The 57440-nt window shown below is 57.3% G+C and carries 53 protein-coding genes and 1 tRNA gene (1 of these 54 running past the window's edge); 26 read left to right on the forward strand and 28 right to left on the reverse strand.

The features are described 5' to 3' along the window. The 4 genes from ACRZ9U_RS04935 to ACRZ9U_RS04950 form a co-directional block, all read left to right on the forward strand. On the forward strand, positions 1–259 hold a 259-nt coding region (locus ACRZ9U_RS04935; RefSeq protein WP_480901338.1), incomplete at its 5' end, for a zinc-binding dehydrogenase. Continuing rightward, a complete protein-coding gene (locus ACRZ9U_RS04940; RefSeq protein WP_170402162.1) occupies positions 256–834 on the forward strand; it encodes a dimethylsulfonioproprionate lyase family protein in 579 nt (192 codons plus the stop codon). The genes ACRZ9U_RS04935 and ACRZ9U_RS04940, both read left to right, overlap by 4 nt. A gap of 25 nt (positions 835–859) precedes the next feature. Continuing rightward, on the forward strand, positions 860–1966 hold the full coding sequence (locus ACRZ9U_RS04945) for an enolase C-terminal domain-like protein (RefSeq protein WP_170402896.1): 1107 nt from the start codon (positions 860–862) through the stop codon (positions 1964–1966). Positions 1967–2073: 107 nt separating this feature from the next. Beyond that, positions 2074–3195, forward strand: a complete 1122-nt coding sequence (locus ACRZ9U_RS04950) for an aminotransferase (protein ID WP_170402165.1) — start codon at positions 2074–2076, stop codon at positions 3193–3195. Here ACRZ9U_RS04950 and ACRZ9U_RS04955 read toward each other — a convergent pair. From ACRZ9U_RS04955 to ACRZ9U_RS04975, 5 genes are all read right to left on the reverse strand, one after another. Beyond that, positions 3192–4274, reverse strand: coding sequence for a sn-glycerol-3-phosphate ABC transporter ATP-binding protein UgpC (locus tag ACRZ9U_RS04955; RefSeq protein ID WP_170402167.1), 1083 nt, complete (start codon positions 4272–4274; stop codon positions 3192–3194). The two genes, ACRZ9U_RS04950 and ACRZ9U_RS04955, sit on opposite strands and share 4 nt — an antisense overlap. Before the next feature lie 3 nt (positions 4275–4277). Next, a complete protein-coding gene (locus ACRZ9U_RS04960) occupies positions 4278–5933 on the reverse strand; it encodes an alpha-glucosidase (protein ID WP_170402170.1) in 1656 nt (551 codons plus the stop codon). Between the two features lie 9 nt (positions 5934–5942). Continuing rightward, positions 5943–7091, reverse strand: coding sequence for a carbohydrate ABC transporter permease (locus ACRZ9U_RS04965; protein WP_170392558.1), 1149 nt, complete (start codon positions 7089–7091; stop codon positions 5943–5945). Positions 7092–7103: 12 nt separating this feature from the next. Further along, positions 7104–8111 carry a carbohydrate ABC transporter permease gene (locus ACRZ9U_RS04970; protein ID WP_170402173.1) on the reverse strand — a complete coding sequence of 336 codons (1008 nt, stop codon included), beginning with the start codon at positions 8109–8111 and terminating at the stop codon, positions 7104–7106. A gap of 65 nt (positions 8112–8176) precedes the next feature. Next, entirely contained in the window at positions 8177–9532 is a 1356-nt protein-coding gene (locus ACRZ9U_RS04975) for an ABC transporter substrate-binding protein (protein WP_170402176.1), read from the reverse strand. 214 nt (positions 9533–9746) lie between these two features. On the opposite strand from ACRZ9U_RS04975, the gene ACRZ9U_RS04980 reads away from it, so the two are divergent. Next, positions 9747–10778 (forward strand): substrate-binding domain-containing protein, encoded by a 1032-nt coding sequence (locus ACRZ9U_RS04980; RefSeq protein ID WP_170402179.1) that lies wholly within the window; start codon positions 9747–9749, stop codon positions 10776–10778. 1 nt (position 10779) lies between these two features. After that, positions 10780–12099: a GH1 family beta-glucosidase gene (locus tag ACRZ9U_RS04985; protein ID WP_170402182.1), complete on the forward strand. Its 1320-nt coding sequence runs from the start codon at positions 10780–10782 to the stop codon at positions 12097–12099. 34 nt (positions 12100–12133) lie between these two features. Here the strand turns inward: ACRZ9U_RS04985 and ACRZ9U_RS04990 are convergent, their stop codons facing one another. Continuing rightward, complete coding sequence (locus tag ACRZ9U_RS04990) at positions 12134–12673, reverse strand: ZrgA family zinc uptake protein (RefSeq protein ID WP_170402185.1); 540 nt, start codon at positions 12671–12673, stop codon at positions 12134–12136. A gap of 231 nt (positions 12674–12904) precedes the next feature. Between ACRZ9U_RS04990 and ACRZ9U_RS04995 the strand changes: the two genes are divergently transcribed. After that, complete coding sequence (locus ACRZ9U_RS04995; protein WP_170392564.1) at positions 12905–14173, forward strand: imelysin family protein; 1269 nt, start codon at positions 12905–12907, stop codon at positions 14171–14173. 89 nt (positions 14174–14262) lie between these two features. Here ACRZ9U_RS04995 and ACRZ9U_RS05000 read toward each other — a convergent pair whose 3' ends face one another. Continuing rightward, a complete protein-coding gene (locus tag ACRZ9U_RS05000; RefSeq protein ID WP_480887202.1) occupies positions 14263–14412 on the reverse strand; it encodes a hypothetical protein in 150 nt (49 codons plus the stop codon). On the opposite strand from ACRZ9U_RS05000, the gene ACRZ9U_RS05005 reads away from it, so the two are divergent. The 9 genes from ACRZ9U_RS05005 (at position 14362) to speB (ending at position 23982) form a co-directional block, all read left to right on the forward strand. Further along, positions 14362–14595, forward strand: coding sequence for a (2Fe-2S)-binding protein (locus tag ACRZ9U_RS05005; RefSeq protein WP_480735683.1), 234 nt, complete (start codon positions 14362–14364; stop codon positions 14593–14595). The two genes, ACRZ9U_RS05000 and ACRZ9U_RS05005, sit on opposite strands and share 51 nt — an antisense overlap. Then, on the forward strand, positions 14543–15028 hold the full coding sequence (gene bfr, locus ACRZ9U_RS05010) for a bacterioferritin (RefSeq protein ID WP_170402188.1): 486 nt from the start codon (positions 14543–14545) through the stop codon (positions 15026–15028). The genes ACRZ9U_RS05005 and bfr overlap by 53 nt, the downstream gene beginning before the upstream one ends. 16 nt (positions 15029–15044) lie before the next feature. Further along, on the forward strand, positions 15045–16535 hold the full coding sequence (locus ACRZ9U_RS05015) for a di-heme oxidoreductase family protein (RefSeq protein WP_480901342.1): 1491 nt from the start codon (positions 15045–15047) through the stop codon (positions 16533–16535). A gap of 3 nt (positions 16536–16538) precedes the next feature. Beyond that, a complete protein-coding gene (locus tag ACRZ9U_RS05020; protein WP_170402193.1) occupies positions 16539–17549 on the forward strand; it encodes an imelysin family protein in 1011 nt (336 codons plus the stop codon). 3 nt (positions 17550–17552) lie between these two features. Next, entirely contained in the window at positions 17553–18638 is a 1086-nt protein-coding gene (locus ACRZ9U_RS05025; protein ID WP_170402196.1) for a DUF1513 domain-containing protein, read from the forward strand. A gap of 102 nt (positions 18639–18740) precedes the next feature. After that, on the forward strand, positions 18741–20630 hold the full coding sequence (gene speA, locus ACRZ9U_RS05030) for a biosynthetic arginine decarboxylase (RefSeq protein WP_170402198.1): 1890 nt from the start codon (positions 18741–18743) through the stop codon (positions 20628–20630). 22 nt (positions 20631–20652) lie between these two features. Continuing rightward, the gene (locus ACRZ9U_RS05035) at positions 20653–21864 is read left to right on the forward strand and encodes a saccharopine dehydrogenase family protein (protein ID WP_170735755.1); all 1212 of its coding nucleotides are present in this window, start codon (positions 20653–20655) and stop codon (positions 21862–21864) included. Positions 21865–21973: 109 nt separating this feature from the next. Beyond that, positions 21974–23143, forward strand: a complete 1170-nt coding sequence (nspC, locus tag ACRZ9U_RS05040) for a carboxynorspermidine decarboxylase (RefSeq protein ID WP_170402899.1) — start codon at positions 21974–21976, stop codon at positions 23141–23143. Next, the gene (gene speB, locus ACRZ9U_RS05045) at positions 23140–23982 is read left to right on the forward strand and encodes an agmatinase (RefSeq protein WP_170402203.1); all 843 of its coding nucleotides are present in this window, start codon (positions 23140–23142) and stop codon (positions 23980–23982) included. The genes nspC and speB overlap by 4 nt, the downstream gene beginning before the upstream one ends. On the opposite strand, the gene ACRZ9U_RS05050 is transcribed toward speB, so the two are convergent. After that, the gene (locus ACRZ9U_RS05050) at positions 23979–24569 is read right to left on the reverse strand and encodes an HD domain-containing protein (RefSeq protein WP_170402206.1); all 591 of its coding nucleotides are present in this window, start codon (positions 24567–24569) and stop codon (positions 23979–23981) included. The genes speB and ACRZ9U_RS05050 overlap by 4 nt on opposite strands. Positions 24570–24671: 102 nt before the next feature. On the opposite strand from ACRZ9U_RS05050, the gene ACRZ9U_RS05055 reads away from it, so the two are divergent. Further along, a complete protein-coding gene (locus tag ACRZ9U_RS05055) occupies positions 24672–25505 on the forward strand; it encodes a LysR family transcriptional regulator (protein WP_170402209.1) in 834 nt (277 codons plus the stop codon). 2 nt (positions 25506–25507) lie between these two features. Here the strand turns inward: ACRZ9U_RS05055 and lptF are convergent, their stop codons facing one another. The 8 genes from lptF to ACRZ9U_RS05095 all read right to left on the reverse strand — a co-directional run bounded on the left by lptF (position 25508) and on the right by ACRZ9U_RS05095 (position 38208). Continuing rightward, the gene (gene lptF / locus ACRZ9U_RS05060) at positions 25508–26647 is read right to left on the reverse strand and encodes an LPS export ABC transporter permease LptF (RefSeq protein WP_170402212.1); all 1140 of its coding nucleotides are present in this window, start codon (positions 26645–26647) and stop codon (positions 25508–25510) included. Between the two features lie 72 nt (positions 26648–26719). Then, positions 26720–28135 (reverse strand): flavin-dependent monooxygenase QhpG, encoded by a 1416-nt coding sequence (gene qhpG / locus ACRZ9U_RS05065; RefSeq protein ID WP_170402215.1) that lies wholly within the window; start codon positions 28133–28135, stop codon positions 26720–26722. 4 nt (positions 28136–28139) lie between these two features. After that, positions 28140–29450: a radical SAM/SPASM domain-containing protein gene (locus tag ACRZ9U_RS05070; protein WP_170402218.1), complete on the reverse strand. Its 1311-nt coding sequence runs from the start codon at positions 29448–29450 to the stop codon at positions 28140–28142. Next, on the reverse strand, positions 29447–31207 hold the full coding sequence (locus ACRZ9U_RS05075) for a ferritin-like domain-containing protein (RefSeq protein WP_480901347.1): 1761 nt from the start codon (positions 31205–31207) through the stop codon (positions 29447–29449). The genes ACRZ9U_RS05070 and ACRZ9U_RS05075 overlap by 4 nt, the downstream gene beginning before the upstream one ends. Further along, the gene (locus ACRZ9U_RS05080; protein WP_480901349.1) at positions 31200–32873 is read right to left on the reverse strand and encodes a hypothetical protein; all 1674 of its coding nucleotides are present in this window, start codon (positions 32871–32873) and stop codon (positions 31200–31202) included. Before ACRZ9U_RS05080 ends, ACRZ9U_RS05075 begins: the two co-directional genes overlap by 8 nt. Positions 32874–32912: 39 nt before the next feature. Continuing rightward, positions 32913–34478 (reverse strand): FAD-binding oxidoreductase, encoded by a 1566-nt coding sequence (locus ACRZ9U_RS05085; protein ID WP_170402229.1) that lies wholly within the window; start codon positions 34476–34478, stop codon positions 32913–32915. A 120-nt stretch (positions 34479–34598) separates the two neighbouring features. Further along, entirely contained in the window at positions 34599–37904 is a 3306-nt protein-coding gene (locus ACRZ9U_RS05090; protein WP_480901351.1) for an adenylate/guanylate cyclase domain-containing protein, read from the reverse strand. A gap of 228 nt (positions 37905–38132) precedes the next feature. Then, positions 38133–38208 (reverse strand) — tRNA-Trp (locus ACRZ9U_RS05095). 142 nt (positions 38209–38350) lie between these two features. Here ACRZ9U_RS05095 and ACRZ9U_RS05100 point away from each other — a divergent pair. After that, positions 38351–39055 (forward strand): DUF374 domain-containing protein, encoded by a 705-nt coding sequence (locus tag ACRZ9U_RS05100; protein ID WP_170402235.1) that lies wholly within the window; start codon positions 38351–38353, stop codon positions 39053–39055. Between the two features lie 34 nt (positions 39056–39089). Here ACRZ9U_RS05100 and ACRZ9U_RS05105 read toward each other — a convergent pair whose 3' ends face one another. The 4 genes from ACRZ9U_RS05105 to parC form a co-directional block, all read right to left on the reverse strand. Further along, positions 39090–39311, reverse strand: coding sequence for a hypothetical protein (locus tag ACRZ9U_RS05105; RefSeq protein ID WP_170402241.1), 222 nt, complete (start codon positions 39309–39311; stop codon positions 39090–39092). Positions 39312–39581: 270 nt separating this feature from the next. Further along, complete coding sequence (gene tuf, locus ACRZ9U_RS05110; protein WP_010441214.1) at positions 39582–40757, reverse strand: elongation factor Tu; 1176 nt, start codon at positions 40755–40757, stop codon at positions 39582–39584. A gap of 116 nt (positions 40758–40873) precedes the next feature. Further along, complete coding sequence (locus ACRZ9U_RS05115; RefSeq protein WP_170392584.1) at positions 40874–41464, reverse strand: hypothetical protein; 591 nt, start codon at positions 41462–41464, stop codon at positions 40874–40876. 97 nt (positions 41465–41561) lie between these two features. Then, positions 41562–43910 (reverse strand): DNA topoisomerase IV subunit A, encoded by a 2349-nt coding sequence (parC, locus tag ACRZ9U_RS05120; protein WP_170402244.1) that lies wholly within the window; start codon positions 43908–43910, stop codon positions 41562–41564. 200 nt (positions 43911–44110) lie between these two features. Here parC and ACRZ9U_RS05125 point away from each other — a divergent pair, with 200 nt between their 5' ends. The 6 genes from ACRZ9U_RS05125 (at position 44111) to ACRZ9U_RS05150 (ending at position 48378) form a co-directional block, all read left to right on the forward strand. Continuing rightward, positions 44111–44752: an SH3 domain-containing protein gene (locus ACRZ9U_RS05125; protein ID WP_480761355.1), complete on the forward strand. Its 642-nt coding sequence runs from the start codon at positions 44111–44113 to the stop codon at positions 44750–44752. A gap of 69 nt (positions 44753–44821) precedes the next feature. Further along, positions 44822–45649, forward strand: coding sequence for an SDR family NAD(P)-dependent oxidoreductase (locus ACRZ9U_RS05130; protein ID WP_170392586.1), 828 nt, complete (start codon positions 44822–44824; stop codon positions 45647–45649). A gap of 79 nt (positions 45650–45728) precedes the next feature. Next, positions 45729–45929 (forward strand): twin transmembrane helix small protein, encoded by a 201-nt coding sequence (locus ACRZ9U_RS05135; RefSeq protein WP_170392587.1) that lies wholly within the window; start codon positions 45729–45731, stop codon positions 45927–45929. A gap of 3 nt (positions 45930–45932) precedes the next feature. After that, a complete protein-coding gene (locus ACRZ9U_RS05140) occupies positions 45933–46505 on the forward strand; it encodes a cob(I)yrinic acid a,c-diamide adenosyltransferase (RefSeq protein WP_170402247.1) in 573 nt (190 codons plus the stop codon). Positions 46506–46690: 185 nt separating this feature from the next. Beyond that, positions 46691–47449 (forward strand): electron transfer flavoprotein subunit beta/FixA family protein, encoded by a 759-nt coding sequence (locus tag ACRZ9U_RS05145; RefSeq protein ID WP_170402250.1) that lies wholly within the window; start codon positions 46691–46693, stop codon positions 47447–47449. Then, positions 47449–48378 carry an electron transfer flavoprotein subunit alpha/FixB family protein gene (locus ACRZ9U_RS05150; RefSeq protein WP_170402252.1) on the forward strand — a complete coding sequence of 310 codons (930 nt, stop codon included), beginning with the start codon at positions 47449–47451 and terminating at the stop codon, positions 48376–48378. The genes ACRZ9U_RS05145 and ACRZ9U_RS05150 overlap by 1 nt, the downstream gene beginning before the upstream one ends. A gap of 63 nt (positions 48379–48441) precedes the next feature. Here the strand turns inward: ACRZ9U_RS05150 and ACRZ9U_RS05155 are convergent, their stop codons facing one another. Beyond that, positions 48442–49260, reverse strand: coding sequence for a DUF6473 family protein (locus tag ACRZ9U_RS05155; protein ID WP_480761359.1), 819 nt, complete (start codon positions 49258–49260; stop codon positions 48442–48444). Positions 49261–49423: 163 nt separating this feature from the next. On the opposite strand from ACRZ9U_RS05155, the gene ACRZ9U_RS05160 reads away from it, so the two are divergent. Beyond that, the gene (locus ACRZ9U_RS05160; RefSeq protein ID WP_170402258.1) at positions 49424–50299 is read left to right on the forward strand and encodes a 3-hydroxybutyryl-CoA dehydrogenase; all 876 of its coding nucleotides are present in this window, start codon (positions 49424–49426) and stop codon (positions 50297–50299) included. 79 nt (positions 50300–50378) lie between these two features. On the opposite strand, the gene ACRZ9U_RS05165 is transcribed toward ACRZ9U_RS05160, so the two are convergent. From ACRZ9U_RS05165 to ACRZ9U_RS05195, 7 genes are read right to left on the reverse strand one after another with little or no spacing between them, the layout of a single operon-like run. Then, a complete protein-coding gene (locus tag ACRZ9U_RS05165; protein WP_170392592.1) occupies positions 50379–51278 on the reverse strand; it encodes a lysophospholipid acyltransferase family protein in 900 nt (299 codons plus the stop codon). A 34-nt stretch (positions 51279–51312) separates the two neighbouring features. Beyond that, the gene (locus ACRZ9U_RS05170; protein ID WP_170392593.1) at positions 51313–51582 is read right to left on the reverse strand and encodes an HPr family phosphocarrier protein; all 270 of its coding nucleotides are present in this window, start codon (positions 51580–51582) and stop codon (positions 51313–51315) included. A gap of 16 nt (positions 51583–51598) precedes the next feature. Then, positions 51599–51991, reverse strand: coding sequence for a PTS sugar transporter subunit IIA (locus ACRZ9U_RS05175; RefSeq protein ID WP_170392594.1), 393 nt, complete (start codon positions 51989–51991; stop codon positions 51599–51601). After that, positions 51988–52869, reverse strand: coding sequence for an RNase adapter RapZ (gene rapZ, locus ACRZ9U_RS05180; RefSeq protein ID WP_480454360.1), 882 nt, complete (start codon positions 52867–52869; stop codon positions 51988–51990). Before rapZ ends, ACRZ9U_RS05175 begins: the two co-directional genes overlap by 4 nt. After that, complete coding sequence (locus ACRZ9U_RS05185) at positions 52866–53336, reverse strand: phosphoenolpyruvate carboxykinase (ATP) (protein WP_170402264.1); 471 nt, start codon at positions 53334–53336, stop codon at positions 52866–52868. Before ACRZ9U_RS05185 ends, rapZ begins: the two co-directional genes overlap by 4 nt. Positions 53337–53339: 3 nt before the next feature. Beyond that, the gene (locus ACRZ9U_RS05190; RefSeq protein WP_170402267.1) at positions 53340–55049 is read right to left on the reverse strand and encodes a sensor histidine kinase; all 1710 of its coding nucleotides are present in this window, start codon (positions 55047–55049) and stop codon (positions 53340–53342) included. 32 nt (positions 55050–55081) lie between these two features. Beyond that, positions 55082–55786 (reverse strand): response regulator transcription factor, encoded by a 705-nt coding sequence (locus ACRZ9U_RS05195; RefSeq protein WP_170392598.1) that lies wholly within the window; start codon positions 55784–55786, stop codon positions 55082–55084. Between the two features lie 344 nt (positions 55787–56130). Between ACRZ9U_RS05195 and ACRZ9U_RS05200 the strand changes: the two genes are divergently transcribed. Beyond that, positions 56131–57440: the 5' portion of a phosphoenolpyruvate carboxykinase gene (locus tag ACRZ9U_RS05200; protein ID WP_170402270.1), read on the forward strand. Its footprint extends 289 nt past the window's final position; the window shows 1310 of its 1599 coding nt (coding positions 1–1310); its start codon is at positions 56131–56133; its stop codon lies off the right edge, out of view.

The following is a 57440-nucleotide window of genomic DNA, read 5'->3' on the forward strand; positions in this document are numbered from 1 at the left end:
CGGCGGACGCTGTACCTGCTCGGGCGCCATAGCGGGCCCTATGGTGGAGTTCGATTTGCGGACGTTCTACTTGCGCGATCTGACCTTTACAGGCTCGACCGTCATCGACCCCGAAGTAATGCAAAATCTTGTACGTTATATCGAAGCGGGCGAAGTAAAACCGGCCCTGGCCGCAACCTACCCTCTAAGCCAATTGCATGAGGCACAAACCGCCTTCATCGCGAAGAAACACACCGGAAACATCGTGGTGATCCCATGACGTTGGATGATGTTTTATTGGCTGCCAGGCGATTGCATCAGAACCACCCGGGTTTGGCGGGTTTTGGGGGTTGGCCAACAGATTTATCCAGAACGGACTTACAGCCCGCACAAATTCCGGCAACCCGGCTTGTCAGCAAATTTGGTCTGAGCGGTACGCCCGAAACACAGGCATTGGTTACGGCCATTGCAGCAACTGCTGAGCAGGCGCACTGGAAACTGACCTATTCCGAATCCGAGGTCGGTGCGGATTTCTTGTCCCGATACGGGTATTACGAATTGTTCGGACCCAGCGGGCATTTCCATTCGACCCAACTACGCGGTTATGTCGCCTATTGGGGCGCAGGTCTGCAGTATGACTGGCACAGCCATCAGGCTGAAGAGCTATACCTGACGCTCGCTGGAGAAGCCTGTTTTAAGGTTGAAGGGAATGCACAGCTTGTCGGGCCGGGCCAGACCCGCCAGCATGAAAGTTGGCAAAGCCACGCCATGACTACAAGCGATCATTCAATCCTGACCTTTGTCTTGTGGCGGGGCGATGGAATGGATGATCTGCCCCGGATGGATGCCGCATGACATACTGCGTCGAGGTGAAGCCAAAATGAAAATTACCGGGATTTCTGTCTTTCAAATCGACCTGCCTTTGGAGCATCCATACTGGCTGTCAGGCGGGCGATTGAAGTTTGAGAAGCTGGATGCGACGCTGGTCAAGATTGAAACCGACAAAGGGCTTGTTGGTTGGGGCGAAGGCACGCCCTGGGGGCATACCTATGTACCCGCCCACGGCCCCGGCATACGGGCCGGGATCGAGACGATGGCACCGTTTGTTCTTGGCCTCGACCCGCGGCGAGTTCTGGATGTTGAACGCGCGATGGATCAGGCCCTACCCGGACATCTCTACGCCAAAAGCCCGATTGACATGGCGTGCTGGGACATAGCCGGTCAGGTTGCTGGTCTTCCGATTGCTGATTTGATGGGGGGAGGGTCGCGTACGCCGCGCCCAATCGCATCCTCCGTAGGAGCCAAGACAATCGAAGAAACCCGCGCCGTCATCGAACGATACCGGCAGCGCGGCTATATCGCCCATTCCGTCAAAATCGGCGGCGATGTGGCCCGTGATATCGCCCGAATCCGTGACATGGAAAGCCTGCGCAATCCCGAAGACATCATCCTCTATGACGTCAATCGCGGCTGGTCGCGGCAGCAGGCATTACGCGTGATGAGTGCGGTCGAAGACCTCAATGTCATGATCGAACAGCCTTGCGAAACACTGGATGACATTGCCGCGATCTCAGGCAAACATGCTTCGCCTGTTTCCGTTGATGAAAGCCTTGTGACCCTTCAGGACGCGACGCGCATAGCCCGCGATGGCATTGCCGAAATATTTGGCATCAAGCTCAACCGGGTCGGCGGGCTGACCAAAGCGGTCCGAATGCGCGAAGTCGCGCTGGCGCATGGGATCGACATGTTTGTAATGGCAACCGGTGGTTCTGTGCTGGCGGATACCGAAGCGCTGCATCTGGCGGCGACAATTCCGGATGTGAATTGCCATGCTGTCTGGGCCTGTCAGGACATGATCACCGTCGATATCGCCGGTGGGCGTGGGCCGAGAAACGTGGATGGCCACCTGCATCTACCCGAAACACCCGGCCTTGGCGTTCACCCAGATGAAGATGCGTTGGGTGATCCTGTGGCGATCTACCGGTAACGATACGCGCCTCTTGTGCAAGTTCGATGACGGTCATCTGCCGAGGTTGACCTTGCCGCTTCGCCATGGGAACGATGCGCGATGGCTTAGTCGAACAGGATAGCGCGATGAAGATCGAACCCTTTGGCGTCGAAATTTGGATGGATGAATGGGAAACCCGCTGCGCCTATAACCTTGCAGAGACTTGCGTCGAGAGCCTGAGTATCGCCGAGCTTTTGAAGCTTTCCGGCAAAAACTCGGATGATCTGTCTGAATTGCTTGGGATGAAGATGACCTATGGCGCGATCCGGGGCTCGGACCGGCTGCGCGATGCGATTTGTAACCTATATGACCAGCAAAAGCGTGAGAATGTCATCGTCACCCATGGCACGATCGGTGCCAACATGCTGGTCCACAAAACGCTGGTCGAGCGCGGCGACAAGGTGGTGGCCGTCGTGCCCACCTATCAGCAACACTATTCTATCCCGGCCAGCATCGGCGCGGAGGTGACGCAGATCCATTTACGGGCCGAGAACGCTTATTTGCCCGATCTTGAGGAGCTGCGCGCCGCCGTAACTCCGGGCACCAAACTGATTGCCATCAACAACCCCAACAACCCAACCGGTGCGGTGATGGATCGCGCATTCCTGCTTGAGATCGTCGAAATCGCGCGCTCCGCTGGAGCATGGTTGCTGTGTGATGAAGTCTATCGCGGTACCGGGCAAGAAGGTTCGGGCATGACGGATGCGGTTGCAGATCTTTATGAGAAAGGCATTTCAACCGCGGGCATGTCCAAGGCGTTTTCGCTGGCAGGGCTGCGACTGGGTTGGATTGCGGCCAACCCAGAATTGATCGAAGCGGTTTCGATCCATCGGGACTATGACACGATCTCGGTCGGCATGATCGACGACCATTTCGCCGCGCTTGCGCTGGAAAACCACGACAAGATTCTGGCGCGCAGCCACGCCATAACGCGCGGCAACCTCGCCATGCTGGAAGAATGGGTCGAAAGCGAGCCCAAAATCAGCTGGGTCAAACCCAAAGCAGGAACAACTGCACTTTTGCATTACGATGTCGACATGCCCACGCGCGAGTTCTGTGTGAAACTGCTGCGGGAAACCGGCGTGATGTTCACACCGGGCTCTGCCTTGGGTCTCGAAGGCTGTGTTCGGATCGGTTACGCCAATACTCCGTCGATCATTCGCGAAGGGCTGGAAAAAGTTTCCACCTTCCTTGCGAAGCTCGACTAGCGCCTCATCGACTGACCGTTGTGGAACAGATGCACCTTTTCGGGTGCCGCCGTGACCGAGACGGTTTTTCCTCGCAGATTGCGCTGAACACCAGGTAGTTTTGCAATCACGGCTTCCCGTCCATCCGGGACTGCAAAGTAAAGCAGCGTGACCTCACCCAAAGCTTCGGTGAAATCCACCAAGCCGGAATAAATTGGTGTTCCATCAGTGATATTTAAGTCCTCAGGCCGGACACCGATATTGACCTTTTTGCCTTCGTCAGCGGCATCCGTCGGGATCGATGAGATTGCCACGCCGCCATCATCCAGCGTCACAGTCGTTGTCTCTCCTGTCGCGGTAATAGTCCCGGGCAGCAGGTTCATTGCTGGTGAGCCGATGAACTGCGCAACAAACTCGTTATCTGGCGTCTCGTAGAGTTCCAGCGGCGTGCCGACCTGCGCGATCCCCTTGTTAGCCAAAACCACAATGCGGCTGGCGAGTGTCATCGCCTCGACCTGATCGTGGGTGACGTAAATCATCGTGCTGTCGGGCATCGCCTCTTTCAGGCGTGCGATCTCGATCCGCGTCGCCACGCGCAGGGCAGCGTCGAGGTTCGAAAGCGGCTCGTCGAACAAATATACTTTGGGGTCGCGCACGATGGCACGACCGATGGCAACGCGCTGGCGTTGTCCACCAGACAATGCCTTGGGCAGGCGATGCAGCAGGGGTTCGAGCTGTAGAATCTGGGCCGCGCGCTCCACGGCGGCATCAACCTCAGCACTGGGCAACTTGGCAATCTTGAGTGCGAAAGCCATGTTTTCGCGCACCGTCATATGCGGGTAAAGCGCATAGGACTGGAACACCATCGCGATGCCGCGTTGCGCAGGTGGCACATCGTTCACCACCTGCCCTTCGATCTCAAGCGTACCGCCAGTGATCTTTTCAAGGCCCGCGATCATCCTCAGCAAAGTGGATTTTCCGCAACCTGATGGGCCGACAAAGACAATCAGTTCGCCTTGCTCGATCTCGAGATCGATATGTTTCAGAACATCGACAGGACCATAGGATTTGGCCACATCCGTAAGCTTGAGTTCCGACATGGTTTACCTCTTTTCCCGAGCCAATAGACAGAATTGAGCGGCATCCAGCGTCAAGTTGCTTTCCCCGCGAACGCCGCCCAACTCCTCCCCGATCACTTGCCAGTCACCTTCTGGCAGGGTCACGTCAACCGGACAGTCACCCAGATTGAAGGCGCAGAAGACCTGCTCGGCTTCATCCTCTCGGGTGAAGGTCAATACCGAACCGACTTGTGACATCCCTGTCTGCGCGCCGGACATCAGCGCTGAGTGCGCATGACGCAATGCAATCGCATGGCGGTAGTGGTGCAGCATCGACGCTGGATCTTTTTCCAACCGATCCACCGCCCGCTCGGCCTGCGCAGCGCTGACTGGCAACCAGGGACGGCTCGTGCTGAACCCGGATTGTTCGTCCTGTGCGGCCCAGACCATCGGAGTACGGCAGCCATCGCGACCTTTGAATTCAGGCCAGAATTCAATGCCATAGGGGTCTTGCAAATCTTCGAACGCAACATCTGCCTCGGGCAGACCCAGTTCCTCACCCTGATAAAGACAGGCTGAGCCACGCAGGCACATCATCAGAACGGCGTGCTGCCGGACAGCTGCGTCGTCCAAACCCCAACGCGAAGCATGGCGTTGCACGTCGTGGTTTGAGAAGGCCCAGCATGGCCATGCATCACCCGCCTTGTCCTCAAGCTGGTCAAAAACCTGCTTTGCGTAAGCTGCCGTCAAAGCCCGCTTTTCGAGGAACTCGAAAGCATAACACATGTGCATCCGTTTGTCGCCGCTGGTGTATTCGCCCATAATCTCAAGCCCGCGCTGCGCGTCGCCGACCTCACCCAGACAGGCGCGGCCCTCGTATTCGTCAGTCAGGGCGCGCAGCCGTTCTAAGAAGGCGATATTCTCGGGCTGACTTTTGGAATAGAGGTGATCCTGATGGTTATACGGGTTCACCATCGGCGCAATTGATGAGTTCCTCTGATCCATCGGCAGGCCGGGATTGTCACGCAGCTGGGCGTCGTGGAAATAGAAATTGATGGTGTCCAGACGGAACCCGTCGACCCCCATATCCAGCCAGAAGCGCGCCACATCCAGCAGGGCATCCTGGACATCCATGCAATGGAAGTTCAAATCTGGCTGCGAAGTCAGGAAGTTGTGCAGATAATACTGCAAACGCCGCGCATCCCACTGCCAAGCCGAGCCGCCAAAGATCGAAAGCCAGTTATTCGGAGGTGTCCCATCGGGTTTGGAATCAGCCCAGACATACCAATCGGATTTCGGGTTCTCGCGGCTGGCGCGGCTTTCGTTGAACCATGGATGCTGATCTGAGGTGTGGGATAGCACCAGATCGATCATCACCTTCAGCCCGTGTGCATGGGCCTCATCTAGCAACTCTTTGAAGTCCGCCATAGTACCGAACATCGGATCGACATCGCGGTAGTCGCTGACGTCATAGCCGAAATCCTTCATCGGAGATTTGAAGAACGGCGAAATCCAGATTGCATCAACCCCCAGCGAGGCGATGTAGCCTAGCCGCTGGGTGATACCCTTTAAGTCTCCGATCCCGTCACCGTTGCTGTCCTGAAAGCTGCGCGGATAGATCTGATAGATCACCCCGCCCCGCCACCAATCTGACGCCGACTTGGTTTTTTCGAATGCTGTCGCGTTGGTCTGCACGTTCATCACACGCCCTTATTTTACGGAACCGGCAAGCAAGCCGCGAACCAGATATTTTTGCATTGCAAAGAAGACTGCCAACGGCACCGCGATTGAGACAAACGCCGCCGTGGCCAAGATTTCCCAGTTACCGCCACGCGTACCCAGCAGCTCGACGATACGGTTGGTCATTACCGTTGTTTGGCCGCTGGCATCGATCAGGAAGACTTTGGCAACCAGCAGATCGTTCCATGTCCAAAGGAACTGGAAGATCGCAAAGGATGCCAGTGCCGGAAAGCTAAGCGGCAGGATCAACTTGGTAAAAATCTGAAACTCGGTTGCGCCATCTACCCGGGCGTTCTCAATCAGGTCACGAGGCAGCCCGGCCATGTAGTTACGCAATAGGTAGATCGCCAATGGCATCCCGAACCCGGTATGAGCCATCCAGACCCCGAGGTATCCTTTACCGATCCCGATATTGAGATGCAGTTTCAGCAACGGGATCAGCGCCAGCTGCAATGGCACCACCAATAGGCCAACCACCGCAGCGATCAGCAGGGCACGCCCCGGGAAATCCATCCATGCCAGCGCGTAAGCCGCAAATGCTGCGACAAGAATCGGGATAATCGTCGCCGGGATCGTCACCGTCAGGGTATTGAAGAACGCCTTGCCCATACTGTCGGAACTGCTTTCGTTGAACAGAACATGGGCATAGTTTTCCAAGGTGAATTCAGGCGGCAGAGTAGTCGTCACAAACACGCGAGGGCCGCGCTTGCCCGAAAACTCTTCTGCGTTTTCCATCCGATAGTCACCGTTGGCCTGAACCGTGATCGTCCCGCCACGACGAAGCTCAGCCGTTTCGCCCGGAGCAAAGGCATCAATCGCACGGGAATTCACACCCCATCGCGAAATGTCCGAGGCCCGATCACCATCGAAGATATTGCCTTCGATCACATAGAGACCATCCTGCAGAACCTGCGTTTCCGGCGCAGCCGCGCGCAGAGTCAGGTTCTGTTCCGACGGGAAGAGCGCCCGCCACCAGCCGCTGCTGGAAATCTGGTCCGCCGTTCTGAATGACGAGATCAACAAACCGAGTGTTGGGAAAACCCAAAGCACCACAAGCAGCACAACCGAGGCGTGAACGACCCATCTAAGGGCTGGGCGGGTTCCTGCAATATCGCTCATAACCCCGTCCTCCTACTGCATTTCTTTGCGCGCATTGCGCACGTTCCAGATCAGGATCGGCGTCACCAGCAACATGATCACCATGGCGGATGCCGATCCCACGCCCCAGTCATTGGCGCGGAACATCTTGTCGTACATGTAATTGGCCAGAACCTGCGTCTCCCACTGGCCGTTGGTCATCGCAAAAACGATGTCAAAGACCTTGAGGACCACGATGGTGATGGTGGTCCAGACCACCATGATCGTGGTTTTGATCTGCGGCACTTTGATCTTGAAGAAAATCTGGAACGGATTGGCCCCGTCCAGAATGGCGGCCTCGATGGTCTCTTCCGGGATGCCGCGCAGCGCGGCGGACAGAATGACCATGGCAAAGCCAGTTTGTATCCAGACCAGAACGATCATCAGGAAGAAATTGTTCCAGAAAGGCAGGGTCAACCAGGTGTGCGTTTCGGTTCCACCAAAGAAGATGTAGATCGCGTTCAGGACGCCTATCTGATCCTGATCGGCCGGACGCGCATCATAGACCAGTTTCCAGATTACCGAGGCGCCAACGAAAGAAATCGCCATCGGCATAAAGATCAACGACTTGGCGACGTTACCCCAGCGGATGCGATCCGTCAGCTGCGCCACGAGCAGGCCAAATGCGGTGGACATGGCAGGTACAACAATCAGCCAAAGCATGTTGTTGCGCATCGCCTCCCAGAATTTCGGCTCGGCTACCATCTGGGTATAGTTGTCAAAACCCGCCCATTCATATCCGCCTCCGGCTACGCGATCAGTCAGAGACAGGCGCAGCGTCTCAAACACCGGATAGGCAAGATAGACCCCAAGGGCGAGGATCGCGGGAAGCAGAAACAGCCAGGGCCGGATCATATTCGCGCGGTTGATATTGCGACCCGCGTTCGGTCCACGCGCAGGGAACAGGACTTTATCCAGAAATTGGTTGGACAGGTAGAAATAGCCCACGCATCCCGACACACCGATTACGATTGTTAGCAGGCCCTGAATTGCCGGATTCATGGCGTCCTCTCCCTTGCTAGGGTTTCGGGCAACCTGATTGAAAGGTTGCCCGAAGGTTCAGCGGATTACTTGATTGCGTCCCAAGATGACTGGATTTCGCCGGTGACTTCTTCGGCGGATTTCCCGCCAGTATAGTCAACCATGCCGGTCCAGAACGTACCCGCACCCACGGCGCCCGGCATTAGGTCCGAGCCGTCGAAGCGGAAGGTGGTCGCGCCCAGTAGAATGTCACCCAGACCGCGCAGAGTATCATCCTTATAGGCTTCAGTGTTCACGCCCTTATGCGGGGTCAGGAATCCGGTTTGTGCCATCATGACTTCATGTGCAATCGGTTGCTTGAGGAACTCCATGAACGCGCTGGTCGCATCCGATGGATTGCTTACCGCCATCAGAGTACCGCCACCCAGAACCGGGTTACCCAAGTCCTTGTCTGCGAAAGACGGCATGTAAAAGAAATCTGCATCCAGGCCGAACTCGACATCTTCGGGGAAGAAAGCCGGAACGAAGGATGCCTGACGGTGCATGTAGCACTGCGGCGGCGATGAGAACATGCCTTTGGGGCTGTCGCGGAAGTCAGTCGAGGCGACAGCATCTGACCCACCCGAGACCTTGGCGTCATCACGCGCGAACCAGCCAAACTCTTCGATTGCGGCGATAACGCGCGGATCGTCAAACGGGATCTCGTTTGTCACCCACTGGTCGTAAACCTCGGGCGGCTGAGTCCGCAGCATCATGTCTTCAACCCAGTCGGTCGCCGGCCAACCGGTGGCGGCACCCGATCCCAGGCCAATGCACCACGGGGTTTCGCCATCGGCGACGATCTGCTCGGTCAGGGCCTTCAGTTCTTCCATGGTCGTCGGCACTTCGTATCCGGCATCCTCGAAGTTTTCCGGGTTATACCAGACCAGAGACTTGACGTTCACATTGTAGAAGAAGCCATACATCTGGTCATTGCCGTCGGCGTCTTTGTAAGTGCCAAGATCAACCCAGGAATCGCCAGCCGCATAATTGTCACCAACCCAGGCCGCCATATCTTCACCCAGCGGTGTCAGCTGCCCTTTGGATGCCATGATCGCCGCCAGACCAGGTTGCGGGAAGACCGCGATATTGGGGGCTGATCCTGCCTCGGCATCGATAACGATCTGCTGCTCGAAACTGTCGGAACCGGTATAGATCACATCTGCGCCAGTCGCCTCTTCGAAATAGGCAATCATGTTGTTGAAGTAACCGTCTTCCGGGGTCAGCCACGGACCAAAAATCGTGACCGTCTGACCGCTCAGATCCGGGGCGCTTTCGGCCCAGGCATTATAGCTGTCCCAGTTGAACGGCCCCTCGCCCGGCGCGAAGACCAAATCTTGTGCTTGTACCGACCCGGCCAGCAGAGCGATCGCCGCCGCACCCGAATAAAGTGCGTGTCTCATGAGTTCTCCTCCCAAAATTTTCGGCGCAAACGAGATTCGTTTTCAAAGCGCTTTGGATGCCGTACTTTATCCGCTAACATTCAGACCCTGTCAATATCTCGCCTACAAACCCCTAAAAAACTGCCATTCTAAGGCATTCTCTCGAAACATGTTGACTGAGCCAGGTTTTCACAACAAAACAAATGGGAATCAATTTGAAGGCGCTTTGAGTGAAATGAACCTAAAGCAACTCTCTGAGATCCTCGGCCTTTCACAAACGACCGTCAGCCGCGCGCTGAACGGTTACCCGGAGGTCAGCGAAGGGACGCGCATCCGGGTTCAGGCTGCTGCGAACAAGCATGGTTACCGCCCCAACAGCCGCGCCAAGGGGCTGGCGACAGGGCGGTCTATGGTCATCGGCCATGTGATTCCCACCTCGTCCCGGCACGAAATGGTCAATCCGATTTTCGGAGATTTTGTGGCAGGCGCAGCCAAAACCTATGCGGCGAACAATTATGACATGATGTTCACGCACGCGCCGGACACATCAATTGAAGAATCCTATCGCAGCCTGTTCAATCGGGGCGTCGTAGACGGCGTGGTCCTGCAAGGCCCCAAGGTACGAGAGCCGCGCATCTCGGTATTATCGCGCCTCGGCGTGCCCTTCATTGTTCATGGCCGGTCGACCTACGCCAAAGAGCCCTATGATTGGATCGATGTGAACAACCAGCGTTCATTCGAACGCGCTACTCGGTTTTTGATCGATCTGGGCCATCGGCGCATCGCCTTGATCAACGGGCTCGAGGAAATGGATTTCGCGCGTCGGCGGAGGAACGGCTATCTGTCGGCGCTCAAAGAAGCGGGGATTGCGCCTGATCCAAACCTACTGCGCAGCGCTGAGATGACCGAGATTTATGGGCATCAGACAGCCTGCGACATGCTGAAGCTCGACGACCCGCCAACAGCAATTTTGGCCTCTTCGATTATCTCTGCGGTTGGAGTCCGGCGCGCACTGGAAGAAAGCGGCCTGAAAATGGGGCGCGATATCTCGGTGATCGCTCATGATGACGAGTTGTCATACATGCGCAATGGTATGGATGTTCCAATTTTCACCGCAACGCGCTCGTCGGTCAGACACGCGGGCGAGGTGGCTGCCGAAATGCTGATCGAGCGGATCAACGCTCCGGATGACCCACCCAAAACGCGCTTGCTGGAGGCTGAACTTGTCGTCGGCAGCTCGACGGGGCCAGCCCCACAAAGGATGTGATATGAAGTACAAACGCGCAGATTTCCCGCCAGATTTTCAGTTTGGCGTGGCGACGTCGGCCTATCAGATCGAGGGACACGCCAATGGGGGCGCAGGCAAGACCCATTGGGACAGTTTCGCCGCAACTCCAGGTAACGTCGCCAATGCGGAAAACGGAGATTTGGCCTGCGATCACTATAACCGGTTCGAACAGGATCTGGATCTGATCCGGGGCGCAGGCTTCGACTGTTACCGTTTTTCAACCAGTTGGGCGCGCGTGCTGCCCGAAGGGCGCGGACCGATCAATCAGCAAGGCTTGGATTTCTATGATCGCCTGACCGATGCGCTGCTTAAACGCGGCATCAAACCCTGCGCAACGCTGTATCACTGGGAACTCCCGTCACCGCTCGCCGATCTGGGCGGTTGGCGAAACCGGGATATCGCGAATTGGTTTGCAGACTTCACCGAGATCATCATGGGCCGCATAGGCGATCGGATGTTCAGCGTCGCACCTGTCAACGAGCCTTGGTGTGTAAGCTGGCTGAGCCATTTCGAAGGCCAACATGCCCCCGGCTTGCGCGACATCCGGGCAACCGCGCGCGCGATGCATCATGTATTGCTGGCCCATGGCCGCGCAATCGAAACTATGCGCGGATTGGGCATGTCGAACCTTGGCGCAGTGTTCAACCTTGAATGGGCGGAACCTGCTGACGACAGCGATGAGGCACAGACTGCGGCGGCGCTTTACGACGGGATTTACAACCGCTTTTTCCTGGGCGGCGCTTTCAAGAAATCCTACCCTCAAAATGTTCTGGAAGGATTGGAGCCGCATCTGCCGGACAAGTGGCAGGATGATTTCGACACGATAGCTGCACCTGTCGATTGGTGTGGGCTCAATTACTATACGCGCAAGTTGATAACGCGCGCAGATACGTCTTGGCCTTCCTTCACCGACGTCCCTGGCCCCTTGCCAAAAACGCAAATGGGGTGGGAGATTGATCCGGCGGCCTTGTCCCGTTTCCTGATCCGGACCGCGCAAGAGTATACTGGAAACCTGCCTATCTACGTGACCGAAAATGGCATGGCGAGCACAGAACGTCAAAACGACGCTGACAGAATTGACTACTTGAACCAGCATCTTGCCGAAGTGTGTAAGGCCCTGGACCACGGCGTTCCGATCAAGGGATATTTCATCTGGTCCCTTCTCGACAATTACGAGTGGGCGCTGGGATATGAAAAACGGTTCGGGCTGGTCGATGTAGATTTCGAGACGCTGGAAAGAAGGCCAAAGGACTCCTACCGCGCGTTGCAGGCCGCATTGGTTCGGGATCAGTCTGGTTGACCGTCAAGCTTTGCTACTGCGGGCACACGCCGGTTCAGTTTGGCACCTTCAAATGTGGCGTTTGGCGTTCCACCGTAAGGTTCTGTGTGGCCGAGGATGACGTCAGTTCAACAAACAAGCGCTCGGCGCGCGCAAACCGTTCGAAATAGGTGAACTGAATTGAATTCACTAACGACGGCTCCTGACACTGCACCAGATAATCGGCCTGAAATTCGGTGTGATGCACGGCATTATCGCTGACTTGCCCCTCATCCTGAACGAAGACATCACCAACAAGCGCGACATTGGCCGTTGCAGTCACACACCCCGCTTCAGGCGGCACCTCAAAGATCTCAAGCGGTTTAGAAAGGTCCGAGATTGCGACGGCAACATCCGCCCTCTCATCTTCGTTCTCGGCAGTGTGTTCGAACCCAACAATATCTACGCCTGGCACTTCAAGCGTCAGGCTAAATCCGGTTTCAACGAATGAAATTGCCATATGACCCGCGCCATGAGTATGCGCTTCGATGGCGGTCTCTGCCTGCGCCATCAGCGCGGCTGGTATTAGCGCAAGAACAACGGCCGCGCGTTTCATTCTGTTCACCATTAACCAAACAAACCGTAGGGCATTTTAATACAATTGCGCCTCAGCGCAATGTTCGCCGGGTGCATCGGGCTCCCCAGATATGGTTAGTCAGAAATAGGAATAATACCCGACAATAAAACTCAGGTTGACATTGCCGACTATTTCACTAAGAAATTGCCCCGTCCAGCCCCGCTGTGCCTGCCGGGGTCCGAATCCCGCTAAGAAAGAAAAGTGTTCCACATGACCAGATTGTTCAACGCGGCCAGTGCCCTGACCTTGTGTATCGCAAGTACAGCTGTCGCCGAGGCCCCGTCCAAAGCCGATGTTCTGACCACATATTCCAACATCGCCGAAGCCAAATATGACGACAGTCTGATTGCAGCAAAGAATCTGCAAGCTGCCGTCAACGCCCTGATTGCTAGCCCATCCGATGCCACTCTGAACACCGCACGTGCCGCATGGGTCGCCGCGCGCGTGCCGTATCAGCAGACCGAGGTTTATCGCTTTGGAAACGCCATCGTCGACGATTGGGAAGGCAAGGTGAACGCATGGCCTCTGGACGAGGGCATGATAGACTATGTGGATTCCTCCTACGGCGGCCCCAGCGATGAGAACGAGTTTGCCGCGCTGAACGTCATCGCCAACCCCAGCTTTGATCTGTCTGGCGAGACCATCGACGCCAGCGAAATTACCCCTGCCCTGCTGTCGGATACGCTGCATGAGGCTGACGGGATCGAGGCGAACGTCGCCACCGGCTATCACGCCATCGAATTCCTGCTGTGGGGTCAGGACCTGAACGGCCACGGCACGGGCGCAGGAAGTCGTCCTTATACCGATTATCTAGTTGGTGACGGCTGTACAGGTGGCAACTGCGATCGCCGCGCCCAATATCTGAAAGCGGCAACCGATCTGCTGATTAGTGATCTGGAATGGATGACTGCCCAGTGGGCCGAAGATGGTGACGCACGTGCCGCTCTTGCCGCAAATGAAACTGCTGGCGTTAGTGCGATCCTAACCGGCATGGGTTCGCTGTCCTACGGCGAGCAGGCGGGTGAGCGTATGCGCCTCGGCCTGATGTTGAACGACCCCGAGGAAGAGCAGGACTGCTTCTCGGACAACACCCATAACAGCCATTACTATGACGGCCTGGGCATCCAGAATGTGTATTTGGGCAGCTATACCCGCATCGATGGCACGCCTGTTTCGGGTGCATCCCTATCGGATCTGGTGACCGCAGCCGATCCGACGCTTGATACAGAGATGAAAGCCAAGCTGGCCAACACCATGCTGGCGCTAGGCCGTATCAAATCAACCGCCGAAGCGGGTTTTGCGTATGACCAGATGCTGGAACGCGGCAATGAAGGTGGCGAAGCGCTGATTATGGGTGGCGTCAATGGACTGGTCGATCAGACCAAGACCATCGAACGCATCGTGACCGTGCTGGAGCTTGACCAGATCGATTTCGAAGGCTCGGACAGCTTGGATAACCCTGACGCGGTATTCCAATAGGCATCATGGCCGGGCGCATTTTTAGTGCTCTCGGCCTTTCTCAACATCGAGTGTGGCGTCTTGGCACTGGACGCACCCTCAATAACCTACTATTTCACTAGGAAATAGCATACCCCGACTGAGTCGCCATGATCGTTTGCCATTGCACCAACATCTCTGACCACGATATCCGAGCGGCGATCGATTGGATGCGCACGGCAGACCCACAGACCATCATCACTCCCGGCAAGATCTATCATGCCCTCGGCAAGTCAGCGGATTGCGGCGGATGTATGCCGCTTTTCCTAGACACAATGCGCGCAGACGATAATCTTAAAGTCCCCATGCAGCTTCGGTCATTACGATCCGAAGTATCACAGGAGAAAGCACATGAAGGGCGATCCCAAGGTCATAGAATACCTCAACAAATCACTGCGGCATGAACTGACGGCGGTCAGCCAGTACTGGCTACATTACCGCCTGCAAGAGGATTGGGGGCTTGGCCATATGGCCAAGAAAAGCCGTGAGGAATCCATTGAGGAGATGGGCCATGCAGACAAGCTGATCGAGCGGATCATCTTTCTGGAGGGCCACCCCAACCTGCAGAAACTTGACCCACTCCGCATCGGGCAGACCCCGAAAGAAACACTGGAATGCGATCTAGCCGCCGAACAAGACGCGCGGGCGCTTTATGTCGAAGCGCGGGAATACTGCCGCGAGGCCAGCGACTATGTGTCCATGGGCCTGTTCGAAGAATTAATCAGCGACGAAGAAGGACATATCGACTTCCTCGAAACGCAGCTCGACCTTTATGAAAGGATTGGCGAAGCCAATTATGCGCAACTTAACGCATCCAAGATGGACGAAGGCGAGTAAGCTTGCCCTTGCATCGGTGGCCGCACTCACGGCCACCTCTTCCCAAGCCACCGAGCTGCGGGACCCTCATCTAAATTTCCTTCCAAGAACTGCCGAAGAACGCGCCCGGATCGACGCTGTCACAGCAACGCCGGACGACTTCAGTGTGCCGCAACGGTTCGAAGAACTGTCCGCTGGTGCTGCGACCGTGCGGGCGCGCACTGTTGCGGACGCGTTTTCTCAGCCCTCCGCCAATTTAAGCTTCGAACAGGAGCTGGACTTCAAAGTCGGCAACGGGTTGTTCAAAAAGATCTGGGTCTCGTCTCCGTCGTCCACTCTGGCTTCGGACGGTTTGGGTCCGCTATACAACGCCCGCTCGTGTCAGCGCTGTCACATCAAGGACGGGCGCGGTCATACGCCTAACGGCCCGGATGACAATGCCGTCTCGATGTTCCTGAGAGTTTCGGTTCCCGGCAAGCCAGAGGGCGCGCCTGCTGAGATCGAAGACTATATCGCCACCCTGCCTGATCCGAGTTATGGCACTCAACTGCAGGATTTCGCTCTGGCAGGCCATCCCGCAGAATACCGGCTGGACATCACGTATGAGGAAGTCCCCGTCGCGCTGTCCGACAGCGAAACGGCCTCGCTCCGCCGCCCCAGCTATAAGGCCGCCGATTTAGGCTATGGCCCGCTGCACCCGGACGCGATGCTTAGCCCTCGAGTTGCGCCGCAGATGATCGGACTGGGGTTGCTGGAATCAATTCCGGTTGAGGACTTGCTGGCCAAAGCCGATCCTGATGACGAAGATGGCGATGGTATCTCGGGCCGTCCGAACATCGTATGGTCGACGGAATTCGGCGAACCAATGATGGGCCGCTTTGGTCACAAGGCCGGGATGCCCACGGTGATGGAGCAATCGGCGGCGGCCTTCGCAGGTGACATCGGCATATCAAGTCCGCTTTACCCCGCGCCGTACGGCGATTGCACCGAATTGCAGGCCAACTGCATTGATGCACCGCACGGAGACAATGATGCGCGGGGATTCGAGATTGACGCAATTGGCATGGACCTCGTCGCCTTCTACAGCCGCAATCTCGGTGTTCCGGCGCGCCGAGACACCGATGACCCTGAAGTGCTGCGCGGGAAAGAAGTGTTTCTTGCCTCGGGCTGCGCATCCTGCCACACGCCTGCTTATGTCACCCACAGGATGCCCGATAGGCCCGAACAGAGCTTCCAGCTTATCTGGCCCTATACCGACCTGCTGTTGCACGACATGGGCGAGGGTCTGGCCGACAACCGCCCCGAGGCCCGCGCAACGGGCCGCGAATGGCGCACGCCGCCTTTGTGGGGCATCGGCCTGACACAGCGCGTCTCGGGCCACACCCAATTCCTGCACGATGGTCGCGCGCGATCCCTGCTTGAAGCCATCCTTTGGCACGGTGGCGAGGCGCAGGCCGCCCGTGACATGGTAGTTTCAATGCCAAAAGCCGACCGCGACGCTCTGATCCGCTTTCTTGGGAGCCTCTGACCCATGCGTAGCCTTACTTTCGCCGCCGCCCTGCTAGTGCCCTTGGGCGCCTTTGCTCAGGATCGTGCTCCGATTTTGATGGATGTGACCGAAACGCATATTCTACCGCGCTTTGCAGAGCTGGCTGACGCAACCGGTGCTTTGTCGACCACAGCCCAAACAGATTGCGAACCGGAGTCAGACGACCTGCGCGCTGATTACGCCACGGCATTCAATAGCTGGATTTCGGCCAGCCATTTACGTTTTGGGCCGTCCGAGGCTGACGATCGCGCTTTTGCACTGGCTTTCTGGCCAGATACCAAAGGATTCACACCCAAAACCCTGTCCCGACACATCGCCAGTGAAGACACTGCCGTCGACGACCCCGATGCCTTTGCCGAAACCTCAATCGCCGGGCGCGGCTTTTTTGCATTGGAACGAATGCTCTTTGATCCAGCGATGACAGAACAAGGAAGCGCCGACTATCGTTGCGCGCTTATCCGCGCCATCACCACTGATATCAACCGAAATGCCGTCGCGATCAACGCGGACTGGCAAAGCTACGCACCACGACTGACGCAGCCGGGGGACAACAGCCCCTATCGCTCGGGCGATGAGGCGATGCAGGAGCTGTTCAAGGCGCTTACAACGGGGCTAGAGTTCACAGCCGACACACGCATTGGACGCCCTTTAGGAACGTTCGAGCGTCCGCGCCCGAACCGTGCTGAAGCGCGGCGGTCCAAGCGGTCGTTGCATCATGTCACGCTGTCTCTGATCGCCCTGCGTGACTTGGCCGCCCGTCTGTCCTTTGACCACCCCGAGATTGCTGTAGATCTGAATGCCGGTTTCGCGCGGGCCATCGACCGGGCTCAATCACTGGACGACCCCGCCCTCGCCGGTGTTGCGACACCGCAAGGTCGCGTCCGCATCGAAGCGCTGCAGCAATCGATCAACGACATTCGCGAGATCGCCGCGACCGAGCTTGGCCCGACGCTCGGCATCAGCGCCGGATTCAACTCACTGGATGGGGATTGACCATTGACGAACCGCCGCGAATTTCTTGCAGGCCTTGGTGCCGCCAGTCTTGCTTCGGTGCCGGGCTGGGCGTCCGTCGGCGCGCCCCGCTATCTGGCCGCTGCCTTATTCCCAGATGGTAGCTACCGCCTGTCCGGCCTGGATAACTCGGGCGCAGTTTTGTTCGCTATACCGCTACCCGCGCGCGGGCACGCCGCCGCGGCCCATCCGTTCAAAGCCCAAGCGGTCGCCTTTGCCCGCCGCCCCGGGACCTTTGCAATTGTAATTGATTGTACAGATGGTTCTGTCCTAAAGCGGCTGGAGGCACCCAATGGCCGCCACTTCTACGGGCATGGTGCATTCTCGGCTGATGGAACACAGTTTTTCACAACCGAAAACGACTATGAGGCCGCAGAAGGTGTGGTTGGCGTCTGGGACGCGATCAGCTTCGCACGGCTGGGAGAGTTCTCGTCAGGTGGGATAGGCCCCCACGACATGCGCTTGCTGCCCGGTGGCGACATACTGGTCATCGCCAATGGCGGCATCGAGACACACCCCGACAGCGGTCGGACCAAGCTAAATCTGCCAACGATGCAGCCCAACCTGAGCTATCTCGACATTTCGGGTTCGATATTGGAGCAAGTAGAGCTACCCCGCGCGCTGCACAAAAACTCGATCCGCCATCTTGCGGTGCGTGACGATGGTCTAGTGGGTTTTGCAATGCAATGGCAAGGCAGCCAGACCAAGTACCCTGCCCTTCTGGGGCTTCACCAAAGGGGCGAAAAGCCTCGCCTTTTGTCAGCGCCCGAAACGCAGCAAAGAGAGTTGCAAGGGTATGCTGGCAGCATTGCCTTTTCCACCGATAGCCAATCGGTTGCGATCACCTGTCCGCGAGGCGATGCATTGCACCGCTTCGACGTAAATAGCGGAACATTCATCGAAGCTTTAGTGTTCGAAGATGTTTGCGGTTTAGGCGCCGGCAAGGCTGGGTTGGCGTTTACCACCGGAACCGGTGCATTTGGCACTCTGACGACCACCGGCGCCGAAATCACCGCGCGGTCGGATTGCCAGTGGGACAACCACCTGATCCCGATCCGTGCATACGGCTAGAATTCGGCGGCGAACCCTCTCACAGTTTACACTTGGACGAATCAAACTGCTGCCGTATTGGCAGGCGCTAAACCAGCACACCCAAGTTAAGGACTGATCTGATTGAAACAGACGCCCGACGCACCGCATTCCATCTACGGGGTTGAGAAATGGGGCCATGGCCTCATTGAGGTGACAGAAAGGGGCGAGATAGCTCTGCGCAATCCGATGGCCCCCGAGGCCGAGGCAATCAGCCTGCCGGGTATCCTCAGCGATCTGGACGACCGGGGGATCAAAGCCCCGATGGTCTTGCGTGTTGCGTCTTATCTAGAGCATGAAATCGCGCACCTGAACGAGAGCTTTGCCGAGGCAATCGCGCGCGTAAACTATAAGGGCCACTATCGCGGTGTTTTTCCGATCAAGGTGAACCAACAGGCGCAGGTGGTCGACCGGATCGTCGAGTTCGGAAAGAAATACAATTATGGCCTTGAAGCAGGATCAAAACCTGAACTGGTGGTGGCCCTGGCCCATCGCCTGGCCCCCGAAGCGCTGATCGTCTGCAATGGCGTCAAGGATGCTGAATTCATCCAATTGGCGATCCTGTCTCGCAAGATCGGGTTCAACACCGTCATCGTGCTGGAAAGCCCAAAAGAGGCCAATACCGTCATCGAGGTCTATAACCAACTGGGGATCGAGCCCCTGATAGGCGTTCGGGTCAAATTGACCAATCAGATCAGCGGCAAATGGGAAGAAAGTTCGGGCGACCGTTCCGCCTTTGGAATGAACACCGACCAGCTTGTTGCCACCGTGGACAAGCTGAAAGCGGCGGGATTGCTGCACTGCCTCAAGCTGCAACATTCGCATCTGGGTTCACAGGTGCAAGACGTTAACGATGTGCGCCGCGCTGTTGGCGAGGCATGCCGGTATTACACCGAACTCTCGCGTGAAGGTGTACCACTCAGCTACCTGGATCTCGGCGGCGGTATGGGGGTGGATTACACGGGCGAAAAAAAGGCCGCGGAAAACTCGATCAACTACACGGTCGAGGAATATTGCGCCAACGTAGTCGAAACCGTGGCTTACGCCATGGACGAGGCTGAAATCGACCACCCCACACTGATCACCGAAAGCGGCCGTGCGGTGGTTGCGACGTCGTCCATGCTGGTCTTCAACGTGTTGGAAAGCACACTCTACGACGCCCCGGACGGACCAATGGCCGAGCCCGATGACCACCACATGATTTCGGACCTCGCCGCAGTACACGGCTATCTCAGCAAGGATCGGCTGCAGGAATGCTGGAACGACGCAACCTTCTATCGCAATGAATTGCGCGCGCTTTTCAGACGCGGGTATGTCGACCTGCGCCAGATGGCCCGGGCCGAGCGCATCTACCTGTCCCTTATGGCCCGTCTCAAGGCCTTGGCGGCAAGTGATGATCTGGACACGGAAGTGGATGACCAGCTTGAGAAGGTCGCGGACATCTACCATTGCAACTTCTCGCTGTTCCAATCCCTCCCCGATGTCTGGGCCATCGACCAATTGCACCCGATCGTGCCGTTGCAAAGCCTGAATGAAACACCAGACCGACGCGCGGTCCTGTCCGACATCACCTGCGACAGCGACGGAAAGATCGACCGATTCATACTGGCCGACGGCGTGTCCCCCAGCCTGCCAGTGCATTCGCTGCCCGATGAAGGCGAGTATTTCATGGGCGTCTTCTTCGTTGGCGCCTATCAGGAAACACTTGGCGACCTGCACAATCTGTTCGGCGACACCAATGTTGTCACCATCGACCTGCGCACCGACGGTGGCTTCGACTTGCTGCATGAACAAGAGGGCGACACTATTTCTCAAGTCTTGTCTTATGTGGAATTCGACCCGCAAGACTGTGTCGCCGCGTTCCGCAAAATGGTGGACGAGGCGATTTCGACCGGTACTCTGCAAGCCAAGGACCGAAAAACCCTGATGAGCGCCTATCGCGACTCGATCAACGGCTACACCTATTACGAATAACCCCTTGAGAGGAGACTATCCCATGGGCAAAACACTGGTTGTCGGCGCGGGCGGCGTGTCCCACGCAGCCGTGCACAAAATGGCGATGAATTCGGACATCTTTACCGAGATCACGCTGGCCAGCCGAACCAAGTCAAAATGCGATGCCATCGCCAAAGCCGTGAAAGAACGTGTCGGTGTAGACATCACGACTGCCGAGTTGGACGCGTACAAGGTTGAAGACACAGTCAAACTGATCAAAGAAACGGGTGCAGAGATCCTCGTAAACTTGGCCCTGCCGTATCAGGATCTGGTTTTAATGGACGCGTGTCTTGAGGCCGGCATCCACTACCTCGACACCGCGAACTATGAGCCCGAGGACGAAGCCAAGTTCGAATACCATTGGCAATGGGCCTATCAAGAACGGTTCAAAGAGGCTGGTTTGACTGCCATCCTCGGCTCGGGCTTCGATCCGGGTGTGACCAGCGTCTTCGCCAAATGGCTGAAGAAGCACAAGTTGGATACGATCCGTCAGATCGATGTGCTGGACGCGAATGGCGGCAGCAACGATCAAGAATTCGCCACCAACTTCAACCCGGAAATCAACCTGCGCGAAGTGCTGGCCGAGGTGCGCCATTGGGAAAACGGCGCATGGCAACACAGCCCGGCGATGACCCACAAGGTTGAGTTCGACTTCCCCGCCATCGGCCCCAAGAACATGTACCTGATGTATCACGAGGAACTGGAGTCGCTCAGCACCCATTTCCCCGAGATTGAGCGCGCCCGCTTCTGGATGACCTTCGGCGACGCCTACATCACCCACGCCAAGGTGCTGGAAAACGTCGGTATGACTCGCATTGACCCGGTGATGCATGACGGCAAGGAAATCATCCCGATTCAGTTCCTGAAAACCCTGCTGCCCGATCCCGGCGATCTGGGCGCGGAGACCAAGGGCAAAGCCTGCATCGGTGACATCGCCACAGGTCAGGCCAAGGACGGCTCGGGCGAAAAGACCTATTATATCTACAACATCTGCGATCACGAGGAATGCTACCGTGAGGTCGGCAGCCAAGCCGTCAGCTACACCACCGGCGTCCCCGCCATGATCGGTGCGGCGCAGGTGCTTAAAGGCAATTGGCGCGAACCGGGCGTGTGGAACATGGAGCAACTCGACCCTGACAACTTCATGGACATGCTGAACGAACATGGTTTGCCGTGGCAGGTCCACGAACTCGACGGCCCGGTTAACTTCTAAATCCTCGCCCGGCGGCAACGCCGGACAGCGCCCGACCGTCCCCATGGGCGGGCGCTTCGCACCCACCCGCGGTCAGGCACTGCCCTCCGCACTGTCCGGAGATAACCTCTTGTCCGACATGATGACTACACAAGCCGGAGATGCAGGAGCTTTCCGCAGGTTTGATCTAAACCGCATACCTACCCCCTGCTTCGTGGTCGATGAAAAAGCTGTCGAACGAAATCTGAACATCCTTGCCGATATCGGCACCCGCTCCGGCGCTCACATTCTCAGCGCCCTCAAGGCGTTTTCGATGTTCTCGCTGGCCCCGCTTGTACGCCAATACCTCGGCGGCACTTGCGCGTCCGGCATCTATGAGGCGCGGCTGGGGCGCGAGGAATATGGCGGCGAGGTCGCAACCTTCTGCGCCGGATATAAAGACGCGGACATGGACGAAATCCTGTCGCTATCGGACCACATCATCTTCAACTCACCCGCGCAAAAGGACCGCTTTCTGGCAAAAGCCCAAGCCGCCGGCGTACAGGTCGGTCTGCGCATCAATCCGGAACATTCCGAAGGCGAAATCCCCAAATACGACCCTTGCGCGCCCTGCTCGCGTCTGGGCACGCCGGTCAGCCAATTGACCGCCGAGACTATGAGTGGCGTGGACGGGCTGCACATGCACACGCTCTGCGAACAGGGGTTCGAGCCGTTGCTGCGGACTTGGGACGCGGTTGAGCCAAAACTCAAACCGTACCTTGGCCAACTCAAATGGCTGAACTTCGGCGGCGGGCATCATATCACCCGTGATGACTATGACCGCGACGGGCTGGTCGCCTTCATCAAATCCATCCGTGAGACACACGGTATCGACGTCTATCTGGAACCCGGTGAGGCGGTGGCCCTGGATGCGGGCATTCTGGTTGGCGAAATCCTCGACTTGCCGACCAACGGTATGACCCTTGCGATCACCGATATCTCGGCCACCTGCCATATGCCGGACGTCATCGAAGCCCCCTATCGCCCCGCCCTCATGGATGAGGCCGAGGCAGGCCATACCTATCGCCTGGGCGGCCCCTCCTGCCTCGCGGGCGACGTGATCGGTGACTACACATGGGACAAACCACTGGAAATCGGCCAGCGCTTCGCCTTCCTCGATCAGGCGCATTATTCGATGGTCAAAACTAACACCTTCAACGGAGTTCCGCTGCCGACTATAGCGCTGTGGAACAGCGAAACGGACGAACTGAAAATCATCAAACAGTTCGGCTATGACGACTTTAAAGGCCGCCTCTCATGAGTATTTTCCTCGACAGTGAACTGTCCGCATCCGAGCGCACTGAGGACGCGCGGTTCCGTGTGATCCCGGTGCCGCTGGAACGCACTGTATCTTACGGGGCGGGCACCGCCAAAGGCCCGGACGCAATTATCGAAGCCAGTAATGAACTGGAACGCATCACTGGCCACGCCGAGCCCTGCGTCGAGGGGATCTTCACCGAAGAACCCGTTGACTGCGATGCAGCGTTGCCAGAGATAATGGAACGCCTAGCCCAACGCACGGAAGCGGCCGTTCGCGCCGGCAAAATCCCGGTGACGCTAGGTGGCGAGCATTCACTTAGCTACGGCGCAGTGTTGGGTGTTGCCCGCGCTCTAAACCAACCGATTGGTATCGTGCAAATCGACGCCCATGCTGATCTGCGCAACGCTTATCAGGGCGAGAAACATTCTCACGCCTCAGTCATGCATCTTCTTGCCGAAGAAGGTATCCGTCTGGCGCAATTCGGCGTTCGCGCCTTTTCGACCGAAGAGGCCGAAAGCCGCCTGAAAAATCACGTGTTTCATGTAGACGCCGAAGAACTGGTTACCGGCAACATCCACTCGGTTGATCTGCCCAAGGATTTTCCCGAACTGGTGTACGTCAGCTTTGACGTTGATGGGCTGGACCCGGCAATCATGCCCGCCACTGGAACACCCGTCCCAGGCGGGCTGGGATATTATCAAGCCCTGCGCCTGGTGGAACACGCCCTGAAGGGCCGAAAATGTGTGGGTTTCGACGTCGTCGAACTGGCCCCGAACGGCAATGCCGCCTGGGATTTTACCGCCGCCCAGATCGTCTATCGCCTGATGGCCGCCTGTTAAGCCTCGGCGGTCTCATTCAGTTCCATGTGCCCTTCGCCCTTGTTCAGAACGCGGCGTAGCATGGGTTCGAAGAACTCCAGCGATTTGGTCGGATAATCCGGGTCGAACGCCTTCTGATCATATTCATGACAAAAATAGCGGCAGTCCTCCCAATACGGGCTGTCGCGATATTTGTCGCGGGCATTCCGATCACCACCTAGATGATGATTGTAGTAGTAGCCCTGAAACACGCAGTGGTGCTTGAGAATCCAGTGTGTCTTCTCACTGACATAAGGCTTCATCATCGCGGCGGACAGTTCCCCGTGATTATAAGGCGACAAGATATCGCCGGTGTCATGGATCAGGGCAGCCACAACCAACTCTTCATCAGCGCCGTCCTCATACGCTCGTGTCGCGGCCTGCAGGCTGTGCTGATAGCGATTCACCGGATACGGCGTCCATTCTTCATCCAGTGAACGAATGGCGTCCAGTATGCGATCCGGCAAAGCAGCGTTGTAGCTCTCTTCATACTCCATGACCGCATCCCAGTCGGCCTTGGTCGCCTCTTCAAAACTGGTCCAGGTGGGTTTGTGGCTCTTGTCCAGCATCGCGCGAATCCTTTGGCTACGTTCGTCAAATCACTTTAAAGCGGCAGATATAGGCAAAAAAATGAATTGATTTTATCAATACGATCAAAAAATACTTTCAATATGCAAACCAAATCTCTGGAAACATTTTTAAGCGTAGCCGAAACCGGTGGGTTTCACTCAGCGGCCCGTAAGTTGAATGTAACCCAAACCGCAGTCAGCGCCCGGATCAGGGCCCTGGAAGACGCAACAGGCAAACCGCTGTTTTCGCGCGGGGCAGGCGGAACGGTATTGACCGAGTACGGTCGCCAATTCAAACCCTATGCTGAACAGATGCTGTCGCTGTGGTCGTTCGCAGCCAACGACCTGCCTGAACAGATTCAAAATCGGTTGGCACTGCGTCTGGGTGCCCAACTGAGCGTGTGGGATCCGTTACTGGTGGACCTTGCTGTTCGCTTTGAACAACGGTTTGGACAATTGCTTTTAACCCTGAATTACGACCATGATTTGGATATGGTCGACGCCGTTGCTACCCACGTACTTGACGCCGCGCTGACCCATGAAAAACCTGCGGACCGGCGCGTGGTATTCCACGAACTTGCGCCCGAACGGCTGTCTTTGGTTCAAAGCAGGAAGGATGCGAACACCGACGCTGAACGGGTATTTGTCAACATAGAACTGGGCGAGACCTACCGGGATCATGTCCGTTCCACAGCGCGTCTCGCGACAGGGCAAACTATCTTTCTGGGTAATTGCTTGATGGCTTTGCGCTATCTCCTACAGCGTGGCGGGTATGGGTATTTCCCGGACTATGTCATCACTCAGCATCTGAACTCAGGCGAGCTGTTGCGCGAGAAAGATGCGCGCGACTTAATGCTACCGCTGTATTTGGTGGTCCGTTCGGACAGTCAAGAAGTTGAAAACATCCTGCAGTGCCTGGAGGAACTTCGCCGCTGACTTCAGACCGGTGACGGCTTTGGTGCTCCGTTTCGAACCCTTTTTCGCATCAAGGGTCGCCCCGCGGCCAGTAAAAACAGAACCGACACAAGCACGCCCATAACGGCGGGAAGATACAGCAAGCCCCAAAGTCTGGGATCATTGATGACGAACGGGGATACGAATCCCCGAACCCCCTCAAGCAGGACCAGAATGGTAAAGGCACCCAGGATCTGAGGCCAAAGCCCAAAGCGCGAAAAGCTACCCAGCATCAGGGTCGAATATCCGACCAATGCGACCGCAATACATATTGCAATCCACGAGAACCTCTGGTGCAGCTCATCCACCAGATGGCCGATGCTGTGATCATCTTTCACTGAGACCGCTTCGCGATCCCAGATCAACTCAACCGTCGGGATGGCTTCAAGGCTGCGATGGCCCATACTCGAATTCTGGGTCAGTTCGGAAATGTCGTAAGAGGCGTCTTCGAACAACGTGGATGACAGCGTGTTACCAGCCTGATCATACCGCAGCGCAATCCCATCCAGCATAACCAGATGAATGCCCGAAGCCTGATTGACCAGATAGGCCGTAGCACTGGAATAACTGACCGGGTTAATCCCATCGCGACGGTCCGAGACGAAGACTTCGCGCAGCGTTCCGTCCAAATCGATATCGCCGATATAGACGGTTACACCTTCTGCTGGATGCAAGAACTCGCCCTCATTCAACAGCTGTGCGGTGACATCTCCGGCAACTTCATCCTGTCTTAATTCCAGTTGATCAACCGATGCAGGTCGCAGAAAAACGCTGATGACAGCCATCATCAGTCCCGCACTGAGCCCGAACACCAAGACCGCTCGCGCAAGTCGCCACGGGCTGGAGCCTGTTGCCAGCATCACCGTCATCTCGCTTTCGCGGCTCAAACGGTTGGTTGCGTAAACAGCGGCCGCAAACACAGCCATGGGCATGACCGTCCGGATCAGCGTCGGCAAGGTCAACGCCGTGAACTCCAGGAATACCATCGCCGATTGGCCGCCGCTGATGACCCGATCAAAAAGGCTGACTGAACGCGTGATCCAGAACACCCCGACAAGCACAAGGGTGAAAAAGCCAAACAGCACCAGCAATTGCCGCAGGAAATACCCATCAAAACGCGACATGCGACCTCTTGTTTCTTGGCGATTGGCGTTGCGGCGGACTTTAGGTGATTCAACGCGCCGAGGAAACCTCGATTAAGCCTGATCAGCGGCGGGGATCACGATGCGATGATACCAAAGCCAGCGCAGAATGCGCGACGCCGTGTGTGTGGCCAAAACCTCTGACCAGCTCTTGATGATGTTCAAAGTGGTTGTCGGGGCGCCCAGCCGCTCTAGCAACGGTCCCAGCATTGCGCCCTCCAGATTTGCAACTGGCCTTGGAAGATTCGGGTGCCCTATGACAAGGCCGGGTTCGATATGCGAAGCGGTTTGCACGCCGGAAGTGATGAGCTTGGCCTGAGGTGACAGGATGAGGGGCTGATCATCACGCAACGCCTCCGTGTTTGGATCGAACGCTGGAGAATTTACCCAATCCAACGGCTTTGCGCGCTCAGCCCAGAAGTGCGAAGGATCGACAGCATGCTGCCGTGCATAGAAATCGGCTGCGAGCGCTGCATGGGTCTGCACACGCTCGAATTGCCGATCCGCATAAAAAGACAAGGCCAGATCACTATGATCGGGGGTTGTCAGAAGCGTGTTCACCACAGCTGCGGCCTGCACCGCCTGCCCCATCGCCAATTGCACCCCCTGCGACGACAACGCGTCGACCGCGAAGCTGGCCTCTCCGACCCGCAGAAGGTCGCGCGTTGGTGGTGTTGTCTCGGCCTGGCTGGTCGCATCCGCCCGCCGCACAGGCCCGATACGGCGCTGTTCCAGACAGGGCGCTAGTAGTGTCGAACGGGCCAGAAGATTCAGATAGAGATCGCGTCGATCTGCGGGTGGCAGCCCGATGCAGGCGTCGGGATCGACAAAAACCATTGCGTTGACCACTCCTCCCGGTAACAGCGCGCCCCAATACCAATGTCCTTGTCCCGCCTCGACCCGGGCTTGCGGGCCAAAGCCCGGCGGCACGTGCCAATAAGCATAAAGCGCTAACAAAGGTTGGGATGCAGGGCGAAACCTGCGGCCCAGCCCGGCTTGCCGTCCCGCTGCGTCCAGCAGGATTTGTGCCTGGATCCGAAAGGCGCCCGTGTCGGTCCGAACGGGAATCTCCCAACCAGACTGCTGGCGCACCGGGCGGTATGCGCGCGCAGATTGGATGACCTGCGCCCCTGCCGCTTGTGCTGCACGTAACAGCACCGCATCGAACTGGCCCCGGTCAACCAAAAGTCCGGAGTGATCACCGTCGACGCCGCGACGTTCGAACGCTCCGGCCCAATGCAAAAGCGATCCGCTTGCACGCAGAAAACCGGTTTGGGAAACGGTTTCGTCGACCCCCAACAGGTTCAGGATCGGCCAGATTGATGGCGGCAATGACTCGCCGACATGCTGGCGCGGGAACGTTTGCCGCTCGATCAGGCAGACACGCCGACCTAGCTGAGCCAACCTCAGCGCGGCAGAACTACCTGCCGGGCCGCCTCCGATCACGCAGATTTCGGTCTCAATCTCCATCCGTTCAGGCAGAGGCCACCTGAGCGGACACGCCAAAATAATCCGGACGTGCTTCGGACAAGCGGACATAGGCTTGAAGGCAATAGTGCAGCCAACCTCGAATGTAGTCGCAAGCGGGGCGTCCGCGATGGATGACCTCGTGATGACAGCCGCCGCCGCACAGATACCGCGCCCAGCAAGTGCCGCACGGGGACTGGGTGTGCACGTGACGGTTCGTCAACCAATTTTCTCGCCGAAGATCAGGGCCATCATAGACATCGCCCATGGCTCCGGCTTCGTCTTCAACAAAGCGATGGCAGGCGAACAGTCCACCATCAGCGGACACGCCGAAATACCCGCCCCCTGCCCCGCAGGCATAGGGCCGGTGGGTGCCTCGGTGGATCTCCTGCATCGCCGCTGCCATGTTCGAGAAAGGGTAGCGCCGCCCTTCGATTACCGCCGCCTCGAAAACTTCGCCGCAACGGATCATCTGCGATAGCATCTCGTCCAAATCACTCCGGTTCAGTTCATGCTGACCGTTGGGCGAGGCCAGCATGGGCGAGAATCCAATCGAATGAAATCCCATTCCCACAAACCGATCCAGCGTCTCTGGCAGGTTCATATTCTTCGGCGTAACCGTTACCCGAGCACCAACCTGCATACGGTGTTGAGCTGCCAGCAAAGGTTCGACCCGTTTCAGGATCGTATCAAAACTACCCCGACCGCCACGATTTGGGCGCAGCTTGTCATGGACCTCGCCCACGCCATCCAGACTGATGGTGACAGCAAATCCATGCGCTTCGAAAAACGCCGCATCCTCGGGGCGTAGCAGGGTCCCGTTGGTTGTGATCGAGAACCCGACGCTCAACCCGTTGGCATGCGCCTGATCGACGGCATATTCCGTAGTGCGTTGCACCAGATCGCGGTTGATCAGAGGTTCTCCACCCAAATAGGCAAGGTTGATCCGCACACCGGGTTCGGCTTCGGCCACCAGCCGATCAACCGAAGCCTTGGCGACTTCCCATTCCATATTCCGCGCGGGTCCGCCAAATTCTCCCCCTGCAGCATAGCAATAAGTGCAAGCCAGATTGCATTTCTGCGCCACTGCCAGCGACAGCGACCTCACGGGCATACTCTGAGGCGGCGTGTCATCGATGAAAGGTGTTCCATCCAATCCCATGGACCTGAGGAAAGCGCTCTGACTTCTCTTGTCCATCGTTGCGAATTGGTCCGCCGTCCCCTCAGGCACATCAAACACGCGCGATCCATCAACGGCCAGCATGTGATCTCCATGCCCTGTGTCAAAGAAATGCACCTGCGCGGCGGGTGGGATCACGCCTTACCCTCCGTCCAGAACGGGATGCCAATCCCCTTGGCGGCCAGCGCTTCGCCCTCGACGCGGAACAGCTTCATATCATCGCGCACCTGCTGGATGTAGGCCTGGGAGTCTTCAAATTTGCCATCCACTTCAAGCGTATAGGCGTTGGCTAACCCATCCTTGACCTTCGCGTAGAGTTCCAGCGCCGTCCTGGCCTCCTCTTCAGTGCCAACCTCAATCTGACGCAAATAGGCAGGCGTGCCCTCTCCCGTATCGTATTTGGCCAAAACGTCCTTCATTTGACTGAAGCGCAGGAAGTGCTCGTCCCCGTCGGTGTCGATCCGTACCGCCAGCGCATAAAGGCGGCGTTCCGGGAACAAATCCTCCTGCTCCAAAGTCGCCACACATTGTGCATAAGCGCGGTCGATAAAGCCTCCGGGGCGCTCGATCTCGATGAAATCCGCAAGCGCTTCGGCCGTCAGTGGCCTCAGTGCGCGCGGCTGCGTCTTACCCTTGCCCGCCGGCAAGGTTTCGGACGGGGTCAAGATGGGTTCATACCCCTCGGGCTCAAGCTCCCACAGCAGTTGGTTCGCCCAGCGCATATGGGTCATCTCGCCAATCGCGACCTCCAGCACCGAACGCCGGGCAAATATCAGATCGTCTTTCAGCGTCGGCCAGTTTTGGGTATCCGCCGTTTCGGGATCCGCCAGCGAGAAATAGGCATAAAGATATTGCAGGCTCAGCGTCATCTCCATCGCGGCCAGACGCGTCTTGAGGTCCTCGATCATCGCCTGCGGCGTGTCATAGGGCTCCACACCTGGCATTTCGGGATCAACTTCATAAACCTCGCCCGTTTCGCGGCCTTCAACGACGATAGGCAATTCGCTCCACATCTGATTTACCTGATAATGGTCAATCTGGTAGGGGCGGTTTTGTTCGACCGTATTCAGCGCCGCGACGTTACCGGACGGAGACTTGTCCGAGCGCAGCCAATCCAGATAGGTCTCGGCCTCGATCGGGTTCTTTGACTGACCCGAGGGCAGCTGATCGTCATGCGCCACCTCAGCCATCACTACGTCGGGGTGGTTCGAAGGCCAGTAGTGGCAGCCGCAGTCGCGAAAGTCATGGGACCACGGATTGCACAGGCTTTGCGTCAATTCTCCGGGATCATAGGCTTCGCTGAAGACCCCCGCCTCGGTCCGGTACTGGCGGCGGAATCCGTGCAGGACGACCTGCTCGGTATCCACGATGCCCTCATGATTGCGCCGTTCCAGAGCAATGCTGACCGGTTTGTCATCACCATGTTCCAGACTGCGGATGAACCGCCAAATCATCAGTCCGTCATAGGGTGTGCCGTCTTTCTCCTGAAAGGTGATCCGCTTGCCGCTTTGTTCGACCCAGGACAGGAACCAGCGACCTTGGCTGAGCTTTGCGCCAATGTCACCGCTGTAGGCCTCCAACAGCGTCTGCACCCACTCCTCGGGGCTGTTGTCAGGCAGCATCGGGTCGTAGAAATAGTCCACAAAAACCAGATGGAATCCCTGCGAATTCTTCGGCGCCTCGGGCACGGGGTTCAGCGGCACCCGCGCGGCGTTGAACACCAGACCGGGGAAAAAGCGGCGGTCGAGGTTGCGCACATCCATTTCCAGACCGGGAAAGCAATTCCCCACCGATCCGTCCAGTCGCGTGTTGTCGGGGTTGCCCGGTACCTTATAGGCCGCGCGGGCGGTCAGGTTGCGGGGTTTAACGCGGATTTGGCCGGGCTGATCAGACATTCTGAGCCTCCGTTTCCTGTGCAACCAGATAGTCGATGAACGAGATCACCAGATGGTACTGCCTGCGCGACAGCGACAGTGGGTAATAGTTGGAATCGCGCATATAGGGCGGCATCCGCGCGTCGTGCATCGAGTCGCGGATAATCCGAGGATCGCGAAAATCCGGGTTCGGATTTTGATCAGGGTTCGGGTCGGTTTCAAGCTCGGTCAGGATACCATATGGTGGACGCAGCAGTGTTTTAACGAAATCCGGGCGACGGCGCAGGAAATCCAGCAGGTTGGCCTCGTCAATCAACTGCTCATGCACGAACTTCGTCGCCACTGTATAGGGCAGCCGATCATTCGGCACGGAGTTCGAAAAGACTGAGATCGGTTGCGGGCGGATCAGTTCGTCGATCTTGTCCGGCGGCCTTGCATCCTCCTCCGTCATGGATTTCGCATCGGTTGACGGCAGGCCCGGCGTCGGGGAAATCCCGGTTTTCGCCTGTAATTTGGCATTGTCCTTCAAACCTTGCGCGCGGATATCGTCGAGGTTGATCAGGCTGTTAGTCTCGAAGGCGCGGCGGAAAATATCAACCACCTCATCCTTAGCTTGCGTGTAGTTTTCTTCAGTTACCGAGATTAGCGACAGATCACGATCGGCCAGATCATCCTCAAGGCTGTAGAACGGCCGCGCATCAGGTGCAAAATCGGGTGGTCCGGTCATGATCGTGGCGCGCGCGGTCAGGCGTTCGCCACGTACAGCCAGCGTCGCCTCGATCACGCCATCGCTGGTGTCATCGGCCACTCCCCAGGATTGGTCATTGCCCACACGGGCACCGTCGTAACTATCGTGCGGCTCAGGGTCGTCCGAGGTGCCGGACATCATGATCCATTTCGACCAAGGGGTGTCGGGGTTCAGGATGCGGTTCTGTTCGGGCACGATTTCGTGGATGCGACCATATTCCGATTTCAGCGGGTCGTTCTGATAGCCCGGTACGGCCAGCGTCGCCGGACCGTATGCAGCATCAGGCGGGCCATAAACCTCACCTTTCGGAGGCATAAAGCGCAGGCGCAGGATGCTGCGGTCGATGAACTCCCCTTCGACCGGTTCATCATGACCCTGCACAGGATGCATCACACGGATTGAGCCTAGCGGGATCGGGTTATGCTCATAGACCATCGGCTGTTGTTCGGACGTATACGGGCTGAAGGCCAGCAGGGGTTTCGGGGTGAAATCCTGACCCGCAATCTCGACCCGTGCACGAAACCCGCAAGCCGCGTCGCCAGTCCGGCGCTCGGCCTTGGTGTTCCCGACGGTGACCGAATAGCGCACGTTTTGCAGCGACAGGCCCTGATCGTCGAGCAGATCGAGCGTCACCGGTGTCTCATATTCCTCGCCCGTCTCGGCGTCATGCATCCGCGCCCACAGCTCAAAGAACGGGGCAACCGGGCGCAACGCGCCGCCTTCGTCGCGAAAGCGGATTGTGTCGGGATCGGGAAGATAGGCAGTGACACTGCCATCTTCAATCTCGCGAAAGGTTATGTTCGACCGGATGACCGTTTTGTTGTTGCCATGGGCATCCATGTCCTGCTGCCACTCATAGCTTTCCAGCGGTGTCTCACCCGGTCCAAGACGGGCAACCGCCATGGGTGGCAGAAAGAAAATCTCTTGGATCGTGTCCATACTGGGCCCTCCCCCGTTTGGCCTTGGCAGCCCCCGCTTTCAGGGGTTCGAATAGCTCTCGTATGTGATCGTTGGGTCGTCGAATATCGGCTTGGACGTATCTCGGATGATGTCTGGCGGAGCGTCATCCGGCACAGGCGAAATGCTCTGCTGATAATGGAAGAAATTATGCGGGTCGAATTTCTGCTTCACGAACAGCAAAGAGTTGAAATACTCGCCCCAATATTGCCAGCGATAGTTCTTCTGAGTCCGCCGCGGATAGTTCTGATAGACGCGGTCAATGAAATAGCCTTCTTCGGTCATCAGTTCCATGAATCCGTCGAGCCACGGCACCACGATCTCTTTTTCTTCTTCCGACACCCAGAACACATCGACGTAGAAGTTCAGCGACACATCACGGTGAATGAAGGCATTGCCTTGTTTGCCCAACGGCATCCGATTGATCGCCCCCCCATAGGGTTCGATGGCCACAGCGCCATAAGCGTTGGGCGTGCTGTCGAGGTAGTCTACGACGCGCTGCCATTCGGCTTCGTTGAGCTGGCGTTCAATATATCCGGCCTGCTTATCTTCACGCGCCTGATCGGGGACGACGGGGATGTCATATTTGTCGTCATACAGCCATGAGTTGATTTCTTGATAGGTGCCATAGTTCTGGTCGTCCTCCCCCATCTCGCCGCCGATTTCATCGCTCAGCAGGGGCTGAACAAACGCGTTCCCCTCTTCGGACGTGCCATCATAGAGCGCCGACACCAGCAGCACTTTTCGATCTCCCTGATAGGCCAGAAAGATATAGGCCCCGAAACGGTCATCTTCGCAGGTGCGCATGTAGTTGGCCTGCAGGTACTCCAGTGCCTTGGCGGCTTTGTCCAGCGGCCATGTGATGTGGCAACCCCAGACTTCATATAGCTGGTGCAGCTGGTAGCGGATTTCCAGCAACACACCAAAGTTGTTGCCGGTCCCGCCTCGTATGGCCCAGAAGAGGTCGGAGTTCGTATCTTTGTCCGCGATCACGATACTGCCGTCCCACAGCATGACCGTGACGCCCAGAACGTTGTCGCAGGCCATCCCAAGCCGGCGCGAGGTAAAGCCATAGCCGCCGCCCATCATGAAACCCGCCACGCAGACATCCTGACAGGCCCCGCCCGGCACGTGCAGGTGATATGAGTTCAACTCCGAATTCAGCATCTTGAACGGTGTGCCCGGACCGACATAGGCCATCGGCACCTTTGGATCGACGGTCACGTAATGCATTCGGCTGGTATCCAGCACCATCTGGTTATTGACCGAATACCCCGCCGTGCTGTGACGCCCTGACCGCGCAACAACCCAAAGGTCATGCTCGCGCGCGAAAGCAAGGCTGGCGCGTACATCCTGGATGGTCTCGCAATAGACGATGATCTCTGGGTAGTCCTGGAAAGCCGGATTCCAAACCTGCCGGTCATTGTTGTAATCCGCGTCGGTCGGCAGAGTGACCGTTCCGATCAGTTTCTTCTCAAATTCACGTATCTGATCGGGCGTGATCGAATGGTACTGCTGCAGCGCCAGATCGGTACGGCTTTGCGCCAAGACATCCTTGGCCAGAAGTGTTTTGCTGATCTTACGCATTAGGTCTCCTCATACCACAAGAGCGGGGCGCCGGACTGGTGACCCAGCGCTTAAAAGTCGAAATTCAGGTATCATCCCAACTCTGCCCGCGCCCAAGCTGGCAGCAAGTTGGCCTTCGGGTCAAGTAATCGTTTCCATCAACGCTCGTGCGTCTTTGAGGTCCGGCAGTTGGGCATCTTGATGGAAATGCGACATGACCGAATTCAACGCCTCACCAACCGGTTCGCCTCGGTGTTGCCGCCACTCCGCCAACGCGACCGCCGCACGAAGCTCGTAAAGCCGCGCGCCTTGCCTTTGCGCAGTTTCGATAGCGCGCAATAGCAGCGGTACGGGATCGCCCCCGGTCTTGGCTACAAGGGCGGCCTCAATACGCAGTTGATCGGCCTCGGCCCATTTCTCTTCGGTTTCGCTCAGAACATCTCTGGCGTGCGTCAGAGTCTGATGCGCAGCGTCGTGATGGCCGGCGTTTGTCTGAATCTCGGCAATCAGCGAAGGGAAGAAAGTCTTGTAATTTCCGGCCCCAACCGACCACCAGTCTTCCGACGCCTGACGCAGGTCCTCGATATGTTCGACTTCAGAGGTCGTGGTCGCCTTTGCCCAGCTTTCCCATAGCCGCGCAATGGTCGCCATAAAGGGTAGCGAATGCTCCTCGGCGACTTCGGACAGCGCCTTAACATCCCTTTGCAATGCAGGGATGTCGCGCGCCAGCAGGTGAACCTTGCACATGTAAACCAAGATCTGCGCCACACTATGCGCGTGCTTGAGGTTCTTGGACCATTCCAGCGCTGTATTCTGCACCTGCAGGGCATCTTGATGCCGACCCATCAGGCAATAACATGTGCCCAGAAATGCTGATGTAATCGCGGCATGATCCGTTCCATAGACATAGGCTAGCTGGCTGTGCTGATCAAAATCATAAAGCGCCCAAGCTTGCTCAAGATGGCGCTTTGCATCTGACAGGTTGCCCAGATGCAATTGCACCGCCCCCATGGCGCGATGACCGACCATGCGGTGTTCGGTCTTGCCGCTTGTCGCCGCCAGATCGAGGATCTGCGCAGCCACGCCTTTCGCCAATCGATATTCGGCACGCACAAGATGGAATGCATATAGCCCGTTGAGCACAGGAAACAGCCGCTCGGTCTCGTCAGCTCGGTGACATAGTTCGCGCAGACGCCCATAGGCCTCACCCGTCGCATCCCCCGAAATACCGCTTGTTGAGCGCAGGACACCGGCACGCAGAATCTGGATGTCGATCTCTTGCAAATCCCGTGCACGGCTCTTTGGCAGATCGGCAAGCTGATCCAGAGCTTTCGACAGATGGGTCAACGCCTCGGCCTGGGCCGAGCGTTCGATCGCTCGACGCCCCGCGCTTTGCCAGTGCATCACGGCCTCATCCGCGCGTTGGGCCAACGTGTAATGCTGTGCCAGAACCTCGGGCTGAGTCTGGGCCAGTTGCGGCTGGTTCTCTAGCAACGCACCCGCCGCGCGGTCATGCAGCGACTGCCGTTCCGTGCGCAGCAGGCTGTCATAAGCCATGTCGCGAATCAATGCGTGGCGGAAGATGAACTCATCCTCTGCCGCATCCGGGGCTTGAAGAATGATCCCGGCCGATGAGAGCTGTTCCAGTCCGGCCTGCAGAACCGTCGGAGACAGAAACGAAACAGAGGCCAGCAACGCGATCGAGAACTGCCGCCCGAACACGGCGCCGGTTTGCGCCACTTCTTTGGCCTTGCCCAAACGGTCCAAACGCTCCATCAGCGAATCCTGCAACGTGCTGGGAACTGAAAGCGATGGCAGGGGGCCGCGTACGACATACCCCTTGTCGCTCAAACGCAATTGCCCCGATTCTAAAAGGCCGCGGGTCACTTCCTGGACATAAAGCGGAATGCCATCCGTCTTGGCCGCAATAAGGTCGCAAACCTCGGGTGGTACTGGGTGCCCCCCCGCCACCTCAGCTACGATCTCAGCCACATCCCGATTGGTCAAACGCTTGAGAGGTATACGCAGGGTATTGTTGTGGTGACCCCAATCCGGATCGAAACCGGTACGTGCTGTTACGACGATCAGCACCGGTAGGTCCCGAATATGTTCGATCACCCGATCTGTAAGAGACAAGGTGGTCGGATCAACCCAATGCGCATCTTCGAACAACAGCAACACCGGTCGTTCTCGCGCTAACGTTGCAAGCTGTTCTGTCACTGCCTCCAACGTCTTCTCAAGCTTCACTTGCGGCGGCAGGTCGAGAGGCCCCAGCGTAGCATCAGCATCAACGCTCAACAAATCAGCGATCAGGCGCACATGCTCAGGCGGGTGATGGCGCAAGAGGTACGAGAGTTTTCCCAGTTTATCCTCATCGTTGTCTGTCGGCGCAAATCCTGCTGCGCGTTCCAGATGCTGAATGATCGGATAAAGTGCCGAGTTGGCATGAAAGGGCGAACACTGGAAGTTCAGGCGAAGCGCGCCTTGATCCAGCACTTCTTGGCTAAGCCCCTCAATCAGGCGTGATTTGCCGATCCCTGCCTCGCCAGTGACAAGAACCGATTGTCCAGCGCCCTGACTTGCCTCATTCCATTTGTCGGTCAGCTTGCGGAACTCTGCCTGGCGCCCAATGAGCCGACCAGAACCGGCATCAGGCATTATGTCAAATCTGCGCTCGATCCGCGCCTGCCCTGTGACGCTCCAGGCTTGTATCGGTTCCGAAAACCCTTTCAGTGCGAAAGACCCGCGATCCTGCAGTTCAAATGCATTGCCCACCAATCTGCGAGTGGACGGGCTGATGATCAGTGTATTGGGCTCGGCCAAACTCTGCAAACGTGCTGCCAGATTGGGTGTACGCCCCATGACCACGTCATGTTCCTTCAACCCTTCGCCATGGATCTCGCCCACAACGACAAGACCGGTCGAAACACCGATCCGCGCAGTCAGACGCTCCTGGCCTTCCATGCGATTCAATCCTTCAAGAATATCCAGACCCGCATGAACGGCGCGCGAGGCCGCATCTTCCACCGCGTGAGGATACCCGAAATAGATCATCGCCCCGTCACCCATGAAATCGGCGATATGTCCACCAAAGCGAGCAACCGAGGTCGAGCAAATTTCCTTGAACCGCCGAAGCAGCTCCCCCAAGTCTTCGGGGTCAAGCCGCTCGGACATGGCAGTCGAGCCAACCAGATCAACAAACATAACTGTCAGTTGCCTCCGCTCGGCGACAATCTTCCCGCTGCCTTGCACCGGGGTCGGATTGGCATCCCGCGCCTGCCCCAATGCGGCCATCAATCGGCGCCTTGGTCCAAGTGGCAGCCCAAGGTCGATCAAATCATGTTCGGAGAGGTGTGCGAGATCGGCCAATGTCACTTCGTTCGACGCGAATACCGGCGCATACTTCGACAGCCCGTGTTCTTCAAGGAATGCGTCGATCTCTGTCATTATCCCCGTTGTCCCCGATCGTCTCCGGGTTCCCCTACCCGGTCAGGCTTGCATATTGTGACACAAAAGCCGAACGACTTTAGCACATTAGCTGGACAGTCCTGATGGCTTTTCCTTCAGCCTTGATCAAGCTTTTTCTTTATTGCCGCACACGTCAAGTGAATTGCGCCACACGTATGCACCAAGCCCGCGCCTCTGTTGCAGGAATTTCGCTTGTCCGGTGGGAAATGGCAGGGGCAGCAGGGTTCGAACCCGCGACCTACGGTTTTGGAGACCGTCGCTCTACCAACTGAGCTATACCCCTAGGCTGGGCCATCAGATATGACAGAGGCGCAGCGGACTCAAGAGGCTTTTTGAGTTTTCCGAACACTTTACCGCTGACAAAAAAGTTGCGCCCGGCGCGCAGTTCTTTAAGACAAGGCTCGGCCAGCAGGAGGACCGCAGCCTTGAGCATCCGCAAGAAAATCGCAGACAGCGAAGCCGTGCTGAACTGGGTCGCGCGACGGATCGCAAGCTATATCCGGTTGGTGCATCGCAACACACGCTGGCAGCGCATCGGTTACGAAGAGCTGGATCAACTGGCCGAACAGGGCGAACCGGTCATCGTGGTGCTGTGGCACCAGAGACTGGCACAATCGCCATATTTCTTCCCTCTGGACAAGGGCCGCATCTGCTCGATCACTTCGGCAGCGCGCGCGGGTAGCATGGTGGGGCGAGTGCAGAAGCTGTTCGGGATGGATACAATTGCAATGTCCAGCCGCAAGCGCCACGTCGCTTTGTCGCGCGAAGTGCTGGGAAAGATGAAACAGGGTATCTCGATTGGCATTGCCGCCGACGGCCCTCGCGGACCCGAGCGGGTATCCTCGACCGTACCGCTGGTCTGGGCTCGCACATCAGGTAAACGAGTTTTCGGCATCACCTATTCCGCGCGGCACGGGCGCGAAGCCGGAACTTGGGATCGTCTGCTGATGCCTCGCCCCTGGCGCAACGACGGCGTATTTCTGTGCCGCGAATGGACCGATCCAGTTCCACGCAAGGCCAGCGAAGAGCAGATTGAGGCCCTTCGTCTGAGCCTTGAGCAGCATATGAACGACATCACCGCCGAGGCCGACCGGATGGTCGGGCGTGAGCCATGGGCAAAGAGCATGTGAACCCAGAACCCGGCGTGAAACGACTATTGCGCCGTTAGGCCGCATCTGCGCTGGTTTTGACCGAGGTCGCTCCTCTCGCCATGCTGTCCGACATTTCAGCAAGCTTGATATCAAATCGCTTGCGCTCTCGGCAAAAGTCGCTGATTTTGCACTCAATTTCCTGTTCGTCATCACCGAGAACAGCGGCTCTCATATCGTCCAAATCCTTGCTGTGAAGGATTTGCGTTCCATAGTTCAGAAATTCAAAACCAAACATCTTAGTCTCCCCTGATCGCCGGGACGCGCTTGATTTGCGCGTCACCCTTGCTGTTGCAATAGAGAGCTGGGAGTTCAGTCTTCGTTTGGAGTGGACGGTAGATTAAGAATGCGAGATCGACAGCTGTTTTGTTCAATGAACGCAGCTTGCCCGAGATCATTCGACGAATAATCTCAATGCGCCGAGAAGATTGGATGAGAAAAGGCCGCCCCATGTGGAGCGGCCTTCTTTAGTTCACCGATTTGTCGGGCCAAAGCCCGACTACCGTGATTACTCGATGATTTTCGAGACGACGCCGGCGCCGACGGTGCGGCCGCCTTCGCGGATCGCAAAGCGCAGGCCGTCTTCCATCGCGATCGGGGCGATCAGCTCGACGGTGAAGCCGACGTTGTCGCCGGGCATAACCATCTCGGTGCCAGCCGCCAGGGTCACGGTGCCGGTCACGTCAGTTGTACGGAAGTAGAACTGCGGACGGTAGTTCGCGAAGAACGGGGTATGACGACCGCCTTCTTCCTTGGTCAGGATGTAGGCTTCGGCTTCGAACTTGGTGTGCGGTGTAACCGAACCCGGCTTACACAGAACCTGGCCACGCTCAACGCCGTCACGGTCGATACCGCGCAGCAGGGCGCCGATGTTGTCGCCCGCTTCACCGCGATCCAGCAGCTTGCGGAACATTTCAACACCGGTACAGGTGGTTTTCTGAGTGTCACGGATGCCGACGATTTCGATCTCGTCGCCAACATTGATCACGCCACGCTCGACACGGCCGGTCACAACAGTACCACGGCCCGAGATCGAGAACACGTCTTCGACCGGCATCAGGAACGGCTTGTCAACTTCACGCTCAGGGGTGTCGATGTAGTCATCAACAGCCGCCATCAGTTCCTTGATCTTCTCTTCGCCGATTTCCGGGTTGTTGCCTTCCATCGCGGCCAGAGCCGAACCTGCGATGATCGGAATATCGTCGCCGGGGTATTCGTAGCTGGACAGCAGTTCGCGAACTTCCATCTCAACCAGTTCCAGCAGCTCTTCGTCGTCAACCTGGTCAACTTTGTTCATGAACACGACCATCTTCGGGATGCCAACCTGGCGGCCCAGCAGGATGTGCTCGCGGGTCTGCGGCATCGGGCCGTCAGCTGCGTTCACAACCAGGATCGCGCCGTCCATCTGAGCGGCACCGGTGATCATGTTCTTGACATAGTCGGCGTGGCCGGGGCAGTCGACATGCGCATAGTGGCGGTTGTCGGTCTCGTACTCCACGTGGGCGGTCGAGATGGTGATGCCACGTGCTTTTTCTTCAGGCGCGCCGTCAATCTGGTCATACGCTTTGAAGTCACCGAAATACTTGGTGATTGCTGCGGTCAGCGTGGTCTTGCCGTGGTCAACGTGGCCAATCGTGCCGATGTTGACGTGCGGCTTATTACGCTCAAACTTTTCCTTTGCCATTCCTCAGGCGCCCTTTTTGCAATTTGGGGGACCCTTGGTCCCGTGGTTACATCTGCGCGCGCGAGATATTTGGTTCAGGGGGGAAAATCAAGCACATCCTGAGGGAAATGCATCCATCACGCCGGATTTTGTGTGACAGCTTCGGTTTCAAGCGGCTGGATCAAGCTGGGGCGCTTGTCAAACCAGCCATCATCCTTGTGCTCTTCGGCCAGCCATTCCTCAACCCGGTCGGCAACCTTCAAGGCCAGACCGTTCATCTGTTCTTCTCGGGTGCGCGCATTTCCTGATCCAGTAAGTGCGCTTTCACCGGTGGTATCTTCGAGCACCTGAAACTGTTTGCCTTTAGCAAGGAACTCTTTCTTTTCGACGTCATAGACGTTTACCAGAACGATGGCGGTGCTTTTGGGGTTGTAAATCACAGGAATTCCCGGAGGTGCCAACATGTAGCCCTCGAGACTGATGCCAATGTCGTATTCCTGTGAACCTTCATACCGGCCAAGCCTGATGTCCACTGCATTCTGGATCGCTTTGGTCCATTCATCCGGCGTAGCATCCCGCGAAACCGGTCCTTGAACGGCCTTTTCCGCAAAGGCATAATTCACGCGTAGCTTGAATTCACCCAGCGACTCGGGGTCTTCATAAACCTGCGTTTGGGTGCATGCGCCCATCAGGGCCAACCCGGTGATCAGTGTCAGAATGCGCAGCATGTCTCTCGTCTCGATAGGCCTGTTTTCTGTGGATGTAGCGCACCGATACGGGTTGTGCCAAGCCGTATCGGCAGATTTTCACCAAGCGGACAGCATATCAAGAGAACTTGTAATCCCTCGGAAAGCCATAAGGTGCTTTTTTCCCGACACCTGCACGCTTGGCCAGCCATTGGGACATATCCGCCTCGTGCCGGGTTTTGTCGCCGCCCATGGACCATTTCAGGCCCTCTTCCCAGTTAAAGGTGGTGATGTCGGATAACCCACCATCCAGTTCCAGTGTGCCCTGCCGTCCACGCGCCATGTTGTACTTCTGCAAGCGGACACCCTTACCACGGGTCATCTCGGGCAGCTCCTCTGTCGGGAAGACTAGGAATTTCCCGTTCTGCGAGACAACAGCAACATGATCGCCCTCAACCGGCTTACAGATCATCGCCGTCTCGTCTCCTTTGACGTTCAGCACCTGTTTGCCATTCCGGGTCTGCGCCAGAACGTCATCTTCCGGCACCATAAAGCCGTTGCCCGCATCTGAGGCCACGAGCAGCTTGCGCCCCGGTTTGTGGATCAGGATGTCGATAATCTGCGCCTCGTTCGGCAGGTCGACCATCAGACGTAGCGGTTCGCCCATGCCGCGCCCGCCGGGCAGGTTAGCGGCGCTGACGGTATAGAATCGGCCATTTGACGCAAAGACCAGCAGGCGGTCCGTAGTTTCCGCGTGGAAAATGAAACGTGGGCCGTCACCATCTTTGAACTTCAACTCGCGCTTCAGATCGATATGGCCGGTCATTGCCCTGATCCAGCCCATCTGAGAGCAGACGACCGTGATCGGTTCCTTGTCGATCATCGCCTCAAGCGGCACTTCCTCGACCTGACCTGCCTCGGCAAATTGTGTCCGGCGCGTGCCGCCTTCATAGTCTTTGCCAAAGGTCTTCTTGGTCTCTTTGAGTTGCTCGGCGATCTTGGCCCATTGCAGGGCGGGGTCGGCCAGCAGGTCTTCGAGGTTGGCGCGTTCCAGCATCAGTTCGTCACGTTCGCGTACCAGTTCCATCTCTTCCAGACGGCGCAAGCTGCGCAGGCGCATGTTGAGGATCGCATCGACCTGCACCTCGGACAGTTCGCCCTCACCCGGCTTCGGCGAGACGTAATCGGACTCATCGGTTGCGCGGACGTGATCGATGCCCCAATCTTCGCGCATCAGAGCGGCCTTGGGGTCGTCGTCGTAGCGGATGATATCGATCACCCGGTCGAGGTTCAGGAAGGCGACGATAAAGCCCTCCAATACCTCAAGGCGGTGGTCGATCTTGGCCATGCGGTGACGCGACCGCCTGATCAGCACCTGTTGCCGGTGGTCAAGGAACGCGCGCAGCACTTCCTTCATCGAACAGACCTTAGGCGTCACCCCGTCGATCAGCACGTTCATGTTCAGACTGAAACGTACCTCAAGATCCGAGTTGCGATAGAGCATGCCCATCAGCACCTCGGGGTCCACATTCTTGGAACGCGGCTCAAGGATCAGACGGATGTCATCGGCAGATTCGTCACGAACATCGGCAAGGATCGGGATTTTCTTGGTCTGGATCAGTTCCGCGATCTTTTCGATCAGCTTGGATTTCTGAACCTGATAGGGAATCTCGGTGACGATGATCTGCCACTGGCCACGCCCCAGATCTTCAACCTCGTATTTACAGCGCAGCCGGAAGGATCCACGCCCGGTGCGGTAGGCCTGCGCGATATTTTCGGGCGGCTCGACAATGACGCCGCCGGTCGGAAAATCCGGGCCGGGAACGTAATTCAATAGCGTGTCGTCACGCGCATCCGGCGTCTTGATCAGATGCAGACAAGCGTCGCACAGCTCGGAAATATTATGCGGCGGGATATTCGTCGCCATGCCCACCGCGATACCGCTGGCGCCATTGGCCAGTAGATTCGGGAACTGTGCGGGCAACACGACCGGTTCGGTCAGTGTGCCGTCATAGTTGTCGCGGAAATCGACAGCGTCTTCGTTCAACCCTTCCAACAGGGCTTCGGCCACGATGGTCATCCGCGCCTCGGTGTATCGAGAGGCCGCCGGATTATCGCCGTCGATATTGCCAAAATTCCCCTGCCCGTCGACCAGTGGATATCGGACGTTGAAGTCCTGTGCCAGTCGCGCCATTGCGTCGTAAATCGCCGCGTCGCCATGAGGGTGATAGTTACCCATCACGTCGCCAGAGATTTTCGCTGACTTACGGAAACCGCCCGTCGCACTGAGTCGCAACTCGCGCATCGCGTAGAGGATTCGCCGGTGAACCGGCTTCAATCCATCGCGCGCATCTGGCAAAGCGCGGTGCATGATGGTGGAAAGCGCGTAGGTCAGGTAGCGCTCGCCAATTGCGCGGCGCAGCGGCTCGGCTACCTCGCCCCCATTGTCAGGGGTCTCCATATTGGGGTCGTCGATCGTATCGTTCATACATGATGTGATACGACGCAAGCGCGCGCGGGTAAAGCAATCGGCGCATATTTTGCTGGGGACAAGTCGGGCTTTTTGCAACAGGGGGAGGCAAGTATCGGATTTCCCCCGCTTTTCGACTCGAAGCTGAATCTATGGTAGGCTTTCGAACATTAAGACTGCTGCCTTTTATTGATGTTACGATTGCCAGGGGGTGCGCCATGAAGCGTGTTATTGTTATCACTTTCGCCATGCTCGGCTGGAGCTTCTATGTGATGAGCGGGGGCCCGGATTTCGAACCGCGCGGCACCCGCACCGAGCAACCGGTTCGCGTTGCCTCTGTGCCAGAACATGAGCCTGCATCCGACCACGCACCTCAGGCTAAAGACGACCACGCACCTCGGGCTGAAGACCTTGTGACCAACGTTGCCGCGCGCATTGTACAGGCGCGCGCTCAGCCCGAGCCACAAGTAGAGGAGGATGCCGCAGTCGTCCTGTCACAAGTCACCAACGATCCGCTGTCTCAGTTCTCTGCATTTGACGAGAACGGCGTCAGCTTTACTCTGGCTTCGCTTGAAGACGGAGCCGCCGGACTGTTGCAGGTCGAGGCCGAGGTGCAGGATGACATCACACCTGTGAATCAAGTCATCGAGCCCGAGAAAGATATCCGCGAAATCTCGGGCACGCGGGTCAATATGCGCGATGGGCCCGGAACGATTTACCCCATCATCGCCAAAGCCAAACTTGGCCAGCGCGTTGAGGTTCTCAGCGATTCCGGCACCGGCTGGCTGCGTTTGCGGTTATACCCTGATCAGCGGGTGGGTTGGATTTCTGCCTCACTGGTTCGGAAACCAACAAACTGACGCAACTGTGTCATTGTCCTGACCTAAAGCTCGCCATAGCTATGGGCGAAATACACAGGCGGGGGCAATATGCAGAAATCGATTCTGATCACAGGCTGCTCATCCGGGATCGGTCTGGACGCGGCGCACGGGATGCGCGCGCGAGGTTGGCGCGTTTTTGCCTCATGCCGTCAACAGCGTGACTGTGATCGGCTACGGGCACAGGGTTTCGACAGCCCGCTGATCGACTATACCGATTCCGATAGCATTACCTCAGGCCTGCAGCAGGTTTTGGACGCGACCGGTGGCACGCTGGATGCGTTGTTCAACAATGGCGCTCACGGCCTTCCCGGCGCGGTTGAAGATGTCCCAATCGAAGGGCTTCGCCTAATTTTCGAGACCAACGTATTTGGCTGGCACGAACTAACCCGGCAAGTGATTCCCGTGATGCGGGCTCAGGGCCATGGGCGCATCGTGCAGAACTCATCAGTGTTGGGACTGGTCGCATTCCCCTGGCGCGGGGCATACGTCGCTACCAAATACGCCATCGAAGGCCTGACCGATACCTTGCGCCTAGAGCTACGAGACACCGACATCAAGGTCATCCTGATCGAACCAGGCCCGGTCACCTCGAAGATCCGTGTGAACGCGATCCCTGTCTTCGAACGCTTTATTGACTGGAAAAGCTCGGCCCTGCGACAGAGATACGAGGATACGCTGCTGAAACGCCTCTACGAATCCTCCGGACCTGACAAGTTCGAACTGCCTGCCTCGGCTGTTACCGCCAAATTGGCGCATGCGGTTGAATCCAAGCGCCCACGTCCGCGATACTATGTGACGACGCCCACCTATATCGCCGGATATCTGCGCCGTATTCTGCCCACCCGGGCCATTGATCGCATCCTCTCGGACATATGAGGCGAAATTACCTGTTCGCTTTTGCCGCTATCAACGCTAGATGACGGCTCAACAACTGAACAAACACGGACGGTGAGCTATGGACCTGACGATGGTCATACTGCTTCTGGCCATGGCGGCGGTCGTCGTCGTGCTGGTGATGGGCATTGCCAATTTTGGAAAACCCGGCAAAGAAGCCGCGCTGAAAAGCAACAAGCTGATGCGCCTGCGGATCCTGTTTCAGTTCATTGCGGTGCTGCTGATCGTACTTTACGTCTATCTGCGTGGGCAGGGAGGGTAAGGCATGGTCGTTCTCAACAAGATTTACACGCGCACCGGCGATGATGGGAAAACCGCTCTGGGCAATGGTGAGCGCGTTGCCAAATATTCCGGGCGTGTCGCGGCCTATGGCACTGTGGATGAGCTGAATTCCTTTGTCGGCGTGGCACGGACCGAAGCAGTCGGAGAAGTCGAAGCCGCCTTGTCCCGTATCCAGAATGACCTGTTTGATCTGGGTGCCGATTTCTGCCGCCCCGACATGGATAAGGATGCCGAGGCCGACTACCCGCCCCTGCGTATCGTTTCCGCTCAGATCGACCGGCTTGAAGCCGAGATCGACGCGATGAATGAAGCGCTCCAGCCCTTGCGCAGTTTCATTCTACCCGGTGGCTCACGTTTGGCCGCGCATATGCATGTGTGCAGAACAGTTTCGCGCCGGGCCGAGCGGTTGGCGGTTGAGCTGACAAACATGGAACCGGTCAATGAGGTGGCTGTCAAATACCTCAACCGCCTGAGCGATTGGTTCTTTGTCGCCGCGCGCTGTGCCAACAACGGCGGGCACGATGATGTGCTCTGGATTCCCGGCGCAAACCGGTGATCGCGCCTGCCGTCGGGAAACTAAATTTCGTTTCTGGTCCAAAAAATGACAAAACGCGACGTCTCGAAACCATGACGTGACGATTTTGCTCTGTCGCAGAACATCACGACCCGCTATCTAAGCCAGCGAGAGCATTGGTGGAGTCGCTGCGCGGCTTGCCGTTTTTGTAAGGAGCATACGCAAAAATGAAGGTACTCGTGCCTGTCAAGCGCGTGATTGACTACAACGTGAAAGTTCGTGTGAAAGCGGATGGCAGCGGCGTTGATCTCGCCAATGTAAAAATGTCGATGAACCCGTTCGACGAAATTGCCGTGGAAGAGGCGATCCGCCTGAAAGAGGCGGGCAAGGCCGATGAGGTTGTTGCCGTTTCGATCGGTGTGAAACAGTCGCAGGAAACCCTGCGGACCGCACTGGCCATGGGCGCCGACCGTGCCATTCTGGTTGTCGCGGCGGATGACGTGCATCAGGACATCGAACCGCTTGCCGTTGCCAAGATCCTCGCCAAAGTTGTCGAAGAAGAGCAGCCGGGCATCGTTCTGGCGGGCAAGCAGGCGATCGACAATGACATGAACGCCACCGGTCAGATGCTGTCAGCCCTGCTGGGCTGGAGCCAAGGCACTTTCGCGTCCGAACTGGACATCGAAGGCGACACTGCCAAGATCACCCGTGAGGTTGACGGCGGTCTGCAGACCATCTCCGTCAAAATGCCAACCATCGTGACCGTCGACCTGCGCCTGAACGAGCCGCGCTATGCGTCGCTGCCGAACATCATGAAAGCGAAGAAAAAGCCGCTGGATGAGAAAACCGCCACCGACTATGGCGTCGACGTCACTCCGCGTCTGGAAGTCGTCAAGACCGAAGAGCCGCCGGCACGTGCTGCTGGTATCATCGTGGGCTCGGTTGATGAGCTGGTCGAGAAACTCAAAGAAGCGGGGGCTGTATAATGGCTGTTCTTCTTCTCGCAGAGGTTAACAATGGTGAGCTGTCGGTTGACGCCACCGCCAAGACCGTAGCGGCTGTCAAATCGCTGGGCGACATCACCGTTCTGGCCGCAGGTGGTTCTGCCGCTGCTGCTGGTGAGGCCGCTGCCAAGATCGATGGCGTATCCAAGGTTCTGGTGGCCGAAGACGCCTCGCTGGGTCATCGCCTGGCGGAATCGACCGCAGCCCTGATCGTGGGGCTGGCCGATGGGTACGAGCATATCGTTGCCCCTGCCACCACCGACGCCAAGAACGTGATGCCGCGCGTTGCAGCCCTGCTGGACGTGATGGTGATCTCGGACGCGTCCGGCGTGGTCGATGCCACCACTTTCGAGCGTCCGATCTATGCGGGTAACGCGATCCAGACCGTGAAATCGAACGACGCCAAGAAAGTCGTGACCATCCGGACCGCCAGCTTCGATGCGGCGGGCGAAGGTGGTTCGGCGGCGGTCGAGACCATCTCGGTCGGCGAAAACCCCGGCCTGTCGTCGTGGGTCGAGGACAAGGTTGCTGAAAGCGACCGTCCTGAACTGACTTCGGCTGGTGTTGTTGTTTCGGGTGGCCGTGGTGTTGGCTCGGAAGACGACTTCAAACTGATCGAAGGCCTGGCCGATAAGCTGGGAGCCGCCGTTGGTGCCTCACGCGCCGCAGTTGACTCGGGCTACGCCCCGAACGACTGGCAGGTGGGTCAGACCGGTAAAGTTGTTGCCCCTGACCTGTATGTTGCAGTCGGCATCTCGGGTGCGATCCAGCACCTGGCGGGCATGAAGGACTCCAAGGTCATCGTTGCGATCAACAAGGACGAAGAAGCGCCGATCTTCCAGGTCGCAGACTTCGGTCTGGTCGCAGACCTGTTCCAGGCCGTGCCGGAACTCACCGAAAAACTCGGCTGATTTCAGACAAAGATTTCTCGACGAAAAATCTTAGAAGGCCCGCCACTGGCGGGCCTTTGCTGTTTATACGCCCAGGTCGTTGATCACTTGGGCAAGTGAGCCAGCGATATTGCGATGTGTGGCTGGGCCGATCATATGCTCGGCAATCGGTTGTTGCAGGGTGCCAAACAACATGTCTTCAAGCTCATCGGATACGCCGGACACCTGAACCTGCAAGGACAAAATATCCGTACAATGGGGTCTCAAAGGCTCAATCATCTCGGGGTTGATTGCAAAGCCGTCACCCGGTGTCGAATCCAAATCGCTTCTCTCCACTTGCAGATGCAAAAGCAGGACGGGCGGGCCTACTTCTGCAAGAAACTTGCCGAGCTTTTCGATCCAGACATTGCGCAACTCTTGTTCCACAAGTTCAATACGGGCATCCGAGCGTGCCGACAGGCGGGTCAGCAAGTGCTGTACAAAATGGACATCCGTAAAATCTTCTTCGGGATACAGCGCAACCAGATCGGCATTTGGCGCAACGAAACGGTCATTGCGTCGTGGGTGCACCCGGTAGAATCGGTTCGATAGCCCCAGCATGCCGGGTAACTGCAGGACGCAGATATCAGATCGGTTTGCGATCTCCAGTAGCCCTTTGTCCTGCGTCAACGCTTCGACACCGCAGAACAGGCTGCCAAGGTTGAGGCATCGACGATCCAGACGACGTTCCAACTCATTGGGAAAGGGGGTTTCCACGAATCGGCCAAAAGTCTCTTCGCCCCCCAAACATGCCACATAGGGGTTGTTCAACGCCCTTTGAGGGCCCCTGAAACGTAGTTTCGAATTTTCATATTCGCACGTCGTTTCCGCGGAATGGACCGCATTGATCGATTGATAGCTCATCACACTCACCCAAATATTCACCCAACCGCCATTTTGCCGCCGCAAGTCTTGAGAAAGTCCTAATGCGCGCATTTGAAGCGAAATTGACTGTCCCCGTCCCCTTGCCGCCCATAGGGAACTGCCGATAATGTCGCCGTATTCTGCGAACAAGGGCATCGAACAAATGGACGTAAAATCAGTCGGAGTGATCGGCGCTGGACAGATGGGTAACGGGATTGCTCATGTTATGGCGTTGGCAGAGTATGATGTTCTACTGAACGATGTCAGCCAGGACGCGCTAAACAGCGCGATGGCAACCATTGAAACCAACCTGGCGCGTCAAGCGTCGCGCGGCAAAATCTCGGATGATGCAGTGAAATCCGCGTTGGGTCGGATCACAACGACGCTGAATCTGCCGGATTTGGGGCAGACCGATCTTGTAATCGAAGCCGCGACCGAGCGGGAAACGGTGAAACAGGCAATCTTTGAAGACCTGTTGCCGCACCTACAGCCACATACGATCCTGACATCGAACACTTCGTCGATCTCAATTACCCGGCTGGCCAGCCGCACCGACCGGCCCGAACGTTTCATGGGATTCCACTTCATGAACCCGGTCCCTGTGATGCAGCTCGTCGAGTTGATCCGGGGCATCGCCACCGATGAAGCAACCTTTAACTCCTGTAAAGCCGTAGTGGACCGGCTTGGCAAAACCTCAGCCAGCGCCGAAGATTTTCCGGCCTTTATCGTGAATCGCATTCTGATGCCCATGATCAATGAGGCGGTTTACACATTGTATGAAGGTGTCGGGAATGTGCAGTCCATTGACCAATCGATGAGACTGGGCGCAAACCACCCTATGGGCCCATTGGAACTGGCGGACTTCATCGGCTTGGATACCTGTCTGGCGATCATGAACGTGTTACATGACGGACTGGCAGACACCAAGTATCGTCCCTGCCCGCTGTTGACGAAATATGTCGAAGCCGGATGGCTGGGACGCAAAACCGAACGCGGGTTTTATGATTATCGAGGCGAGGTTCCGGTACCCACACGGTAGAATCTGAGAGGGCCAGCCCTCTCTTGTGCCTATGGCTCAATTCACTCCCGAGATATTTTTGGCCAGATGAAGGGGCGGATCAGGATTTGAGCGTCTTGCCCAGCGCCATGGTGTGATCACGGAGCCATGCCATGAAACCGCGGGGGTCGCGTTCCAGCAGGTCCATGTCTTTATCCGAAATCGGGTCACCGATCACCGGCGACTGGGGCCTGTTGCAGGATCGGACGATTTCGTGCAGCAGTAGGCCCTGGCGCAGGATGGGCGATATCCGGTTGGCAATTTGATACCAGCGCGAGTTGCTGCCAGGGAAGAAGATCGGCACGACCTTGGCACCCGACCTACGGATCATCTTCGCGGTGAAGACATTCCACTCCCGCTCGATGGCTGGTCCGAACCAATCATCCGAAGACATCACAACACCTGACGGGAATAACGCGACAACGCCCCCATCTGCCAGATGTTTCATCGTCTTGCTGCGCATCTCGAGCATCTTGGCCTGCGCTTCAGGATCATGCGGGAACGGCACCGGGATCATGAATGAGGTCGCAGCTTCATCCAACCCGGTCAGGACTGAGCGGGTCAGGATGCGATAGTCACTGCGGACCCGGCCGATGAGTTCAGCGAAGATCATGCCATCAACCATGCCGTGCGGATGGTTCGCGACGACCACTACGGGGCCTTCTTTTGGGATGCGGGCGATCTGTTCGGCTGGGGTTGTCAGCTCGATACCCATGGTCTTGAGCGCACCGCCCCAGAACTTCTGACCTCGATAGCGTTCGTTCTGCTTCTCGAACTTGTTGACCATGCGCAAGATGGTCAGCTTGCCTGTGCACCATTCGATGGCGCGAATGGCCGTAGACGTCCAGGCATCGTCAAACGAGTTGGCGTAGGTCAGGGTTCTGCGGTCGTAGATTTCACCCTGATCGGTGTCGTGATCCACTACAGGACCTGTCTTGGTATCGTGCGTGGTTTCCGCCAATTGCCTTGTCTTTCCGTCCTTGGTGTCGTGGCTGTCAGAACCCTTCGCCGAACTTATCGTTCACCAATGTTTCCAAAGCCTCTGCCAACGCCTCAGCATCCGGGCCGGACGTCTCGACGTCAATAGTGCTTCCGCGCGACGCTGCCAACATCAAAAGGCCCATGATACTGTCGCCCGAGGCAGAAAGCCCGTCTCGTGACACCTCGGCGCGCGCATCAAAGCCTTCGACCACCTCGACCAGCTTGGCAGAAGCGCGGGCGTGAAGGCCCTTTTCATTGATAATTTTCAAACTCTTGGTCGTCATATGAATCTATCCGGTGTCAATCCAATGTCACATTTTGCGCATTGATGTACTTTCGTCCAGCTTCCAAAGCCAAACGCACGGCCTCGGCCAGTGGCAAGTGGCGACTTTTGGCCAGTTTGATCAGCATGGGAAGGTTGGCCCCGTAAAGGATTCGCCGGTCTTGTGGCGCACATGCGCGCAGGCTCAGATTCGAGGGGCTGCCGCCAAACAGATCGGTCACCACAACGACGCCATCGCCCATATCGACCTCGTCCGCCGCGCGGCAGATTTCAACTTGTTTCGCTTCGCGATCATGGTCGGCTTCTATCGGGATGGCCACCAGTCCGGGTTGCTTTCCAACCACATGCTGCGTGGCAGCAAGATACTCCTGAGCCAACCCACCATGTGCAACAATAACGATCCCGATCACTCCGGCCTCACATTCATCGCGCGTCGTTCCATTTCGCGATGCCTAATTGCCACCTGCTGCCCCCCTTCTGCAAGGGCCTTTGCAACTGCTTCAGCCACCGCGACCGAGCGGTGCTGCCCTCCGGTGCACCCAAATGCAACTGAAAGGTGCGCTTTGCCTTCCTCACGGAAGGCCGGAAGCAGTTCGATCAGCAGGTCGACCACCCGGTCAAAGAAGACGCCATAGTTTGCATCTGATTGAACATAGGCCGCCACATCCGAGTTTCGACCATCCGCATCCCGCAGTTCAGGCCGCCAGTATGGATTGGCCAGAAACCGGCAATCGAACACCATGTCCAAACCGCGCGGCAAGCCCCGCTTGTACGAGAAGGATTCGATCGACACCGCCAGATGCCGCCCGCCCTTTGGGGCGAACCAGCGTTCGACCTCTTCCCGCAGCTGATGCACATTCAACGCGCTGGTGTCGATCAGCGTGTCGGCAAACTCGCGAATTGGGGCTAACAGTTCCTTTTCCTGACAAATGCCGGTTTCCGGGCTGGCATCAGTCGCAACCGGGTGACGGCGGCGGGTCTCCGAGAAGCGACGCAGCAGCACCTCGTCCCGGCAATCCAGATAGAGGATCGTCAGGTCGACATTCTCCATCCGGCCCAGTTTGGCGGCAAGTTCGATAAACCCGGTGGTTGAAAAATCGCGGTTGCGCGCGTCTATACCCAAAGCCATGGGGCGCGCAGGCTCCGAATTGTCGACGAGGCGAGCCAGCAACCCCATCGGCAGGTTGTCAATCGCCTCGAACCCCAGATCTTCAAGCACATGAATTGCGGTCGATCGCCCTGCACCGGAAGGACCTGTTATCAGAACGACGCGCTGTTGTGCTGTCATGTATTCGGCCATTCCGGGGCTACGCGCCCCATTTTCACAAGTTGAATAAGTCCTGCAGCCAAATTGGGCACGCCAGCCCCGCGAAGCAAGGGAACAGTTTGCTTCAACACAAGAATTTCAGCGGGTTCAGGTAATCGCGCGGGCTCGGGTTGGTCCATATCCACAACAAATGCCAATCGGACCGGCCTCGCGGCTTCAGCTCGCAGTAACCCGATGCCGCGCGCTTCAATCAGGCCGCGGATCTGCGGAAGTCCAGCTGCCATCACGTGATCGGCCTTTCCGGTCAATTCGACCCGGTCATCCGCGACAAGCTGCGCCCCAAGCGCCATCATCTGTAGCGCCAAAGAAGATTTGCCCGTACCCGAGGCGCCAATGATCAATAAGCCTTTTTCCTGAACCACAACACAGGTCCCATGAATGCAGGCCGACCCTTGACCCGCTATCTCAGAAAGTGGGGTGGTGCTCATAACCTAGACGGGAAGCCCGACAACAAACCGCGCACCTAGCGGGTCCGAGGTGATATCGGCTTCGGTCGGACGGATGTTTTCTGCCCAGATCACACCACCATGCGCCTCGACGATTTGTTTCGAAATCGCCAATCCAAGGCCCGAATTGTTGCCGAAATGCTCTTCGGGGCGTTCGGAGTAGAAACGCTTGAAGATCTTGGTCAGCGCCTGATCAGGAATGCCGGGACCGGTGTCTTCAACCACCACGAGCACGCGGTTGTCACGACGGCGGACCCAGACCCGGATGGCGTCTTTGTCCTCGCAGAACGAAATCGCATTGGTGATCAGGTTGACAAAGACCTGCGCCAGACGCGCCTCGAGCCCGTTGACCACGATGGGGTCCGAGGGAAGGTCAGTGATATATTCGATGCCTTTCGAACGGGCATCTTCACCCAGAAACTGACTGATATTGCCAAGCAGATTGAGCAGGTCAAAGGGCTGCTCTTCTTCTTTCACCAGTTCCGCGTCCAGCCGCGATGCGTTCGAGATATCGCTGACCAGTCGATCCAATCGCCGCACATCATGCTCAATCACGCCCAATAGCTTTTCGCGCTGATCATCGCGTTTGACCATGCGCATGGTGCCCACGGCGGATTGCAGGCTGGCCAACGGGTTCTTGATCTCATGCGCGACATCGGCCGCAAATTGTTCGTTCGCGTCAATGCGGTTATAAAGCGCCGTGACCATCCCGCGCAAAGCCTGGCTCAGACGGCCGATTTCATCCGGGCGCGCACTGAGATCCGGGATGCGGATACGTCCGGGGTTCACTCCGGCTCCGCGGTCCTTGCCCATCTCGGCAGCGGCGGCCAGATCAGCAAGAGGATTGGCAATCGTTGAGGCCAAAACGAGGCTCAGACCGATCGAGACCAGCAGTGCCACCACAAACATCTGCAGGATCCGCTCTTGCTCCTTGCGGGCCAGCGCATCGATCTCGCCCGCCGGGCCCGCCATAGCAACGGCACCCACAGGCGTATCGTCCAATAGGATCGGGGCCACGGCGACAATCACCGTCTTGCCTTTATCGTCGTGCACGGCCTGTACTTGCAATCCGCCGTTCAGCGCTTGCGGGATCATTTCCTGCACCCGTTGCGCCAGCGTCGGAGCCTCGCTTTCGGAAGAACCGCTAAAGATCGCAGAAACACCATTCCAAACCGCGTTCAATGCGTCGCTGATCAAAGTGCTTCCAGCGGCGCTGTCGGCGTCCAGATGCAAAAGGCTGGGCAATTTGTCAGCCATGGGCGCTCCGCGTGTCCAACCAATCAGAGTGCCAGTGCCGTCATATACAAAGACCTCACCGCCTTCGGGCAAGCTGAGGCCTGCCAGCGTGTCGCGGACATCTAATGTCCTTGCACCATTGGCAGAGGGTTGACGCAGCTGGGTTTCAAAAACGTTGCTTACAAGTTGCGCATCACCGACCAGGTTCTGCGCGGTCTGTTGAACCCGTTCTTTTCGCGTGTCGTCCAGATACAGCAGCCCTGCCACCAAAATGACAAGGGCAATGAGGTTGAAGGTGATGATCCTGCGCGCCAGGGGCGAATAGCGCAGCGAAAACAGGTTTCGTCGCGAACGCTTGGCCTGTAGCTCGGCAGCATCAGGGTCTTGGGGGATGACCCAGTCATCCCCAAGAACGACGCCTGCGTCGTGCTCTTGGTTGGCTTGTTCAGTATCGCGCACGAGACCCCTTCGGCTTAATAAAACGGCCGCGCCTATTCTTCGTTATAACGATACCCGATACCGTACAGCGTTTCTATCGCCGAAAACTCGGGATCGGCGGCGCGCATCTTCTTACGCAGACGCTTGATATGGCTGTCAATGGTGCGGTCATCCACGTAGACCTGATCATCATAAGCCACATCCATCAGCTGATCGCGGCTTTTGACAAAGCCCGGACGTTGCGCCAAGGCCTGCAGCAGCAGAAACTCGGTAACTGTCAGCGAGACATCATTGCCCTTCCAGCTGACTGCGTGGCGCAGCGGGTCCATCCGCAGCTCACCCCGCTCCATCACTTTTGTATCGCCCGAGGCCGCGTTGGTCACATCACCATCGACCGCTTCCTGACGGCGCAACAAGGCGCGAATCCGTTCGACCAGCAGCCGCTGAGAGAATGGTTTTTTGACGTAGTCATCTGCACCCATGCGCAGACCCAGAACCTCGTCAATCTCGTCATCTTTGGAGGTCAGAAAGATCACGGGCATCTGGGTTTTCTGCCGCAGCCTTTGCAGCAGATCCATGCCGTCCATCCGCGGCATCTTGATATCCAGTACGGCCATGTCTGGCAGCTTTTTGTTGAAAGCGTCCAGCGCAGCCTGACCATCGTTGTATGTTTCGACCTCAAACCCTTCGGCTTCGAGTGTCATGGACACGGACGTCAGGATATTTCTGTCGTCGTCCACCAGTGCAATCTTTGACATCGGGTTCACCCCTATTCCTGCTCACTCGCGCAATAATACGCTTTTTTGTAAGGCATTGTTGGCGGTTTTGAGCCACCGAATCAACTCGTAACCTCGAATCGTGCCATTCTTGCGGCAGGTATGCGGCAAATTTGCCTTGCTGCGCCCAAATAGCTGCCTTGATTTACGGCAGACAAATCGTGATGGCGCTAAACCTCAACTTGGTTGCGCTAACTACCCCCAACCCTCCTGTTCATGTCCCAAAATACCGTGATAAGAGGCGCTTGACCGCCGGCTCTTTCCGGTATCCGCCCCAATGGTGCACCCGGCCCAAGGCCCTCGCGCCGCCACAGGAGAAGACACACATGACATCTGGACGGGTTAACCCGCAATTCCGCCTCGAAGATCAGGGCATCGAGGGTCTGGGCAATGTCTATTACAACTTCATGGAACCGGCGCTGATCGAAGAAGCGCTGAAGCGCGGCGAAGGCACCCTTGGCAATGGCGGCGCCTTTCTGGTCACCACCGGCAAATTCACTGGCCGCTCACCCAAGGACAAGCATGTCGTCAAGACAGACAGTGTTGCCGACAGCATCTGGTGGGAAAACAACGCCGCCATGAGCCCTGAAGGTTTTGACGCGCTCTATGAAGATATGCTGACCCATATGAAAGGCCGCGACTACTTCGTGCAGGACCTCGTGGGCGGGGCTGATCCCAGCTACTCGATCAATGTGCGCATGGTAACCGAGCTGGCGTGGCACAACCTGTTCATCCGCCACCTGCTGCGCCGCCCGGATCGTGAGGATCTGGATGATTTCACGGCTGACTTTACCATCATCAACTGTCCCAGCTTCCATGCGGACCCCAAAAAGCATGGCTGCCGCAGCGAAACGGTGATTGCACTGAACTTTGATCGCAAGCTGATCCTGATCGGCGGCACCGAATACGCCGGCGAGAACAAGAAGTCCGTCTTCACCCTGCTGAACTATATGCTGCCCGAAAAAGGCGTGATGCCGATGCACTGCTCGGCTAACCACGCGGTTGGCAACCCGGTCGACACCGCCGTGTTCTTCGGCCTGTCCGGCACCGGCAAGACCACCCTGTCTGCCGACCCGTCGCGCACCTTGATCGGTGATGACGAACACGGTTGGTCAGATCGAGGCACCTTCAACTTTGAAGGTGGTTGCTATGCCAAGACCATCAACCTGAACGCCGAGGCCGAACCAGAAATCTACGCCACCACCTCGAAATTTGGCACCGTGATCGAGAACATGGTTTTTGATCCCGAGACCAAAGAGCTGGATTTCAACGACGACTCTCTGACTGCGAATATGCGCTGCGCCTACCCGTTGGAATACATCTCCAACGCGTCGAAAACTGCATTGGGTGGGCACCCTAAGAACATCATCATGTTGACCTGCGATGCGTTCGGCGTTTTGCCTCCGATCGCGCGGTTGACGCCTGCGCAGGCGATGTATCACTTCCTTTCCGGCTTTACCTCGAAGGTCGCCGGGACCGAACGTGGCGTGACCGAACCGCAGCCCACCTTCTCGACCTGCTTTGGCGCGCCCTTTATGCCACGCCGCCCAGAGGCTTATGGCAACCTTCTACGCGATAAGATTGCTCAGCATGGCGCGACCTGCTGGTTGGTCAACACTGGCTGGACTGGAGGTGC

The sequence above is a fragment of the Ruegeria sp. D7 genome (assembly GCF_056534355.1).

What these genes read in the sequence shown, in the direction of transcription:
- ACRZ9U_RS04940 (WP_170402162.1), top strand. Translation starts at nt 256, where the DNA reads ATGACGTTGGATGATGTTTTATTGGCTGCCAGGCGATTGCATCAGAAC.
- ACRZ9U_RS04945 (WP_170402896.1), top strand. Translation starts at nt 860, where the DNA reads ATGAAAATTACCGGGATTTCTGTCTTTCAAATCGACCTGCCTTTGGAG.
- ACRZ9U_RS04950 (WP_170402165.1), top strand. Translation starts at nt 2,074, where the DNA reads ATGAAGATCGAACCCTTTGGCGTCGAAATTTGGATGGATGAATGGGAA.
- ACRZ9U_RS04955 (WP_170402167.1), bottom strand. Translation starts at nt 4,274, where the DNA reads ATGTCGGAACTCAAGCTTACGGATGTGGCCAAATCCTATGGTCCTGTC.
- ACRZ9U_RS04960 (WP_170402170.1), bottom strand. Translation starts at nt 5,933, where the DNA reads ATGAACGTGCAGACCAACGCGACAGCATTCGAAAAAACCAAGTCGGCG.
- ACRZ9U_RS04965 (WP_170392558.1), bottom strand. Translation starts at nt 7,091, where the DNA reads ATGAGCGATATTGCAGGAACCCGCCCAGCCCTTAGATGGGTCGTTCAC.
- ACRZ9U_RS04970 (WP_170402173.1), bottom strand. Translation starts at nt 8,111, where the DNA reads ATGAATCCGGCAATTCAGGGCCTGCTAACAATCGTAATCGGTGTGTCG.
- ACRZ9U_RS04975 (WP_170402176.1), bottom strand. Translation starts at nt 9,532, where the DNA reads ATGAGACACGCACTTTATTCGGGTGCGGCGGCGATCGCTCTGCTGGCC.
- ACRZ9U_RS04980 (WP_170402179.1), top strand. Translation starts at nt 9,747, where the DNA reads ATGAACCTAAAGCAACTCTCTGAGATCCTCGGCCTTTCACAAACGACC.
- ACRZ9U_RS04985 (WP_170402182.1), top strand. Translation starts at nt 10,780, where the DNA reads ATGAAGTACAAACGCGCAGATTTCCCGCCAGATTTTCAGTTTGGCGTG.
- ACRZ9U_RS04990 (WP_170402185.1), bottom strand. Translation starts at nt 12,673, where the DNA reads ATGAAACGCGCGGCCGTTGTTCTTGCGCTAATACCAGCCGCGCTGATG.
- ACRZ9U_RS04995 (WP_170392564.1), top strand. Translation starts at nt 12,905, where the DNA reads ATGACCAGATTGTTCAACGCGGCCAGTGCCCTGACCTTGTGTATCGCA.
- ACRZ9U_RS05005 (WP_480735683.1), top strand. Translation starts at nt 14,362, where the DNA reads ATGCGCACGGCAGACCCACAGACCATCATCACTCCCGGCAAGATCTAT.
- ACRZ9U_RS05000 (WP_480887202.1), bottom strand. Translation starts at nt 14,412, where the DNA reads ATGATAGATCTTGCCGGGAGTGATGATGGTCTGTGGGTCTGCCGTGCG.
- bfr (WP_170402188.1), top strand. Translation starts at nt 14,543, where the DNA reads ATGAAGGGCGATCCCAAGGTCATAGAATACCTCAACAAATCACTGCGG.
- ACRZ9U_RS05020 (WP_170402193.1), top strand. Translation starts at nt 16,539, where the DNA reads ATGCGTAGCCTTACTTTCGCCGCCGCCCTGCTAGTGCCCTTGGGCGCC.
- ACRZ9U_RS05035 (WP_170735755.1), top strand. Translation starts at nt 20,653, where the DNA reads ATGGGCAAAACACTGGTTGTCGGCGCGGGCGGCGTGTCCCACGCAGCC.
- speB (WP_170402203.1), top strand. Translation starts at nt 23,140, where the DNA reads ATGAGTATTTTCCTCGACAGTGAACTGTCCGCATCCGAGCGCACTGAG.
- ACRZ9U_RS05050 (WP_170402206.1), bottom strand. Translation starts at nt 24,569, where the DNA reads ATGCTGGACAAGAGCCACAAACCCACCTGGACCAGTTTTGAAGAGGCG.
- ACRZ9U_RS05055 (WP_170402209.1), top strand. Translation starts at nt 24,672, where the DNA reads ATGCAAACCAAATCTCTGGAAACATTTTTAAGCGTAGCCGAAACCGGT.
- lptF (WP_170402212.1), bottom strand. Translation starts at nt 26,647, where the DNA reads ATGTCGCGTTTTGATGGGTATTTCCTGCGGCAATTGCTGGTGCTGTTT.
- qhpG (WP_170402215.1), bottom strand. Translation starts at nt 28,135, where the DNA reads ATGGAGATTGAGACCGAAATCTGCGTGATCGGAGGCGGCCCGGCAGGT.
- ACRZ9U_RS05075 (WP_480901347.1), bottom strand. Translation starts at nt 31,207, where the DNA reads ATGTCTGATCAGCCCGGCCAAATCCGCGTTAAACCCCGCAACCTGACC.
- ACRZ9U_RS05080 (WP_480901349.1), bottom strand. Translation starts at nt 32,873, where the DNA reads ATGGACACGATCCAAGAGATTTTCTTTCTGCCACCCATGGCGGTTGCC.
- ACRZ9U_RS05085 (WP_170402229.1), bottom strand. Translation starts at nt 34,478, where the DNA reads ATGCGTAAGATCAGCAAAACACTTCTGGCCAAGGATGTCTTGGCGCAA.
- ACRZ9U_RS05090 (WP_480901351.1), bottom strand. Translation starts at nt 37,904, where the DNA reads ATGACAGAGATCGACGCATTCCTTGAAGAACACGGGCTGTCGAAGTAT.
- ACRZ9U_RS05105 (WP_170402241.1), bottom strand. Translation starts at nt 39,311, where the DNA reads ATGTTTGGTTTTGAATTTCTGAACTATGGAACGCAAATCCTTCACAGC.
- tuf (WP_010441214.1), bottom strand. Translation starts at nt 40,757, where the DNA reads ATGGCAAAGGAAAAGTTTGAGCGTAATAAGCCGCACGTCAACATCGGC.
- ACRZ9U_RS05115 (WP_170392584.1), bottom strand. Translation starts at nt 41,464, where the DNA reads ATGCTGCGCATTCTGACACTGATCACCGGGTTGGCCCTGATGGGCGCA.
- parC (WP_170402244.1), bottom strand. Translation starts at nt 43,910, where the DNA reads ATGAACGATACGATCGACGACCCCAATATGGAGACCCCTGACAATGGG.
- ACRZ9U_RS05125 (WP_480761355.1), top strand. Translation starts at nt 44,111, where the DNA reads ATGAAGCGTGTTATTGTTATCACTTTCGCCATGCTCGGCTGGAGCTTC.
- ACRZ9U_RS05130 (WP_170392586.1), top strand. Translation starts at nt 44,822, where the DNA reads ATGCAGAAATCGATTCTGATCACAGGCTGCTCATCCGGGATCGGTCTG.
- ACRZ9U_RS05135 (WP_170392587.1), top strand. Translation starts at nt 45,729, where the DNA reads ATGGACCTGACGATGGTCATACTGCTTCTGGCCATGGCGGCGGTCGTC.
- ACRZ9U_RS05140 (WP_170402247.1), top strand. Translation starts at nt 45,933, where the DNA reads ATGGTCGTTCTCAACAAGATTTACACGCGCACCGGCGATGATGGGAAA.
- ACRZ9U_RS05145 (WP_170402250.1), top strand. Translation starts at nt 46,691, where the DNA reads ATGAAGGTACTCGTGCCTGTCAAGCGCGTGATTGACTACAACGTGAAA.
- ACRZ9U_RS05150 (WP_170402252.1), top strand. Translation starts at nt 47,449, where the DNA reads ATGGCTGTTCTTCTTCTCGCAGAGGTTAACAATGGTGAGCTGTCGGTT.
- ACRZ9U_RS05155 (WP_480761359.1), bottom strand. Translation starts at nt 49,260, where the DNA reads ATGAGCTATCAATCGATCAATGCGGTCCATTCCGCGGAAACGACGTGC.
- ACRZ9U_RS05160 (WP_170402258.1), top strand. Translation starts at nt 49,424, where the DNA reads ATGGACGTAAAATCAGTCGGAGTGATCGGCGCTGGACAGATGGGTAAC.
- ACRZ9U_RS05170 (WP_170392593.1), bottom strand. Translation starts at nt 51,582, where the DNA reads ATGACGACCAAGAGTTTGAAAATTATCAATGAAAAGGGCCTTCACGCC.
- rapZ (WP_480454360.1), bottom strand. Translation starts at nt 52,869, where the DNA reads ATGACAGCACAACAGCGCGTCGTTCTGATAACAGGTCCTTCCGGTGCA.
- ACRZ9U_RS05185 (WP_170402264.1), bottom strand. Translation starts at nt 53,336, where the DNA reads ATGAGCACCACCCCACTTTCTGAGATAGCGGGTCAAGGGTCGGCCTGC.
- ACRZ9U_RS05195 (WP_170392598.1), bottom strand. Translation starts at nt 55,786, where the DNA reads ATGTCAAAGATTGCACTGGTGGACGACGACAGAAATATCCTGACGTCC.